47 protein-coding genes and 13 pseudogenes (1 of these 60 cut by a window edge) are annotated in these 57232 nt (G+C 69.8%); 39 read left to right on the top strand and 21 right to left on the bottom strand.

Annotated features, from left to right (window positions below):
• On the bottom strand, positions 1 to 590 hold the 5' portion of the coding sequence (locus ACZ3ZE_RS36400; RefSeq protein WP_467262118.1) for a class I SAM-dependent methyltransferase. Its footprint begins 235 nt before the window's first position; the window shows 590 of its 825 coding nt (coding positions 1-590); it begins with the start codon at positions 588 to 590; its stop codon lies beyond the left edge, outside the window.
• 291 nt (positions 591 to 881) lie between these two features.
• Between ACZ3ZE_RS36400 and ACZ3ZE_RS36395 the strand changes: the two genes are divergently transcribed.
• Positions 882 to 1508 (top strand): class I SAM-dependent methyltransferase, encoded by a 627-nt coding sequence (locus ACZ3ZE_RS36395; RefSeq protein ID WP_467262117.1) that lies wholly within the window; start codon positions 882 to 884, stop codon positions 1506 to 1508.
• A 423-nt stretch (positions 1509 to 1931) separates the two neighbouring features.
• Positions 1932 to 2246: an SPASM domain-containing protein gene (locus ACZ3ZE_RS36390; RefSeq protein ID WP_467262133.1), complete on the top strand. Its 315-nt coding sequence runs from the start codon at positions 1932 to 1934 to the stop codon at positions 2244 to 2246.
• 67 nt (positions 2247 to 2313) lie between these two features.
• Here ACZ3ZE_RS36390 and ACZ3ZE_RS36385 read toward each other — a convergent pair whose 3' ends face one another.
• On the bottom strand, positions 2314 to 3390 hold the full coding sequence (locus ACZ3ZE_RS36385; RefSeq protein WP_361179828.1) for an Lrp/AsnC family transcriptional regulator: 1077 nt from the start codon (positions 3388 to 3390) through the stop codon (positions 2314 to 2316).
• A 170-nt stretch (positions 3391 to 3560) separates the two neighbouring features.
• Between ACZ3ZE_RS36385 and ACZ3ZE_RS36380 the strand changes: the two genes are divergently transcribed.
• From ACZ3ZE_RS36380 to ACZ3ZE_RS36370, 3 genes are all read left to right on the top strand, one after another.
• Positions 3561 to 4754, top strand: a complete 1194-nt coding sequence (locus ACZ3ZE_RS36380; RefSeq protein ID WP_467262116.1) for an MFS transporter — start codon at positions 3561 to 3563, stop codon at positions 4752 to 4754.
• Entirely contained in the window at positions 4751 to 6058 is a 1308-nt protein-coding gene (locus ACZ3ZE_RS36375) for an amidohydrolase (RefSeq protein WP_467262114.1), read from the top strand. The genes ACZ3ZE_RS36380 and ACZ3ZE_RS36375 overlap by 4 nt, the downstream gene beginning before the upstream one ends.
• An 84-nt stretch (positions 6059 to 6142) precedes the next feature.
• The gene (locus tag ACZ3ZE_RS36370) at positions 6143 to 7612 is read left to right on the top strand and encodes an amidase (protein WP_467262112.1); all 1470 of its coding nucleotides are present in this window, start codon (positions 6143 to 6145) and stop codon (positions 7610 to 7612) included.
• Between the two features lie 158 nt (positions 7613 to 7770).
• Here the strand turns inward: ACZ3ZE_RS36370 and ACZ3ZE_RS36365 are convergent, their stop codons facing one another.
• From ACZ3ZE_RS36365 to ACZ3ZE_RS36355, 3 genes and pseudogenes are all read right to left on the bottom strand, one after another.
• Positions 7771 to 8172, bottom strand: coding sequence for a MazG-like family protein (locus ACZ3ZE_RS36365; RefSeq protein WP_363292866.1), 402 nt, complete (start codon positions 8170 to 8172; stop codon positions 7771 to 7773).
• 519 nt (positions 8173 to 8691) lie between these two features.
• Positions 8692 to 8997, bottom strand: a pseudogene (locus ACZ3ZE_RS36360) (GPP34 family phosphoprotein); the annotation flags it as partial.
• Entirely contained in the window at positions 8990 to 9316 is a 327-nt protein-coding gene (locus tag ACZ3ZE_RS36355) for a helix-turn-helix domain-containing protein (RefSeq protein WP_361179815.1), read from the bottom strand. The pseudogene ACZ3ZE_RS36360 and the gene ACZ3ZE_RS36355, both read right to left, overlap by 8 nt.
• Before the next feature lie 221 nt (positions 9317 to 9537).
• Here ACZ3ZE_RS36355 and ACZ3ZE_RS36350 point away from each other — a divergent pair, with 221 nt between their 5' ends.
• Positions 9538 to 10041: a hypothetical protein gene (locus ACZ3ZE_RS36350; RefSeq protein ID WP_467262110.1), complete on the top strand. Its 504-nt coding sequence runs from the start codon at positions 9538 to 9540 to the stop codon at positions 10039 to 10041.
• On the opposite strand, the pseudogene ACZ3ZE_RS36345 reads toward ACZ3ZE_RS36350, so the two are convergent.
• The 3 genes and pseudogenes from ACZ3ZE_RS36345 to ACZ3ZE_RS36335 form a co-directional block, all read right to left on the bottom strand.
• Positions 10010 to 10231, bottom strand: a pseudogene (locus ACZ3ZE_RS36345) (hypothetical protein); the annotation flags it as partial. The gene ACZ3ZE_RS36350 and the pseudogene ACZ3ZE_RS36345 overlap by 32 nt on opposite strands.
• A complete protein-coding gene (locus tag ACZ3ZE_RS36340) occupies positions 10129 to 11856 on the bottom strand; it encodes a GAF domain-containing protein (protein ID WP_467262131.1) in 1728 nt (575 codons plus the stop codon). The pseudogene ACZ3ZE_RS36345 and the gene ACZ3ZE_RS36340, both read right to left, overlap by 103 nt.
• Before the next feature lie 171 nt (positions 11857 to 12027).
• A complete protein-coding gene (locus ACZ3ZE_RS36335) occupies positions 12028 to 12636 on the bottom strand; it encodes a hypothetical protein (RefSeq protein WP_361179811.1) in 609 nt (202 codons plus the stop codon).
• 276 nt (positions 12637 to 12912) lie between these two features.
• Here ACZ3ZE_RS36335 and ACZ3ZE_RS36330 point away from each other — a divergent pair, with 276 nt between their 5' ends.
• From ACZ3ZE_RS36330 to ACZ3ZE_RS36265, 14 genes and pseudogenes are all read left to right on the top strand, one after another.
• A complete protein-coding gene (locus ACZ3ZE_RS36330) occupies positions 12913 to 13956 on the top strand; it encodes a substrate-binding domain-containing protein (RefSeq protein WP_361629024.1) in 1044 nt (347 codons plus the stop codon).
• A gap of 44 nt (positions 13957 to 14000) precedes the next feature.
• Complete coding sequence (locus tag ACZ3ZE_RS36325) at positions 14001 to 15575, top strand: sugar ABC transporter ATP-binding protein (protein WP_467262108.1); 1575 nt, start codon at positions 14001 to 14003, stop codon at positions 15573 to 15575.
• The gene (locus ACZ3ZE_RS36320; RefSeq protein WP_361179803.1) at positions 15572 to 16615 is read left to right on the top strand and encodes an ABC transporter permease; all 1044 of its coding nucleotides are present in this window, start codon (positions 15572 to 15574) and stop codon (positions 16613 to 16615) included. Before ACZ3ZE_RS36325 ends, ACZ3ZE_RS36320 begins: the two co-directional genes overlap by 4 nt.
• A 374-nt stretch (positions 16616 to 16989) precedes the next feature.
• Positions 16990 to 18615, top strand: a pseudogene (locus tag ACZ3ZE_RS36315) (NPCBM/NEW2 domain-containing protein); the annotation flags it as partial.
• Positions 18616 to 18651: 36 nt separating this feature from the next.
• Positions 18652 to 19071, top strand: a pseudogene (locus ACZ3ZE_RS36310) (NPCBM/NEW2 domain-containing protein); the annotation flags it as partial.
• A 619-nt stretch (positions 19072 to 19690) separates the two neighbouring features.
• The gene (locus ACZ3ZE_RS36305; RefSeq protein ID WP_467262106.1) at positions 19691 to 21760 is read left to right on the top strand and encodes a SpoIIE family protein phosphatase; all 2070 of its coding nucleotides are present in this window, start codon (positions 19691 to 19693) and stop codon (positions 21758 to 21760) included.
• 499 nt (positions 21761 to 22259) lie between these two features.
• A pseudogene (locus tag ACZ3ZE_RS36300) lies at positions 22260 to 23146 on the top strand (oxygenase MpaB family protein).
• A 654-nt stretch (positions 23147 to 23800) separates the two neighbouring features.
• On the top strand, positions 23801 to 24262 hold the full coding sequence (locus ACZ3ZE_RS36295; RefSeq protein WP_361179796.1) for an RICIN domain-containing protein: 462 nt from the start codon (positions 23801 to 23803) through the stop codon (positions 24260 to 24262).
• Between the two features lie 261 nt (positions 24263 to 24523).
• Positions 24524 to 24798 (top strand): annotated as a pseudogene (locus ACZ3ZE_RS36290) (formylglycine-generating enzyme family protein); the annotation flags it as partial.
• A gap of 585 nt (positions 24799 to 25383) precedes the next feature.
• Complete coding sequence (locus ACZ3ZE_RS36285; RefSeq protein ID WP_467262104.1) at positions 25384 to 27231, top strand: N-acetylmuramoyl-L-alanine amidase; 1848 nt, start codon at positions 25384 to 25386, stop codon at positions 27229 to 27231.
• 899 nt (positions 27232 to 28130) lie between these two features.
• On the top strand, positions 28131 to 28394 hold the full coding sequence (locus tag ACZ3ZE_RS36280; RefSeq protein WP_361179791.1) for a hypothetical protein: 264 nt from the start codon (positions 28131 to 28133) through the stop codon (positions 28392 to 28394).
• Between the two features lie 2 nt (positions 28395 to 28396).
• Entirely contained in the window at positions 28397 to 28768 is a 372-nt protein-coding gene (locus tag ACZ3ZE_RS36275; RefSeq protein WP_361179879.1) for a fic family toxin-antitoxin system, toxin component, read from the top strand.
• A gap of 337 nt (positions 28769 to 29105) precedes the next feature.
• On the top strand, positions 29106 to 29660 hold the full coding sequence (locus tag ACZ3ZE_RS36270) for a matrixin family metalloprotease (RefSeq protein ID WP_361179788.1): 555 nt from the start codon (positions 29106 to 29108) through the stop codon (positions 29658 to 29660).
• Positions 29660 to 30181 carry a hypothetical protein gene (locus ACZ3ZE_RS36265; RefSeq protein ID WP_361179786.1) on the top strand — a complete coding sequence of 174 codons (522 nt, stop codon included), beginning with the start codon at positions 29660 to 29662 and terminating at the stop codon, positions 30179 to 30181. Before ACZ3ZE_RS36270 ends, ACZ3ZE_RS36265 begins: the two co-directional genes overlap by 1 nt.
• Before the next feature lie 591 nt (positions 30182 to 30772).
• Here the strand turns inward: ACZ3ZE_RS36265 and ACZ3ZE_RS36260 are convergent.
• The 4 genes and pseudogenes from ACZ3ZE_RS36260 to ACZ3ZE_RS36245 all read right to left on the bottom strand — a co-directional run bounded on the left by ACZ3ZE_RS36260 (position 30773) and on the right by ACZ3ZE_RS36245 (position 32670).
• Entirely contained in the window at positions 30773 to 30937 is a 165-nt protein-coding gene (locus ACZ3ZE_RS36260; protein WP_361179783.1) for a hypothetical protein, read from the bottom strand.
• Positions 30938 to 31076: 139 nt separating this feature from the next.
• Positions 31077 to 31373 (bottom strand): annotated as a pseudogene (locus ACZ3ZE_RS36255) (ATP-binding protein); the annotation flags it as partial.
• A 375-nt stretch (positions 31374 to 31748) separates the two neighbouring features.
• Entirely contained in the window at positions 31749 to 32108 is a 360-nt protein-coding gene (locus tag ACZ3ZE_RS36250; RefSeq protein WP_361179780.1) for a hypothetical protein, read from the bottom strand.
• A 139-nt stretch (positions 32109 to 32247) separates the two neighbouring features.
• The gene (locus ACZ3ZE_RS36245; protein ID WP_361179777.1) at positions 32248 to 32670 is read right to left on the bottom strand and encodes a hypothetical protein; all 423 of its coding nucleotides are present in this window, start codon (positions 32668 to 32670) and stop codon (positions 32248 to 32250) included.
• Between the two features lie 141 nt (positions 32671 to 32811).
• Between ACZ3ZE_RS36245 and ACZ3ZE_RS36240 the strand changes: the two are divergent.
• From ACZ3ZE_RS36240 to ACZ3ZE_RS36230, 3 genes and pseudogenes are all read left to right on the top strand, one after another.
• Positions 32812 to 33843: pseudogene (locus tag ACZ3ZE_RS36240) on the top strand (transposase); the annotation flags it as partial.
• Positions 33838 to 34973: pseudogene (locus tag ACZ3ZE_RS36235) on the top strand (NF041680 family putative transposase); the annotation flags it as partial. The pseudogenes ACZ3ZE_RS36240 and ACZ3ZE_RS36235, both read left to right, overlap by 6 nt.
• Before the next feature lie 26 nt (positions 34974 to 34999).
• Entirely contained in the window at positions 35000 to 35164 is a 165-nt protein-coding gene (locus ACZ3ZE_RS36230) for a hypothetical protein (protein WP_361179774.1), read from the top strand.
• Between the two features lie 247 nt (positions 35165 to 35411).
• Here ACZ3ZE_RS36230 and ACZ3ZE_RS36225 read toward each other — a convergent pair whose 3' ends face one another.
• From ACZ3ZE_RS36225 to ACZ3ZE_RS36215, 3 genes are all read right to left on the bottom strand, one after another.
• Positions 35412 to 36863 carry a hypothetical protein gene (locus ACZ3ZE_RS36225; RefSeq protein ID WP_467262102.1) on the bottom strand — a complete coding sequence of 484 codons (1452 nt, stop codon included), beginning with the start codon at positions 36861 to 36863 and terminating at the stop codon, positions 35412 to 35414.
• A gap of 60 nt (positions 36864 to 36923) precedes the next feature.
• The gene (locus ACZ3ZE_RS36220; protein WP_361179768.1) at positions 36924 to 37262 is read right to left on the bottom strand and encodes a hypothetical protein; all 339 of its coding nucleotides are present in this window, start codon (positions 37260 to 37262) and stop codon (positions 36924 to 36926) included.
• 166 nt (positions 37263 to 37428) lie between these two features.
• A complete protein-coding gene (locus tag ACZ3ZE_RS36215; protein WP_361179765.1) occupies positions 37429 to 37608 on the bottom strand; it encodes a hypothetical protein in 180 nt (59 codons plus the stop codon).
• A gap of 151 nt (positions 37609 to 37759) precedes the next feature.
• On the opposite strand from ACZ3ZE_RS36215, the gene ACZ3ZE_RS36210 reads away from it, so the two are divergent.
• The gene (locus tag ACZ3ZE_RS36210; protein ID WP_361179762.1) at positions 37760 to 39223 is read left to right on the top strand and encodes a hypothetical protein; all 1464 of its coding nucleotides are present in this window, start codon (positions 37760 to 37762) and stop codon (positions 39221 to 39223) included.
• A 228-nt stretch (positions 39224 to 39451) separates the two neighbouring features.
• On the opposite strand, the pseudogene ACZ3ZE_RS36205 reads toward ACZ3ZE_RS36210, so the two are convergent.
• A pseudogene (locus tag ACZ3ZE_RS36205) lies at positions 39452 to 39909 on the bottom strand (GmrSD restriction endonuclease domain-containing protein); the annotation flags it as partial.
• 190 nt (positions 39910 to 40099) lie between these two features.
• Between ACZ3ZE_RS36205 and ACZ3ZE_RS36200 the strand changes: the two are divergent.
• From ACZ3ZE_RS36200 to ACZ3ZE_RS36180, 5 genes and pseudogenes are all read left to right on the top strand, one after another.
• Positions 40100 to 41212: a hypothetical protein gene (locus tag ACZ3ZE_RS36200; RefSeq protein ID WP_361179877.1), complete on the top strand. Its 1113-nt coding sequence runs from the start codon at positions 40100 to 40102 to the stop codon at positions 41210 to 41212.
• Between the two features lie 531 nt (positions 41213 to 41743).
• Positions 41744 to 42148, top strand: coding sequence for a hypothetical protein (locus tag ACZ3ZE_RS36195; protein WP_361180098.1), 405 nt, complete (start codon positions 41744 to 41746; stop codon positions 42146 to 42148).
• Positions 42149 to 42238: 90 nt separating this feature from the next.
• Positions 42239 to 43558, top strand: a complete 1320-nt coding sequence (locus ACZ3ZE_RS36190; RefSeq protein WP_442306026.1) for a VanZ family protein — start codon at positions 42239 to 42241, stop codon at positions 43556 to 43558.
• A 23-nt stretch (positions 43559 to 43581) separates the two neighbouring features.
• Positions 43582 to 43773: pseudogene (locus ACZ3ZE_RS36185) on the top strand (transposase); the annotation flags it as partial.
• 33 nt (positions 43774 to 43806) lie between these two features.
• On the top strand, positions 43807 to 44064 hold the full coding sequence (locus ACZ3ZE_RS36180; protein WP_361180091.1) for a DUF6221 family protein: 258 nt from the start codon (positions 43807 to 43809) through the stop codon (positions 44062 to 44064).
• A 401-nt stretch (positions 44065 to 44465) separates the two neighbouring features.
• Here ACZ3ZE_RS36180 and ACZ3ZE_RS36175 read toward each other — a convergent pair whose 3' ends face one another.
• Positions 44466 to 44816 carry a hypothetical protein gene (locus ACZ3ZE_RS36175; protein ID WP_361180089.1) on the bottom strand — a complete coding sequence of 117 codons (351 nt, stop codon included), beginning with the start codon at positions 44814 to 44816 and terminating at the stop codon, positions 44466 to 44468.
• Between the two features lie 569 nt (positions 44817 to 45385).
• Positions 45386 to 46228, bottom strand: a pseudogene (locus ACZ3ZE_RS36170) (IS5 family transposase).
• 330 nt (positions 46229 to 46558) lie between these two features.
• On the opposite strand from ACZ3ZE_RS36170, the gene ACZ3ZE_RS36165 reads away from it, so the two are divergent.
• Entirely contained in the window at positions 46559 to 47128 is a 570-nt protein-coding gene (locus ACZ3ZE_RS36165; protein WP_361180085.1) for an SMI1/KNR4 family protein, read from the top strand.
• Positions 47129 to 47142: 14 nt separating this feature from the next.
• Here ACZ3ZE_RS36165 and ACZ3ZE_RS36160 read toward each other — a convergent pair.
• A protein-coding gene (locus ACZ3ZE_RS36160; RefSeq protein ID WP_361180083.1) for an IS5 family transposase occupies positions 47143 to 47954 on the bottom strand; the annotation gives its coding sequence in 2 pieces (ribosomal slippage) (positions 47143 to 47423 and positions 47423 to 47954; 813 coding nt in all).
• Between the two features lie 118 nt (positions 47955 to 48072).
• Between ACZ3ZE_RS36160 and ACZ3ZE_RS36155 the strand changes: the two genes are divergently transcribed.
• The 9 genes and pseudogenes from ACZ3ZE_RS36155 to ACZ3ZE_RS36115 all read left to right on the top strand — a co-directional run bounded on the left by ACZ3ZE_RS36155 (position 48073) and on the right by ACZ3ZE_RS36115 (position 55477).
• On the top strand, positions 48073 to 48612 hold the full coding sequence (locus ACZ3ZE_RS36155; protein WP_361180081.1) for a hypothetical protein: 540 nt from the start codon (positions 48073 to 48075) through the stop codon (positions 48610 to 48612).
• A complete protein-coding gene (locus tag ACZ3ZE_RS36150; protein WP_361180079.1) occupies positions 48594 to 49304 on the top strand; it encodes a hypothetical protein in 711 nt (236 codons plus the stop codon). Before ACZ3ZE_RS36155 ends, ACZ3ZE_RS36150 begins: the two co-directional genes overlap by 19 nt.
• Positions 49301 to 50836 carry a TniQ family protein gene (locus ACZ3ZE_RS36145; RefSeq protein ID WP_361180077.1) on the top strand — a complete coding sequence of 512 codons (1536 nt, stop codon included), beginning with the start codon at positions 49301 to 49303 and terminating at the stop codon, positions 50834 to 50836. The genes ACZ3ZE_RS36150 and ACZ3ZE_RS36145 overlap by 4 nt, the downstream gene beginning before the upstream one ends.
• Positions 50837 to 50926: 90 nt before the next feature.
• Positions 50927 to 51877 carry an RNA-binding protein gene (locus ACZ3ZE_RS36140; protein WP_361180075.1) on the top strand — a complete coding sequence of 317 codons (951 nt, stop codon included), beginning with the start codon at positions 50927 to 50929 and terminating at the stop codon, positions 51875 to 51877.
• A 152-nt stretch (positions 51878 to 52029) separates the two neighbouring features.
• Positions 52030 to 53409 carry a Fic family protein gene (locus tag ACZ3ZE_RS36135; protein WP_361180073.1) on the top strand — a complete coding sequence of 460 codons (1380 nt, stop codon included), beginning with the start codon at positions 52030 to 52032 and terminating at the stop codon, positions 53407 to 53409.
• Positions 53410 to 53529: 120 nt separating this feature from the next.
• Positions 53530 to 53982 (top strand): hypothetical protein, encoded by a 453-nt coding sequence (locus tag ACZ3ZE_RS36130; RefSeq protein ID WP_361180071.1) that lies wholly within the window; start codon positions 53530 to 53532, stop codon positions 53980 to 53982.
• 214 nt (positions 53983 to 54196) lie between these two features.
• Positions 54197 to 54655: a DUF2199 domain-containing protein gene (locus ACZ3ZE_RS36125; RefSeq protein WP_361180100.1), complete on the top strand. Its 459-nt coding sequence runs from the start codon at positions 54197 to 54199 to the stop codon at positions 54653 to 54655.
• A 139-nt stretch (positions 54656 to 54794) separates the two neighbouring features.
• Positions 54795 to 55061, top strand: a pseudogene (locus ACZ3ZE_RS36120) (SOS response-associated peptidase family protein); the annotation flags it as partial.
• Between the two features lie 53 nt (positions 55062 to 55114).
• Positions 55115 to 55477 carry an ASCH domain-containing protein gene (locus ACZ3ZE_RS36115; RefSeq protein WP_467262100.1) on the top strand — a complete coding sequence of 121 codons (363 nt, stop codon included), beginning with the start codon at positions 55115 to 55117 and terminating at the stop codon, positions 55475 to 55477.
• Between the two features lie 196 nt (positions 55478 to 55673).
• Here the strand turns inward: ACZ3ZE_RS36115 and ACZ3ZE_RS36110 are convergent, their stop codons facing one another.
• On the bottom strand, positions 55674 to 56219 hold the full coding sequence (locus ACZ3ZE_RS36110; RefSeq protein WP_361180069.1) for a hypothetical protein: 546 nt from the start codon (positions 56217 to 56219) through the stop codon (positions 55674 to 55676).
• A complete protein-coding gene (locus ACZ3ZE_RS36105; protein WP_361180066.1) occupies positions 56219 to 56767 on the bottom strand; it encodes a zinc metalloprotease in 549 nt (182 codons plus the stop codon). The genes ACZ3ZE_RS36110 and ACZ3ZE_RS36105 overlap by 1 nt, the downstream gene beginning before the upstream one ends.
• Between the last annotated feature and the right edge of the window lie 465 nt (positions 56768 to 57232).

Raw genomic sequence — 57232 nt, 5'->3', positions numbered from 1 at the left:
AGCAGCTCGGCCAGCCGAGGCGCGCCGACGGGGTCCGGGGTGAAGAAGCTGGTGATGGCGGTCCGCCCTCCGGGCCGCAGCACCCGGGCGGTCTCCGCGGCGAAGAGTGCCAGGTCGTCGAAGTGCTGGGCGGCCTCCACGCTGTAGACGCAGTCGAACTCGGCGTCCCCGAACGGCATCCGCTCGGCCGCCCCGCGCGCCAGCCGCAGCCGCTCGACCCCGCCCACGTCCAGCAGATCCGCGTTCGCCCGCCGCGCGCGGTCCAGCTGCTGGGGGTGGATGTCCATGCCGGTGACCTGGGCGGGACCGTACTCCGCCAACGCCAGCGCGCAGCCGACACCCAGCCCGCACCCGACCTCCAACAGCCGGGCACCGCCGAGGGGCCCCGCGGAGTCGAGCACCTGCCGGTACAGGTCCTGCTGGCTGCGGATCCTGTCCTCCACGGTCGGCGGACGGTCCAGGTCCTCGGGCTGCCAGTAGCCGAAGTTGATGAACCCACCCGCGAAGACGGGCACCGCACTGAGGTCGGCGGGGCCGTACGTCTCGTGTACAGCGGCCCGCATCCCGTGGGGCCGGTCGGCTTGAGTCATGAGCACACCTCCGTGCTCAGTGTGTTCAAAGGGTGACGTTCTGTCGATGTGGTGCGTCGGTGCGTCGGTGTCGGAGAGCGGAGGGGGTCCCCGGCGGTGTGGCTGCCGCCGGTCGACGGCGTCGTGCGAGATGGCCCTGGGATGTCCCCGCCTGTCCCGTCCAACGGCATTGTCGGAACGTATGAAGAGGAGCTCACGCAAAGGCGGGCACAGCCTCCGTCGGGTGGAGGGGCGGCCACAGCATCTGGGAAAGCGGTCGCGCTCCCGACAGGTGCGTCGTAGCGTGCGCGCGTGAACGTTGAAGATCCAAAGGAATTGGTCCGGCGCGGGTATGACGTGCTGTCGGAGCACTACGAGCAGGCATTGGGCAGCGAGACGACATACGGTTCGTGGATCGAGGAGTTGCTGGGTCGGCTCCCTGAGACAGGCACCGTCCTGGACATCGGGTGCGGCACCGGGGTACCCGTAGCCCGGTCCCTGGCCTCGGCGGGTCACCGCGTGACGGGCATCGACATCAGTGAGGTCCAGATCCGCAGGGCCCGGGAGCTTGTGCCGGGCGCCGACTTCATCCGGGCTGATGCCACGACCTTGGAGTTCCCCCAGGGCAGCTTCGACGCCGTCGTCTGCCTGTATGCCCTGATCCATGTTCCGGTGGAGGAACAGCCCGCCCTCTTGGAGCGGATCGCTTCCTGGCTGCGGCCGGGAGGCTGGTTCTTGAGCACCACCGGGCATCGGGCTTGGACCGGGACCGATGAGAACTGGCTCGGCGGCGGGGCCGCCATGTGGTGGAGCCACGCCGACGCCGGTACGAACCGCGCATGGCTCGTGCAAGCCGGCTTCGACGTGGCCCACGAGGAGTTCGTGCCCAAGGGCGACAGTGGCCACGTCCTGTTCTGGGCTCGGCGCGCTGAGGCGTGACAGGGAGGAAGGCTTCATGGATGTGGTCCCGGCTGTACCAGCGGATCCGTGAGGGCGGCATCGACGCCACTACCTGTGGGGGATCGCTCCTGACAGACTCGCCTACTTCCGCGTAACTGGGCCTGTCCTGGGGCGTGGACCGTATCGAGCTGGCCGACGTCCAGTTCTACGGCTGGGGTCTCCTCAACCGTGCTGCTCTGATGCCCACGCGCCCCGACTCGCCCGGGTCCGGGAGGCGGTCGACCGGTGGCGTGCCCGACTGGCCCACGAGCCCGCTGACGGCAGGCGACGAACCGCTGACCGCGCTCGTCTGGGTCGTCCCCGACTACTTCGACGGCGTCGCCAAGCCGTGTGTAGGCGGGGGGCGCAGTCTCCCTCACCGTCACCCCGGACGGGACCGCCCTTCCCTGTCCTGCCGCGGGAATCCTGCCGGATCTCGACCCGCCCAACGTCCGCGACTACGCGCTGGCCTGGATCCGGGACCACGCCGCAGCCTGCACCCGCTGTCGCGGAACCGGGTGGATGACCGAGGCCTGCCGCACCTGCTCCCGCCGCGCCGAGGATTTCGGGGGCTGCCGCTGCCAGGCATACGCACTCACCGGGGACGCCACCCGTACGGACCCCGCCTGTCGGCTGCCCCCGGACCACGGGCTGGTCCGCGGACTCACCGAGGACGCAGGCACCAGTCCCGCCGCCGACACGTTCCGACCACGAGGACGGCAGAGACGAGCTACCTGAGGAGCCCGCGCGCGACTGGTCACGTTGCCGTTCGGCCCTGCGGTGCCCGGCTTCGACGTGGCCCGCGTCACGGGACCCCTTCGCCTGCTGGAGCCGTGGGCCATACGCGGGGCAGTGCGAAGGGGATGTGTCCCGTCGCGAGGCCGGTGGTGTCGAGGAGGCGGCCCATGCGCTTGCGGGAGCGGAGGAAGACGGTGCGGTCGCTCACCTTCAGCTGGGGAAAGCGCTCGGCGAGCTGCGCCTCGAAGGGGTCGATGGCGTGCAGGCCGCGGAGCCAGAGCATCACGAGGAGGTTGTCGGAGCCACTGACGGAGACGGCGAGGCGGACTTCCTCCATCCGGGCCAGCGCGCTGCCCGTGGCCGCGAGGTGGCTGTGGGGGACCGCGGTGCGGTAGAGCACCACCGTCGAGAGTCCCGCGAGGGGATGGGCCAGGTCGCAGCGGAAGGTGATGTCGCCGTCGCTGATCATCCGCTGGAGCCGACGGCGGGCGGTGTGTTCACTCATCCCTGCCTGCACCCCGAGCTCGGTGTAGCCGAGGCGTCCGTCGACGCCGAGGGCCGCGAGCAGGGCCTGGTCCTCCGGCGCCGGCGGGTGGTGCATGCGGGCGCTGTAGACGGTCGAGCGCGCGGTGCGCGGCGCGGAGAGTTCCGCGTGTCCGGCGGGTTCCATGGCCCGCATCCGCCAGTCCCCGCCTTCGCCGTACAGCGTGATCCCGAGCCGGGTCCGGGTGGACCGGACGCCCTTCAGACCGCCGATCAGGCCGTGTACGGAGCGGCCGAGGGACGGCAGGTCGGCGGCGGCGACGGACGCCAGGAGGTCGAAGTCGCCGGCGGTCTCGTCGACGCTGAAGACCCAGGGCATGTCGGCCAGGGCACGGCTGATTCCTTCGAGGGACCGCGGCCGGCACCGCACCTCGACGTAGGCGACGGTGGCCGATTTCGCCGCGTCGTACGCGGTGACCCAGGCCAGACCGTTCAGGCGCAGCCGTTCCCAGCGCCGGGCCACCGTCGTCGCGTCCACTCCGAGCGCCCGGCCGATCTGCGACCACGGTGCCCGGGGGGCCGCCTGCAGGGCGTCGACGAGCGCGAGGTCCAGTTCGGAGAAGCGTACGTCCGCACAGGTGTCGCGGGAATCGGGTGTCACGGCGCCCTCTCTGATGCTTTCCTGCAATTCTCCGGCGATTCCGGTTACAGGCCGGATCGTAGGGGCACTTCCGGCCGATGCCCAGTTTCGGCCACGGTGATGAGGAGTGCCTCGTGTCTGCTCCGTCCCCGCAGTCCGCCCGGAGAACCGTCCGGATCACGATTGTCCTGTTGTTCGCTGCCTGGCTGGTCGACTACGCCGACCGGCTCGTCATCAATCTGGTCCTGCCCTCCCTCGGAGCCGAGTTCGACCTCAGCCGGGGCCAGCAGGGCCTGGTCGTCTCCGCGTTCTTCCTCGCCTACGCCCTCGCCCAGATACCCGGCGGGATGCTCGCCGACCGGTACGGCGCGCGGCGCGTCACGCTCTGGGCCCTGCTCGCGTGGTCCGTCTTCACCGCGCTGACCGGCTTCGCCTGGTCGTTCGCTGTCCTGCTCCTGCTGCGGTTCGCGTTCGGCGCCGCCGAGGGTGTCTTCCCACCCGCTTCCCTGAAGGTCCTCGTCGAGCGGACCACGCCGGACGAGCGCATGGCCGCCAATGGTCTGATCATGAGCTCCAACGCTGTCGCCGGCGTTCTCACCCCGCTTCTCGTCGCTCCCCTGATCGCAGCCTTCGGCTGGCGGTCGGCGTTCTTCTCGACGGCGGCGCTCGGCGTCTTCGTCCTCGTCGCGGTACGGCTGCGGCTCCCCGCTCCGCTGCCCCGCGTGCAACCGGCGACGGGCACCCTCCGCACGGGCGCGGGCGGTGTGCTGCGGCTGGGCGTGGTCTGGCGCTTCAGCGCCATGATGTTCGGTTACAGCGCGATCGTCTGGGGCTTCAACACCTGGGTCCCCTCCTACCTCGTCGAAGAGCACCAGGTCTCCCTCGCCACGGCCGGGACCCTCGTGGCCCTCCCGGCCCTCGCCGCGGCCGGCGCGATCGTCGTTGGGGGCCGGATCTCGGACCGGCTCGGCGGCCATCACCGCAAGGTGATAGTCCCCGGCATGACGGTGGCCGCCGTCACGCTGCTCCTGACCGCCTTCTCGTCCTCGCTCACCGGCTTCCTCGTCTTCGGCACGCTCGCCTCGGTCGCCGTGGCCCTGTGCTACATGCCCATCTTCGTCGTCCCGCTGAGCGGACTGGCCCCGGAACAGGTCGGCGTGGGCAGCGCCGTGGTCGTCCTCGGAGGCCAGGTGGCCGGCATGGCCGTCCCGCCCGTCGTCGGCGCCCTCGCCGACGCCTTCTCCTACCAGGTGGCCTTCGCCTCCCTGGTCCTCGGCGCCGTCATCGCCGCCGTCATGGCCCTGCTGACCCCGCAGGACGCCGCCTCCTTCCGGACCGCCACCGGAGCGTCCCCCCTTCCCGCACCCGCCAAGGAGCTCTCATGACCGCCGCCCCCCTCACCCGCCTGCTGGCCGCCCTCCCGGAGCGGCTGCCGGGCCTGCGCGCCCTCTACGAGGACCTGCACGCCCACCCCGAACTGTCGTTCCAGGAGTTCCGCACGGCCGGGATCGCCGCCGACCGGCTGCGGCGGCAGGGCTGGGACGTCACCGAGGGCGTCGGCGGCACCGGCGTCGTCGGCGTCCTGGCCAACGGCGAGGGACCGGTGGTCCTGCTCCGTGCCGACATGGACGGGCTGCCGGTCCAGGAGCGGACGGGACTGCCGTACGCCTCCCGCGAGACCGCCGCCGACGCCGAGGGCCAGGAGGTGCCCGTGATGCACGCCTGTGGCCACGACATGCACGTCGCCTGCCTCCTGGGCGCCACCGCCCAACTGGCCGCCGCCCGCGAGGAGTGGCGCGGCACGGTCGTCGCCGTGTTCCAGCCCGCCGAGGAGGTCGGCGGCGCGCCGGCGATGATCGAGGACGGATTCCCGGAGCGTTTCCCGCGCGCCGACGTCTGCCTCGGCCAGCATGTGGCCCCCGCGCCCGCGGGATTCGTCGGCACCCGGTCCGGTCCGGTGATGGCCGCCTCCGACAGCCTGCGGGTCCGTCTCTTCGGACGCGGCGGGCACGGCTCGACGCCCGAGTCGACCGTCGACCCGGTCGTCATGGCCGCCGCGGTCGTCATGCGCCTCCAGACGATCGTCTCCCGCGAGACGGGAGCGGCACAGACCGCGGTGGTGACGGTCGGCTCGCTGCACGCGGGCACCAAGGAGAACATCATCCCCGACACCGCAGAGCTGCGGATCAACATCCGTTCCACGACTCCCGCGGTACGGGAGCGGGTCCTCTCGGCCGTCGAACGGATCGTCCGTGCCGAAGCCGCCGCGTCCGGGGCTCCGAAGGAGCCCGAGATCACCGAGCTCAACTCCTTCCCCGTCACGGTCAACGACGAGCGGGCCACGGACACCGTCCTGACCGCGATCGGCGAGGCCCTCGGCCGGGAGCGCGTCTTCACCCTGCCCCAGACCCTCACCGGCAGCGAGGACTTCGGCGTCTTCGGCACCGCCCTCGGCGTCCCCTCGGTCTTCTGGCACTTCGGCGGCGCCGATCCCGCCCTCTTCCGGGACGTCGACCCCGAAGCACTGCTGACGGACGGCCTGCCCGAGACCGTCCCCGCGAACCACTCGCCGTACTTCGCCCCCGTGCCCGACCCCACGATCGGTATCGGCGTGACCGCCCTGCTCGCGGCGGCGGCGGCGTGGCTGTGCCACCAGGACACCCGAGCCACCGACGGCCGGGCAGGCTGACCCACCGCTCCTCCCACTCGTCGCCTCCACCCCGCTCCGCACCTCCTTCCCGCCACCCCACCCGCCACGAGGAAAGGCTTCCGCATGAACGTGTACGACCCCGGCGCCGATCTCGCCTACCTCAGTGCCACCGAGGCCCGACGGCTCTTCGAGGCCCGCGAACTGTCGCCCGTGGACCTGATGCGTGCGGTCATCGACCGCGCCGAGCAGACCGAACCCGTCGTCAACGCCTTCACCGAGCGACTCTTCGACGAGGCACTCGAACAGGCCCGGCACGCCGAGGACCGATTCCTCGGCAAAGGCGGCCTGATGCCGCGCCCGCTGGAAGGCATCCCGGTCGCCACCAAGGAGAAACACGCCATCGCCGGGCGCTCCCTCACCGAGGGCTCACTCGTCAACGTCGCCGTCACCGCGACCGAGAACGCTCCGGTGATCGACCGCATCCTGGAGGCCGGCGGCATCATCCACGCCCGCACCACCACCCCCGAGTTCTCCATCGCCACCTTCACCCACAGCCGTCTGTGGGGCGTCACCCGCAATCCGTGGAACCCCGAGTTCACTCCCGGCGGCTCGTCCGGCGGCGCGGGTGCCTCGCTCGCGGCGGGCACCACGCTCCTGGCCTCCGCCTCCGACATCGGCGGCTCCACCCGCATCCCCGCCGCCTTCACCGGCACTGTCGGTTTCAAGGCCCCGTACGGCCGGATCCCCGGCACCGCACCGCTCTCCGCCGACCACTACCGCGGCGACGGCCCGATGGCCCGCACCGTGGACGACTGCGCCGCCTTCGCCAACGTTCTGGCCGGCCCCGACCCGCGCGACCACGTGTCGCTGCGCCCGAAGCTGGTCCTGCCGACCGAGTACGACACGGTCGTGGGGATGCGCGTGGCGCTGTGCATCCGCCTCGGCGCGTACGACGTCCATCCGGAGGTGGAGGCCAACACCCGGGCGGTCGCACGCGCCCTCATGGACGCGGGCGCTGTCATCGAGGAGATCGAACTCCCGTGGACCAGGGACGACCTCCTCATCAGCCTGGCCGCGCACTTCTCCACCGTCTTCGGTGCCCTCGTCTCCGAGATCGAGGCGGACCACCGCGACCGGATGACCACCTACGCGGCGGCCTTCGCCGACACCATGGCGGAAGCCCGCGAGCGTGTCTCGTACCTCGACGGCCTGCGCGTCGAGACCCGGCTGCAGCGCGAACTGGCCGAGGCGATGACCCCGTTCGACGCGCTGATCTGCCCGACGACGGCAGTGCCAGGCCTGCCCGCCGGAGACGACCTCCTGGGCCGCCTGTTCGTGAACGGCGAAGACCACGGTGAACCCCTGTGGGCGGCCATGACCGCCCCCTTCAACATCAACAATCGCTGCCCTGTCCTCAACGTCCCCAGTGGGCGTTCCAGTTGGGGTGTACCCACGGGCGTCCAGATAGTCGGCCACACCTACGACGACGCGACCGTCTTCCGCATCGGCAAGGCCCTGGAGCACCTCCGCCCCTGGGCCTACACCCCCGACCGCCGGCCTTCGGTCGGGCCAAGTTCCGCGAGCAGCTCCTGAGTGTGCTCGCCGAGAGCCGGGGCGGCCCCGTATCTTGACCGTGAGACGCGTACGCCGGAAGGCGCCAGGTCTCGGACCTGGTCCGAGACCTGGCGGAGCTCCTGCTCCTGCGGGTACCCGACCTGGCGCTGCCACCCTCGTCCGGTGAAGCCCGCTGTTCAGGCCTCCTCCGGCAGCGCGTCGGCGGCCTTCATGCGGGCGGTCTCATAGGGATGGTCAGGTTGCTCGGCAGGACGGGCCGACAGGAACTTGGAAGACTTGGCCTGCAGCTGGCCGGCGAGGAACGAAGCAGCGTCAGGGCGCATGCGGGCGAGGGCGACCATGCCGGTGATGATGACATCGGCGACCTCGTCGTGAACGTCCTCCCAGGTGTGGGAAGTTCCCTTCCGTGGGTTGGTTCCCCTGACGCCGATGACCGCCTGGGCGGCCTCACCGAACTCCTCGCCGATCTTCAGGACCTGCAACGTCCACCGTTCCTCCCGGGTCATGCCCTTGTCCGCGTCCGTGGCGTCGAAGGTGTCGGCAAGCGCCTGGATGGTCCCCCAGGGGTCGAGAGTCATGCAGAGGTCTCCTCGAGGTCGTGACCGAAAGGTCGAGACTGCCCGGCGCATCCGGAGTGCGGGACACGTTCAGGCGACGATCACTCGAACGAGAACGCGAAAGCCAATGCGCGCGGACCCTTTGGCTGGAGCGCGAAGTCGATCTCTCATGCCACACAGAAGAGTGCCTCAGGAAGCCCGCGGTCGGTTGCGTGCCCACTGGCGGAGATCGTGCGCCTGGGCTCATCTCGGTCGTGGCGTCGTGGCGTCCGTCGCGAGGTGGGGGACGCCGAAGTCGTCAGGATGACCCGGTCCTGGGCAAGGTTCCCGTGGTCCGGCTTGACGCCGCCGTGGACGATCCGCGCCGCCTGGGCCTCGCGGTGGGCGCGTCGGGCACGGCACCGCTGATCCCCGGCCCCTGCCATACGGGCAGTCGGCCGTGGCGGCGATCGCAGGGGCGCTGCGGTCACACACAGCCATCTGGAGGTCGCGTCCGAGGGATGGCCGGTCAAGGCCGAGCCAGTCCCGGTCAGCGCCCCCTCACGGCCCCCGCCAGAGGTTGGCGAAGGCCGAGTTCTCGATGGTCCGGCGCTGGCGTACGGCCTCCAGTTCCATGACCGCGTCGTGCGCGGCGGCGACCACGACCGTGGCCGCTTCGTCGTCGAGACCCGGCGCGGCGTCGGACGGGCCGCCGCCGATGCCCACGACCGAGGCGAGGGCCGCCAGGACGGGTTCCTTCCGCTCTCAGCGGTCGACCGCCTCGCGGCGGGCCGGCGTATCGACCGGTTCCATGCGTCGCGTACCGAACGACAGGCGGCCGCTGCGCGCCGGGACCAGCTCACCGTCCCCCCTCGCCGATGGCCCGGGTGATGGTGGAACGGTCCACGCCGAACCAGCAGGCCAGCACATCGTGAGTGACCCCGTGACGGAGATGGACGAGAACGGCCAAGAGCCGGTCGACGAACACGAACCGGTGCTTCGCACCGGCGCCCACTGCCCGCCTCCGCGGCCGGGAGGCAAGCCTGGCCTGGTGACGCTCTTGCCACAACGGGCCCACTTCGGCGATGAGTTCAGCGACCACATCAGCCGACAGTCCGGTGATCCGGCGGTTGCTGATGATCACTGCGCGAGCCACGGTCCCTACCACTCGACCATGATCAACCATCCGGGGCTCGACGTCTCACCGCATACCGTGCACGAGCTCGTAAGGGCTGTCCCGCAAACGAGTCTGGTGCCGCTCTGGAACACGTGGTCGACTGAGCGATCGAGGAGGGGTTTCGGTGGCCGCCTACCTGCCCTGAGCTGACCGGCTGGACCGCAACCTGTCTCAGTAGCCCCCGTCGGCTTCGATAGTCTGCGCTAGTGGCTGACGCTCCGCTGAGATTCATGATCGACGCCGATCACGGACAGTTCTACGTCCAAGACCTTGATCCCTATGACGCTTGGATCGCCGAGCACGCGATGGACCCGAACCTGGCCCCCGCAGGCTGGACGGACGAAGCGATCTACGTCCACCGCATCGGTGTGGAACCGCACTCGATCTCGGTGGGCACGGCTCGGGACGACATGGTCGAGTCGCTCATCACTGTTCACGCCTCCGAGCCGACGACGGACCCGGCGGCCGAGCACATCGTGGAGACCGACCTCGACGTGCCAACCGGTCAACTCACCATGTCCAGCCCCGGAACCGATCCTGCCGACGGGCCGAGCCTGACTGTTCCCGCTGGATTGCTACGCGCTCGGGTCTCTTACGTCCCGGCCGGACCACCACCGGTCGGCACGGGTGGAGGGCCCGGTGACCACTTCGTGTATCAAGTGGACCTCTGGCCCTCCGACCGGGCGTACGGACTCGTCATCATCAAGCAGGGGCCGGAAATCTGGGCAGCGTAGGTCCGCATCTACTGCTCGTCTGCCGACTGAGTGCCAGGTCATGCAGGCGGGCGATACCTCTCATCGCCTGGTGGACGCCGTCGCGCTTTAACCGGCAGTCTCGGAGGATCTTCCACATGCGGGCGAAGGCATGCTCGACACGTGCACGGACCTGGCGGTGAGAAGCGTTGTGCTCTTCCATCCAGGGCGGATGACGTCGTACCAGTCGCCGCCCGCCTCCGTCTCGGCCGGCAGGTAGCGGTGGGCCGTCTCGACGGCTTGCTGTTCGGGCAGGCCGCCCGGAAGCAGACTGTGCTGGAGCGCGACCGCCATGGTGTGTTCGCGGGTGAACCGGCGGGCGTTGTCGATGCAGAGGGCGGCCCTGGCCGCGAGCTCCTCGGCCAGGCTGAGGTCCTCCTCGTCGAAGGCCGGATTCGTGCCCATACGCCAGAAGTTCGCGACTCCCATGAGTACGCCGCAGGCCTTCAACGGTGCGCTGACCAGCGAGTGGAAGCCGTCGGAGAGGACCAGCCGGGTGTGCTCGGGATCGCCCGCCATCCAGTCGACGGCGAGTGACATGTCGGGCACCAGCACGGGCCCGCCGCCGATGAGCGTCCGGGCCATGAGTGTGTCCGGGCGGTACCGGTACACCTCGCCCACCCGGTAGAGCGGGTGGCCGTAGGCGCCGCTCAGGGCCACCCGGTGCAGCTCGGGAACCTCGGTGTACGAGCCGGGCGGGGGCTCGTCGCCGCTCAGCACCGCTCCGGCCAGGTCGACAGTGGCGTAGTCGGAGAATCGGCGGGTGGCGACGTCGGTGAGCTCCTGGGCCGTGCGGGCCACGTCCAGAGTGGTGCCGACGGCCACGGTCGCCTCGTACAGCATGCGCAGGCGACCGCGCGCGAGTTCCGCCCGGTCGGCGAGTTCGCGCAGCTCCGTAGCGTCACGGAGAGTGGCCACGAGTCCGGCCGGTCCGCCCCGGGCGTCGGTCGGCCGCGCGTTCACCGCGAGCAGTCGGTCGCCGACGGGCAGGACCTCGTCGGTGACGGTGCGACCGGCGGTCAGGAGCTCCGTCACTCGTGCGTCAAGGCCGAGCTCGGCGACGGGCCTGCCCTCCAATGCTCCGGCCGGGACATCGAGGAGCCGGTGGGCCTCCACATTGGCGAGCAGGACGGCCCCGGCTCCGTCCGTCACGACGACGCCTTCGCGCACCGCGTGCAGCACCGCGTCGTGGTGCTCATACATCCGGGTCATCTCGGCGGGGCCGAGGCCGTGGGTCTGACGCCGCAGGCGGCGACCCACCAGAGCCGTGCCGACCGTCGCCACGGTGAGCGCACCGAGGCCGGCGCCGATCAGCACCGGCAGCTGGCTGTCGATGGCGCTGTTCACCCGGTCGAGGCTCAGACCGGCCGCGACCACCCCCACCACGCGGCCGCCGTCCGTGACCGGAACGACCGCCTGCACTTCGTGTCTGCCGTTGGGGCCGCGGAGGCTCTCGATCGTGACCTGTCCCGCCAACGACGGTCCGATGGTCCCGGCGAACCTCCGGCCGATCCAGGCCGGGACGGGGCTCGTGCGGCGGATACCGTCCGGGTTCATCACGACGATGAAGTCGACCCCGGCCTTCCTGCGCCCGTCCTCGGTCAGCGGCTGGAGCACCGCTGTCGGATCCGGCCCGCGCAACACGGCCGGCAGGCCGGGGGCGTGAGCGAAGGACTCCGCAGCGGCGAGCGAGCGGGCCCTCGCGGCCTGCACCCGGTCGCTGCGGGCCTTGAGCACCAGGGCGGCCACGGCGGCCGCGACCAGGAGCACCACGATCAGGAACTGGAGCACGAACATCTGCGACGCCACACTGTGCCGGCTCGTCAGCCCGCCGCGGGTCTCCCCGGTCGCCGACCGGAGGGAACTCTTCGCCGCCCGAACCAGGAGCAGCCCGGAACACCGGCCATGACGCCTTTCTACTGAGTCTTCCCTACCCACGGTGCGCACCATGCTGAGGGTGTCGCACGACTACGCCACCCGGGGCGCCGCAGGCCGGCCCCGCCGGAAGGAAGGCGCCGGCCAGGGCCACCTGTCCGGGTACGGCCACGGCGGTGACCGCCGCGCCACGGCGGATCCGGCCCTCTCGTGGGCCGGTGGGGCCGACGACGGTACGGGTGGTCGTCCGGGGGTGGTCGGCATCCGGCCCCTGGGCGGGGCCCGCGGGGTGGGCTCGGCGGGATCGCTCGGCCTCGAGGGCACGGCGCAGGCTGTCGATCTCCACGTGGTAGCACCGCTGACCCGCATGATCTCCTGGGCGTGGACGCTCCTCGTGATGGCCAGCTCCCGGCTTCGGGCCTCGTGGAGCTCCTCCAGGGCCCGTCCCCTGGCCGACTCCGCGTCCCGCAGGCCGGCGGCCAGTTCCGCAGCGCGCCCGTTCGCCCTGCCGCACTCGGCTTCGGCGCGCAGCCGGGCAGAAACGGCTCCGTGGTGGGCGCTCACCAGTCGCTCGCGCTCGCCGAGGGCCTTCGACACCTCCTGCTCGGCCGCCTTCAGGTCCGCGGCCAGGGCGGCCTCGGTGGACGCCATGTGCTCAAGGTGGTCGATCAGGCCCTCCAGCATCGCCAGTGACTGACGCACGACCGCTCGGGAGGACCCGATGAAGCGCGCCGCTCCCGGGAGACGGGTCGCTTGGACGGCGGGGGCGTCGAGGGCGTCCCCCGGCCGTTGAACCGGAGAGATGCTCATGTCTCCACCAACCACCCCTCGTATAGGGCTAGTTGAGCCATTCGAGCGCAGGGTATTGACGGTTACATGATCACCGCGTTTCCTGTGACCCGCAACGTTGGATTACGCGTGATTCTGATCGGTTGTGTCGCACTCGCTGGTTACTTCTCACCCTCAGGAGCCCCCCGAATGCCCACCCCGCGCCGCCTGGCCTCCGCGACCGCGACGGTTCTCGCCACAGCTCTCGGCCTCACCGCGTGTTCGAGCGGCCAGTCGCCGTCCGGCCCGTCCGGCGACGTCCGTCCGGTGACAGGCGCGATCTCCCTGACGTACTTACAGAAGCAGGGTGACCAGGAATACTTCATCGGCGAGGCCGCCGGCGCAAAGGCGAAGGCAGCCGAACTCGGCATCGACCTTAAAGTGGTCAACCTCGGCAACGACGCCAACAGGACCGTCAGCGAGGTCCAGTCCGCGATCGCGCAGAAGAGCAACGGCCTGATCATCGTCGTCCCCGACCCGGCGGTCGGCCCGCAGGTCGTCCAGGCCGCCCTGGACGCCAAGGTCGCCCTTCTCACCTCAGACGACCAGATCTGCACCACCGGCCCGACCCCCGCCTCCTGCGCGAAGGGTGATCTGGTGCCGCGGATCGGCTTCAGCGGCGAACAGATGGGCAGCGAGGTCGGCAAGCGGGCCGCCGAGGAGTACACCGACGCGGGCTGGAGTGCGGCCGACACCCGGACGATCTCCGCCTGGAAGCAGGACGTCACCGTCTGCGGCGACCGGGTCAAGGCCGCGAAGACGGCGTTCACCGCAGCCGCCGGCGCCACCGTCCGGAACATCGACGTCGCCACCGACAACACCCCGACCGGCGCTCAGGACAAGGTCGCCGCCACGATCACCGCCCATCCGGGGGTCAAGCACTGGATCGTCTGGGGCTGCAACGACGAGAACGTCCAAGGCGGCGTCACCGCCCTGCAGAACGCGGGTATCGGCCCGAGCGACATCATCGGCGTCGGCCTCGGCGCCTACCTCGCCTGCAAGGACTGGAAGTCCGGCAAGCCGTCCGGCATGAAGGCGGCGCTGTTCATCAACGGCAAGGACGTCGGCGCCCTCGCCGTCCAGACCATGTACGACCGCCTCAAGCGCGGCAAGGGCTTCCCCGCCGAGGCGTTCGCCCCGACCCGGATGGTCGACGCCACCACGTGGCGGGCCGCCGGCCTCTCCTGCAACTGACGCGCCCCGTCCCGTCCCACCCCTCCGCGCATCAGTGAGGCTCCATGACCACCGTCGCAGCCGCCGGCCTGTCCGCCGAGAACGTCTCCAAGCGCTTCGGCGCCGTCCATGCACTCCACGGCGTCACCCTGCACTTCCCGCCCGGGCAGGTCACCGCCCTGATGGGCGAGAACGGTGCCGGCAAGTCCACCCTGCTGCGCATCCTGACCGGCGACCACCGGCCGACCGACGGGCGGGTGCTGCTGGACGGGACGCGGCTCACCCTCGCCTCGCCGATCGACGCCCGCCGAGCCGGGATACGGATCATCCCGCAGGAACCGGAGATCATCCCGCACGTCTCGGTCGCCGAGAACGTGTACATCGGCTCGCTGCCCCGCCACACCGGGCGCCGGTTCGACCGGGCAGAGCTGCGCCGCAGGATCACCGCCGACCTGGCGCGGCTCGGCTTCGCCGAGATCCTCGACCCCGACCTGCCCGGCTTCCGGCTGACCGCCGCCCAGAGCCAGTTGGTGGAGATCCTACGCGCCCTCACCGGCGGCACCCCGCCCCGCGCGATCGCCTTCGACGAGCCGACCTCCTCCCTCTCCGAGCACGAGACAGAGGCACTGTTCACCCTGATCGGGCGTCTGCGCGACCAGGGCATCGCCGTCGTCTACGTCTCGCACCGGATGAAGGAGATCTTCCGCCTCGCCGACCGCATCGCCGTCCTGCGCGACGGCCGGGTGGCGGGCGTCGTCGACGCCTCCGCAACCACCGAGGCGGAGGTCGTCCGCCTGATGGTCGGCCGTGACCTGGCCGGCCTGTTCGCCCGGCAGGAGGTCGCCACCGACCGCGTGGTGCTCGACGTCCGGGGCCTCACCACCGAGGACGTCCGCGACGTGACCCTTCAGGTGCGGGCCGGGGAGGTGGTCGCCCTGGCCGGACTGATCGGCGCCGGCCGCTCCGAACTCGCGCTCGCCCTCGCAGGGGACACGCCGATCCGTTCCGGCACCGTCACCCTCGACGGCAGACGGCTGGACCTGCGCAGCCCGCGCGACGCCATCGCCGCGGGCATCGGTCTCGCCCCGGAGGAGCGCAAGGCCCAGGCCCTGTTCCTGCACCGCACCATCCGCGAGAACACCGCGCTGGTCAGCCACCGCCGGCTGCGTCGCCTTCGCTTCGTCAGGAAGTCCCAGGAGCGCGCCCTCGCCCAGGAGTTCGCCGACCGTCTGCGGGTTCGCGCGCCGTCCGTCGAGACCGAGCTTCGCGCACTGTCCGGCGGCAACCAGCAGAAGGTCGTCCTGGCTCGTTGGCTGGCCCGAAGGCCCAACCTGCTGATCCTCGACGAGCCCACCCGTGGCGTGGACATCGGTGCCAAGGCGGAGATCTACCGGATCATCGCCGACCTGGCCCGCGAGGGTGTCGCCGTCTTGGTGGTCTCCTCCGAACTGCCCGAGGTGCTCGGCCTCGCCGATCGCGTCCTGGTGCTGCAGAACGGACGCATCACCGGCGAACTCGGCCGGTCCGAGGCCTCCGAGGAGGCGATCCTCGCCCTCGCCATGGCCGACGACCTCACGGCCCTCGCCCCCGGCAGCGCTGACACAGCCCCCCCGACCACCGCGACCGGAGCCGCCCGATGAGCGCCACCACCGCCCCGAGCACCCAGCGCCCGCCGAACGGGACCGGACGCGGCCCGCTCCCGCGCGGCCCCCGCGCACTCCTCGCCTCGATCGGCGGGCAGAACGTCGGCCTCCTCGGTGCCCTCGCCGTCGTGGTGGCCCTGTTCGGGTGGCTCGACCCCCACTTCCTCGGCTGGGACAACATCCGTGTGATCGGCGAGGCTGCCACCATCGCAGGACTGCTCGCCGTGGTGCAGACCGTCGTCATCATCTGCGGCGGCCTCGACATCTCCGTCGGTTCCCAGACCGGCCTCGCCTCCGTGGTCAGCGCGATGGTCTTCACCGCCACCGGCTCCAGCGCCCCGCTCGGCATCGGCGCCGCCCTGCTCGCCGGCGCCGCCGTCGGCCTGCTCAACGGCACAGTGATCATCCACGGCCGGGTCAACCCCACCATCGCCACCCTGGCCGGCCTCGCCGCGTACAAGGGTCTCGCCCAGCTCGTGTCCGACGGACGGGCACAGGGCTACGTCCTCGACGACTCCGTGTTCGTCTTCCTCAGCCGGGGCAGAATCGCCGGGCTGCCGACCATGGTCTGGATCCTGGCGCTGGTCGCGGCCGCGGTGCACGTCCTGCTCACGTACACCGACATCGGCCGCAACATCTACGCGCTCGGCGGCAACGACACCGCTGCCCGACTGGCAGGCATCAACCTCAACAAGTACCTGATCTCGGTGTACACACTGACCGGCATGGTCGCAGCCCTCGCCGGTGTGCTGCTCACCGCGCGCACCGGCTCCGGGCAGCCGGTCTCCGGCAGCGAGGGCCTGGAACTCCAGTCGATCACCGCGGCCGCGCTCGGCGGCTGCGCCCTCAAGGGCGGCAAGGGCACCGTCGGAGGCACCCTGCTCGCGGTCGCCCTGCTCGGCGCCCTCCAGAACGGGCTCACCGTCCAGGGCATCAACAGCTTCTGGCAGAACGTCGCCCAGGGGCTCCTCCTGGTCGCCGCCGTCGTCATCCAGCAGCGCCGCAACCGCAACCGCGCCGTCGGACTGCCCACGTAGATCCACGTCGGCCGTTCCCTCACCCATGGGAGCCTCCGTGCATCTCTTCAGCCCCACGGCCCGGTCGTCCGCCCGGCGAACCGCCGTCAGGACGGGCGGCACCGACCGGCACTGGAAGCCCACCGCCACCGGCGACGACCACCGCACCATGGCCGGCGGGTCCAGCGGCAAGGCCCTGGACCCGCCCTACCAGACCACCTGGCCGCCCGGCACCCATGACGCCCCAGTGGTCCGGCAACCCGGCTCCGGCACCACCGCCCAGCAGTGGCCGCCAGTCCGGATCGACCGACCAACATCCAGACAGGAGAATCGACTTGGCTCCGTCCACACGCGGGATCCGGAACACCCTCACCGCGACGACCACCTCGCTGGCCATGCTGTTCGGCGGCGGCGCCCTCGCCGCCACGGCCACCACCGGCCTCCAACTGAGCGCCGCCCCATCGGCGGCGGCCGCCGAGAACACCCTGGCCCGCACGCCCGCCATGGGCTTCAACAACTGGAACTCCACCCACTGCCGTGCCGAGTTCAACGAGTCCATGGTCATGGGCATCGCGGACATCTTCGTCTCCCAGGGCCTCAAGGACGCCGGCTACCAGTACGTCAACCTCGATGACTGCTGGGCCCTGCCGAACCGCGACGCCTCCGGCAACCTGGTGCCGGACCCGGTCCGCTTCCCGAACGGCATCAAGGCGCTGGCCGACTACGTGCACGGCAAGGGCCTGAAGTTCGGCATCTACTCCAGCGCCGGCACCAAGACCTGCGACACCCTCGGCTTTCCCGGCGGTCTCGGCCACGAGCAGCAGGACGCCAACCTGTGGGCGTCCTGGGGCGTCGACTACCTCAAGTACGACAACTGCAACAACCAGGGTGTCGACGCCCGGCAGCGCTACCGGGCGATGGGCGACGCGCTGAAGGCCACCGGCCGACCCATCCTCTACAGCATCTGCGAGTGGGGCCAGAACGAGCCGTGGACCTGGGCACAGGACCTCGGCAACTCCTGGCGCACCACGGGTGACATCACCGACTCCTGGTCCAGCATGGTCGGCATCGCGCACGCCAACCAGCCGCTCGCCCCGTACGCCGGTCCGGGCGCCTGGAACGACCCGGACATGCTGGAAGTCGGCAACGGCGGCATGACCGACACCGAGTACCGCACCCACTTCAGCCTCTGGGCCCAGATGTCCGCGCCCCTGCTGATCGGCAGTGACCTACGGAGCGCGAGCGCGCAGACGCTGGCCATCCTGAAGAACACCGACGTGATCGCGGTCGACCAGGATCCGCTGGGAGTGCAGGGAACCGTGCTCTCCAGCAGCGGTGGCCTGGTCGTCATGAGCAAGCCGCTGGCCGACGGCAGCCGGGCGATCACCCTGACCAACGAGACCAGCCAGCCCCGGACCGTCACCACCACCGCGGAGGCCGCCGGGATCGGCGGTGCGCCCTCGTACTCGCTCAAGGACCTGTGGTCCAAGCAGACCACCACGTCGACCGGCTCGGTCAGCGCCTCGGTGCCGTCGCACGGGACCGTGATGTACCGGGTGACCCCGAGCGCGCCGATCGCGTTGCCCGCCGGCCTGCACCAGCTCGGCGACCTGGCGTGGACCTCGGCGACCAACGGCTGGGGCCCGGTGGAGCGCAACAGGAGCAACGGCGAGAGGGGTTCCGGCGACGGGCACGCCCTCACCGTCGGCGGAACCGCGTACGCCAAGGGCCTGGGCACCCACGCGGCCTCCGAGGTCCGCTACCACCTGGGCGGGACGTGCAAGAACCTCACCGTCGACGTCGGAGTCGACGACGAGTCCGGCAACAACGGCTCGGTGGTCTTCCGGGTGTACCGCGACCAGAGCCTGGCCGCTGACAGCGGGGTGCTCCGGGGCAGCGATCCAGCGAAACGCCTCAGCGTCGACCTCACCGCCGCGAACGACCTGCGGCTGGTGGTCACCGACGCCGGCGACGGCAAGGACTACGACCACGCCGACTGGGCGGGTGCGCGCCTCGCCTGCGGCGACGGGCCGGCCGCCGGCAGCCACGCCCTCGGCGACCTGACCTGGACCAGTGCGGTCAACGGCTGGGGCCCGGTGGAACGCGACCACAGCAACGGCGAGCAGGCCGCCGGTGACGGCCGTACCCTGACCGTCGGCGGTACGCAGTACGCCAAGGGCCTGGGCACCCACGCCGCCTCCACCGTCACGTACTACCTGGGCGGTTCGTGCACCCGCCTGAGCACCGACGTGGGCGTCGACGACGAGTCCGGCAGCCGCGGCTCGGTGGTCTTCCGGGTGTTCGCGGACGGAACGAAGGTGGCCGAGAGCGCCGCTCTGGGCGGCAGCGCAGCCGCCGCCCACCTCGACGCCCCGCTTACCGGCGCCTACGAGCTCACCCTCCAGGTCGCCGACGCCGGCGACGGCAACGGCTACGACCACGCCGACTGGGCCGCCCCCCTCCTCACCTGCGCCTGATCGCGACGCCCCGGCCGCGGGATGTGCTTCGGCTCTCCGCGGTCGGGCCGTTGCGGGTGGTCGACCGCGGCCGGACCACGCAGTCACACGATCACAAGGAGGCCGTGCCATGCGGGTTGCGGAGGGCACGACCCACGACAGCGCCCCGGACCCACGCTGACCAGCCGGATCGGCCGTGTCACGAACGGCTTCACATGCCCGCCGGAGACCGTCAGTGCCGGACCGCCCAGCTGACCGTGGACCTCATCGTCAGGGCGATGCCGCGGTCTGAGGTTGATCCCCGGGAGTGGACACCGGGTTTCCAGCCGTCACGGACAGGCGCGGCTGCTCGCCCGGGTGGGGTCCGACCTCGCTCCCGGACAGGTCTTCTGCTCCTTCCTATTCCCGAAGGACGGAGCCATCTCGCTCACGTCCGAGCACGCCGACACCGTGACCGCATGCCCGGAGTACGAGGTCACGGCCTCGCCCGTCGAGGGCAGCCCGGTGACTGAGCGTGTCGCGGTCGTCGGCGCAGCGATGCGGCCCGCACGCCGTCCGCGAGACGAACCGGGGGCACGCGGCCATACTGAGGATGACGGCAGCCGTCCAGGGGTGCGTACGTACGAGGATCGCGGTGGCGATGCAGCAGGTGCCCTTCGACGAAGTGACCACGAGCGCGGCCCGGGACGCGGGCGGGTGGCTGGGCGCGCTGCCCGTGGCCGTGGTGGCCACCAGCGCGGAGGGGGCGATCGTCCGGTGGGACCAGGCCGCGGAGGACCTGCTCGGCTACACCCCGCACGAGGTGCTCGGTCGGCACATCGCCGACCTGCTGCACCCGGGCGCTGACCGCGGTCTCGGCCGCTCGCTGTGGGAGGGTGCGGCCACGGGGCGCGGGGTCATGGGAACGGTGACCGCCTGGCACAGGGAGGGGCGCCCGCTGGACCTGGAGATCTGGGCGTGCCCGGTGCCGGCTCGGCACCGGGGCGGGACGACGGTGCTGGTGTTCGCGGCGGAGGCGGAGGCCGCGCGACGGATCCGTGGGTCATCGGCGGTGTGGGACGGCCTGTTCTCCCGGTCGCCCGTCGGCATCGCGATCCTGGACACCCAGCTGCGGTTCCTCCGCGTCAACCCGGCGCTTGAGGCGATGAACGGTCTTCCGCAGGCCGCGCACGTAGGGCGCCGCCTGGTCGAGATCCTCCCTGATGTCAACGCCCTGGACATGGAGCGCGCGATGCGCCGGGCGCTGGACGAGGGAAGACCCGTGCTGGACTCGCGCCGTACGGGTCGCACTCCGGCCGACCCGGACCACGACCACGTGTGGTCGGGATCGTACGTCTGCCTGGAGGACACCGACGGGCGCCCGATCGGGCTGGCCGCCACCCTGATCGACATCACCGCTCAGCAGCGGGCACAGCTCGAAGCCGATGAGGGCAGGCGCCACTTGGCCCTGGTCAACGAGGCCACGCTCAAGATCGGCACCAGCCTGGACCTGGAGCGAACCGCGCAGGAACTCGCCGACGTCGCCGTACCCGACCTCGCGGACGCCGTCGCCGTCGATGTCCTGGACACCCTGGCCAACGGCGGCGAGCTCGGCTCCGGCCTGGTCGGTGGCGCCACGCTGCGTCGGCTGGCCAAGGCACCGCTGACCGGATCACCCATTGCAGCTGCCCTTGCACCCCTGGGACGCACCCTCACCTTTCCCGCCAACGCGCCGTACACCCGGGTGCTCGGCGCGCGCCGATCGTTCGTCGTCCCCGAGTTCGACGAGCAGGCCATCGCCCCGGCGGCCGGCCACTCCACCACCCCCGCGGATCTGCTCCGGCTGGGAGTGCACTCGTTCATGGTGACCCCGCTGCTCGCCCGCGGCGTGGTGCTGGGCATCGCCACTTTCTACCGGACCCGTCCCGTCGGCTCCTTCACCGAGGACGAAGTCGCCCTCGCCGGTGAACTGGCGGCCCGCGCCGCGGTCTGCGTTGACAACGCGCGCCTCTACCGCCGCGAGCACGACACCGCCGCCGTGCTGCAGCGCAGCATGCTGCCGCAGCACATCACACCGCCACCGGGGATCGAGGTCGCCCACCGCTATCTGCCCGCCAGCGATGTCAACGAGGTCGGCGGCGACTGGTACGACGTCATCGCCCTGGAGGACGGCAGGGCCGCGCTCGTCATCGGCGACGTGATGGGGCACGGTACCGCCGCGGCGGCGGTGATGGGGCGGCTCTCCGCGAGCGTCAGGGCTCTCGCCCGCCTCGACCTCGCCCCGGAGGACGTGCTGTACCAGCTGGAGGCCACCCTGGACGATCTCGCCGAACCGATGCTCGCGACCTTCCTGTCCGTCGTGGTCGACCCGTCCACCGGCCGCTGCCGCATCACCCGGGCAGGCCACCCGCCCCCGGCGGCCGTCTCGCCCGACGGCACCGTACGGCTGCTCGAGGTACCGCCGGGCCTACCGCTGGGCGTCGGCGGCGTCCGCTTCACGACCACCGATCTCACCCTGCCCCTCGGTAGCCTCCTCGTCCTGTACACCGACGGCCTCGTCGAGGCCCGCAGCAGCGACATCGACACGCGCCTCGCCGAACTGACCGACCTGCTCGCCGGACCCGTCCCGTCCCTGCCCGCCCTCTGTGACCGCCTGCTCACCCACCTCGTCCCGGCCTCAGCCGACGACGACATCGCCCTGCTCATCGCCCGCATCAACACCGCCGCCTGAGCGTCGGGTCCTGCCACGCGGAGGAACCCCGCCGCGGGATCAGTCGTGGGGGAGGAGGGCGACCGGCGCCCGGCTGTGGTCCAGTACCGCGTGGGCCACGCTGCCGATGCGCGTACCCCGGGTCGACCGCCGCGTGCGCCGGCCTACGACACGGCGCACTTCGCCGCGCGGCCTCCTCGAAGGCGAATCCCAGGACGGAGTCGGCCCGCCGCCACACGTCGACACCCACCGTCACGGGGCGGAACCGTTCGGGGCCGGCGGGGCTGGTCCACGATGCAGTTCGCCGTGCACGTCTACCTGCCGGGTGCGCGCGTCGTCGGCCTGGTGCTGGAGGGTGCCACCGACCAGCCTCTGGTGAGGTCGATCGCGGTACCCAGGTCGAACGCGCCGAATACGCGTGGGGCTGTGCGCGAGGCACCGGGACCGGGCATGCCTTCCCAGGGCGTGACGCCGGAGGGACAATCGAATCGTGAAACGGTGGGGAGGTTTGGGCCGACTGGTGCCGCCCGGGACGGCATCGGGCGGTGGGCCGCGAGCCCGTGATCGCCTCGGCGATGCACTCTTCAGCCGTGTCGCGGGTCCGTCCGGTGCGGAGAACCGGGCCCGGATCCACGAGACGCCCGGCCCGAGGTGGTTCGCCGGCGAGGATCCGATCCGTCGGGTCCACGGTGACGCGTCGATGTTCGTCGGCGGGCTGAGCGCGCTCCTCCTGCAGTCGCTGCACCCGCGGGCGATGGCTGCCGTAGAGGCCCATTCCGGGTACCGGGGAGACCCCTGGGGGCGTCTGCAGCGGACCAGTACCTTTCTGGCGTTCACCACCTACGGGACGGCCGAGGACGCGCAGCTCGCGGTGGACGGCGTACGGGCGGTGCACGCGCGCATCAGCGGCCGTACCCCCGACGGTGAGCCGTACCGCGCCGACGATCCGCACCTGCTCGAGTGGGTGCACGTCGCCGAGGTCGACAGCTTCCTGCGAGCCCACCAGCGATTCGGTGCCCGCCCTCTGGAGGCCGACGAGTGCGACGCGTACGTCGCCTCGGCAGCCCGCGTCGGCACGCTCTGGGCGTGGTCCGTCCGCCGCGCACAGCGGACGAACTGGCGGAGCGGATCGACGCCTTCCGGCCGGAGCTGCGAGGTACCGACGCGGCCCGTGCCGCGGCCCGCTTCATCTTGCTCAGCCCACCGCTGCGGTGGCCGGCGCGGCCGCCGTACGCGATGCTGGCGGCGGCCGCGGTAGCCCAGCTCCCCGAATGGGCCCGCGCCCCTTTGGATCTTCCGTTGCTACCCAAGGCCGAACGCTGGTGCGCGACTCCCGCCGGCGCCGCGGTCACCGCCGCCATCCGCTGGGCCATGCACCGGCCTCCCCAGTCCGGCGTGGAGGGATGAGGCCGTTCAGTGTTGGGCCGGCATCGCGGCCGTGGCGGCGGTCAGCCTGCGCTGCGGACGGGGACACGGATCGCCGGGCCTGTGACCGCCGTGGGTGCGGTGTCGCGGTCGTGCAGCAGATCGGCCAGGACGCGGGCTGGCATCCGCACGTTGCGTATCGCGGCAGCTCGGACGTGGTCCGCCGGGTCGTTCAGCAGCCGCACGGCGTCGGCCGGCGTCAGTCGAGGTCCTCGGCCGTGCGGCGACGTACCTAGGCATCTGGGTCACGGGAGAGACGAGCGACGTCGGCCGGCGTACGCGCTGGATCGTCGAGGGCCAGGGCCGCATCCGGCCGGCGGGCTCGCCCGCGTAGCGCAGCACGGTCAGGGCGCCCGCCATGCCCAGGGCTGCACCGCGGCATCCGAGGGCGGGCACCGTCACCCTTCTCTTGGAGCAGGCACTCGACCTGGCCATGGACGGCCCTGCCGTACGGCTGTGCTCGCTTTGCAGAGCCGCTACCGAACATCTCCCACTCGTGCGCGGCTTCGCTGCTGCGTCGACTGACCGGGCGACGAGCGACGTTGAGATGTCCTTGTTGCTGGCCTGTGCCTCGCGCAGGCCCTTCACACAGGTGCTGGCGCCGACTGGCGGGGAGCGGCGTTCGAACCCTGCGCCATGCCGCGCAGGGTCGTGTTCAACATCGAGCCCGACGCCGGCAAGCCCGTCGACGGCTGGAGCTGGCTCACCAACTTCCACCAGGCGGGCTCCGTCTGCGCGACACCCCAGGGCAACGGCACCGCCAACGGCACGCCGATCACGGTGTGGACCTGCACGGGAGCGGACGCCCAGCGCTGGAAGTACGAGAACGGCCTGATCGTCCACAAGGCGAGCGGCAAGTGCATCACCCCCGAGGCGAACGGCGCGAACACCAACGGCGCGCTCCTGACCCTGTGGACGTGCAACCCCTCCAGCGACGTCCAGCGGTTCGCCCCCTCGGCGGAGGGAAGCGCCGTGAACGCCTACGGCAAGGCCATCACGCCGAAGGGCAACTCCTTCGGCAACGGCGTCTGGCTGACCCTGTGGACCCAGGGCAGCCCCACCCCTGACGTCCAGGACTGGGTGGTCAAGGGCTTCTAGCCCCGCACCGGGGGCTTCCACACCCACCCACCCGCACCTGCTGCCCAGACACCGACGAGGGGCCGGCCCCGCTCCGGGGCCGGCCCTGGCGTGCTCACGGGATAGGACTCTGCACGCGGGCCCCCTGATCGGCGTCGCCGCCGCCTGGGGCGTCCAGGGCGTCTGGACCCGCCAGACCATCGGCCTCGCGGCCACCGCCGCCGTCCTCCTGATCGCCTTCCTGCGCCGCGTCGGCCAGCTCCTCCGGGAGAAGGCCGGCACTGGCAGGGCGATTTCCCGGTGCTGAATACCGCCGCCGACGGCTACGCGGGCACCGCCCCGGTGAAGTCTTCCGTCTTCCGACCCAACGCTTCGGGCTCTACGACACCGTCGGCAACGTCTGGGAGTGGTGCGCGGACTGGGTCACATCTGGTGAGGAGATCTCACGGGTGATGCGCGGCGGTTCGTACCTGTGCCACGACTCCTACTGCAACCGTTACCGGGTGGCCGCGCGCAGCTCCAACACGCCCGGCAGCTCGACCGGCGACATCGGGTTCGGGTGGCCGCCCACCCCGCGTGATCCCGTCCGCACATGCCGGAGAGGCCGTCCCGGGAGCGACGCTCCGGGACGGCCTCTCCGGCATGTGCGGACGGCCGGTTCACTCCACCGTGACGTGGACCAGGGCCCAGGAGATGTGTCGAAGGACGTGCGCTTGTCGGCGCCCTCGACCACGATGCGCAGGATGTGCACCCCAACTCGCCCTTGCGGGACGTCCCCGAGGGCTCGGACCGTCCCGTCTTCTCCAGGTAGTGGCGTACCACGGGGAGTTCGGGGCCGCCGACGCGGTTCTCCCTCGCGGCAGCCCGATCGCACCCGGCCGAGGCGGCGGGCCCACTCATGGCCGCGCGAATCTTACCAGTGGTGACGGACGCGGCGGCGCCTGGGCGTGGGATCGCTGCTCCGGTGCGGTGACGGGGCTGTGTGCGTTGGGCGTGTCGGGGGGACCAGGCGGCCTCCCTCCATTTCGCTGTGACGGCCGCAGCGTCGGCCCTGGACCGAACCACGACCGCCCCAGCGAAATGGACATGGTGTGACCAGAAGACACGGGCGTCACGACCGCCTGAGGTACAGCGCTGTTGGAGTGGCGGTAGCCCTCATCTGGGGATGTGCCACCGCTGGGAACGCCCAGCCCTCCGATGCCGCACCCGGCGGCTTCGAGCGGGCGGCCGAGCAGGCGGCGGCAGAGTTCGGTGTGCCGAAGGAAGTACTCCTCGGCGTCAGCTACGAGTCCTCGTGGTGGGAGGCCAACGACGGCCGCCCCAGCACCAAGGGCGGCTATGGGCCCATGCACCTGACGGACACGACGTCCGGGGGAACGTACGACCATCGCCCAGGCGAGGGGCCCGTAGACGCCACGGGCACCGACGACCCGTCCGAGCACACGTTGCAGGCTGCCGCCGCGATGATCGGCGTCGCGTCCTCGACTCTCAAGCGGGACGAGCTGCAGAACCTTCGAGGCGGCGCCGCGCTGCTCGCCTCGTACCAACGCCAGGTCACCAGCGAGATGTCACCCGACCCCGGCAGCTGGTACGGGGCCGTGGCGCGCTACAGCCAGGCCGCCGACACCGCGGATGCGGAACGGTTCGCCGATGGCGTGTTCGCGGTGATCCGCTCCGGCAAGCAGAAGGTGCGCAAGGACGGCCAGAGGATTTCCTTGACGAAGTCGCCGTCCGCCCGTCCGGCGAGGTCGCAGCTCGCGTCCTTGGGGCTGCGGACGTCGGCCGCGGCAGCGGTGCCGGAGTGCCCTGCCGAGCTGAAATGCCGATTCGTGCCCGCTGCCGCCTCGAACTACCAGGTCTCCACACGGGACTCGAACGGCATGGACGTCGACTTCATCGTCATCCATGACCTCGAAGGGTCCTACGACGGGGGGATCAGCTGGTTCCAGGACCCCGTCAGCGGGGTTTCCGCGCATTACGTGATGAAGGCCGACGGCAGTGCGGCAACGCAGATGGTCGCCACCAAGGACATCGCTTTCCATGCCGGGAACTACTGGATGAACCTGCACGGCATCGGCATCGAGATGGAGGGGTACGCCGCCCAGGGGCCCACCTGGTTCACTCCGGCCCAGTACAAGGCGACTGCCGCGCTGGTGGCCTACCTGGCACGACGCTTCGACGTGCCGCTGGACCGCCGGCACGTCATCGGCCACGACAACGTCCTTCCGCCCAGGCCTGCCCGCGCGCCGGACGCGCACTGGGACCCCGGCCCGTACTGGGACTGGGAGAGATTCATGGCTCTCCTCGACGCCGATCAGCGTCACGAGCGCGAGGCCGGGGGAGGGGAGCAGGGCAGGAACGTCGGCGTCGGACAGGCGGTCATGATCGCCCCGACGTTCGGCAAGAACGCGCAGACGGTGACCGTGTGTTCCCCGACGTGCCGGTCCTGGACACAGCCTTCGAACCTTCTCTACGTGCATACGGAGCCCCGCGCCGACGCTCCGCTCGTCTCCGACCTCGCCCTCCGCCCGGACGGGTCGGCGGGAAGCGACCGCATCGACGACTGGGGGTCCACCGTGGTGTGGGGGCAGGAGTTCGTCGTCTCCGACACGCTAGGGGACTGGACGGCCATCTGGTTCGGTGGGCAGAAGGGATGGATCCACAACCCCGCGGGAGTGAACACCCGCCCCGCCCCGAACGCGCGGATCGTCCGTCCCGCGAGCGGGGCAAAGGTCTCGGTCTACACGACGGCCTACCCTCGAACGGACGAGTACCTCCGGGGGCTGCCGGCGTCGGCACAGACGCGGTTCGACATGTACGGGTTTCCCCCGGGGCAGAGCTACGTGGCCACTCGCACACCGCTCGGCGCCGACGACTTCTTCCCTGCCACACCCACGCGCCCGGAGGTCGTGGTCACCGGCGGCCAGAGGTACGACGTGATCCAGTACAACCGGCGCCTGGCTACGGTGAACACCGCGGAGACAGGATGATGGCCCTGGGCCGGCTGTCTTGGTCACGAGCGCTGTGACGGTGCGAGGGGCCTGGCCCCGGGAGGAACCTCGCCGACCACCCGGCCAGCACGCGGTCCGGCTCCAGGCCGACGAGACGCCTGCAGCCGACCGGTCAGCGGCCCCGGCGAATTGGCGCCGCGCGACAGGCCTGGGCCGTATTGCGGGCCTCGGCAGCACGGCGCGACTCGTTCTTTCGCACGGCCCGGGCGGCCCGGGACAGTACCTATGCCCCGCAAGGCCGAACCGCCTACGCCGACACCGAGCGCCAGGCCAGACCGAGGGCGACGACGGCGGTGGCGCAGAGCACCCCCGTACCGACGGTGGCCAGCGCCGGCAACAGGGGCAGACTCCCAGAGCGAGGCACCTGGATTTCGGCTACACCCCGTGGGGGCAGGCATGAGCTGCAGCAAGATGTCCGGCCTCGACCTGGCCGAGGCCGCGATGCGGGCCGATGCAGGCGGCACGTGCCGACAGACGCGGCCGGAAGGTGATCTCCGCTCGCGCAGAAAGGACGGTGCCCGTTTCGCACTCTCCCATTTTCACAGCGGCACACCTCCGCCCGAGCGGAGGTGAGCCGACGTTCGTCCTGATCTGTCGTGGGACTGCGTCCCCGTCGTCCCGGCGAACTGCGGCAGGTACTGCTTGGGGAGACCGTGCTTGAACACGCTGGGCAGCGCCGTGTTAGCCCAGTCCCCCTCCGCCCGTAGGAGACGACATCGCCACCCCCAGGTCTTGTGTCCGCCCCATCACAGATGGTGAAGCACAGCGGCGAACCCCAGCAGGACCATGGCTCGACATTGCGGCGTTGGACAGCGGCAGAGCCCCGTCCCCCAGGAACTGAGCCCCACCTGCAGCTACCACCCTGCTACCTTGCTCGCATGAGCAGCAGCAGAAAGCAGACCCAGCTGCGACTGGAGCCGGAGGTCCTCGCCGCCGGCAAGGACGCGGCAGCAGCCCGCGGGCTGGACTTCAACAAATACGTCGAGCGCCTCATCGCCGAGGACACCACCGGCGCCCGCGCAGCCGGCATGGCCGCCGCCCAGAAGCTGATCGACGACCACGGCGACTTCCTCGCCGATCTGGAAGCCAGCCTCGATGCCCAGCACACCCCAGCCACTTCCCGCCGGGGCGCCGCCGCTTGAGCATGTCTCTGCACGTCGACCTGTCCTGGATCCTGGAGGTCACCGAACGTGCAGGGCGAAGCGACCCTGCGCCCGACGACCTCGGCGTCCCGCTCGCCGCCGTCGCACGCCACCAGGCCGAGCTGCTCGACCAGCCCGTCTACGACGACCCCTATGCCCGGGCCGCAGCACTCGTCCACACCCTCGGGCGCTGCCGATGGCTGGAGAACTCGAACCTGACCGTGGCATGCGCGGTCGCTGTCATGTACCTCCACGCCAGCGGCGTCTCTGCCAGCCCCACACGCGACCAGCTCACGACTCTCGCCCAGGAGCTGTACGACCCCCGCTCCAATGCCGGACGGATCGCTGAGCTTCTCCGTACCTGGCGGTCCTGAGACTGTAGGGCGCGCTACCAGCAGCTCCGGAATGAAGGGCGCGTGCTGCGAGCGGTCCGCTGCGGCACCGAATGGGTTGCTTCCCCTCACGACTGCCTCCACGTAGGGTTGCTGTCCTCGCTGGTGAACCCGGTCCGGCCGTGGGGACTGCACACGCTTACAGCCCTTTTCGGCATCCCGGAGGCGGTTACCCCTGGCGCAGGGTGTGACGTTGGAGGTAGCTACCCCGATCTCGGGCGCCTCTGCTCTTTTGAGTGATCCTCTCAGTCGTCCCGGGCGGGGCGGGTGTGCAGGCCGCTATCGTCGGCGTCCCGCTCGCACCAGTCAGGGGGATGTCATGGCGTTTTTGCAGGCCGCCGCCGCGTTGGCCGCAGCTACGGTCCTGGCACTCGCGACGGCGAACGCTCCCTATGCTGCGCCCAGGGCGGCCGCGGCGCCCTGTGTGCGGGGAGAGTCGGAGACCCGGAGCAACTCCGCTGTTGATGAGGGCGAGATCCGCTGGACCGAGACGTCGAAGTACGACAGCCAGCGCGCCCACGCTATCAACGAGTGGAACAAGCTGCAGAAGATCAACATTGCGCCGGATGCCGTGAACACGGTGAACGACCTCGAGTTCCGCGACTACTCCAAGAACAACGACACCGCCGCCTACTACGAACGGCACGGCGGCATCGCGCAGACCGACTACGTCCACCTGAACAAACACTGGCTCGACGGCGCCTACAGAAATGAGCCGGCCTTCCAGAAGAACATCGTGCTGCACGAGCTCGGGCACGCACTCGGGCTGTGCCACAAGGCAGACACCGTCGACTCCGTCATGCGCAAGGCCGCCAGCCCGAAGACCGTCCCGACCGCTGTGGATGTCGCCAACATCAGAAAGATCTGGGGCTGATGAAGCACGCCGTACTCCTGTCGCTCGCCGGAGCCCTCGTGCTCGCCGGGTCCGCGACCACCGCCACCATGGTGCTGCTCGACGACGTCACAGTCAGCGCCTCCTGCGCACCGGTCATGGACACCGACCGGGACAAGGCCGGCCTCGTCGACCATGTCGCCGTGGTCACAGCCGAAGAGCAGTTCCGGCCTCTTCGCAGCACCAACGGCATCCAGCGGGTAACCGTGCAGGTCAAGGTCGACGAGATTCTGAAGGGGAACCTGCCCGCCACGATGCCCATCGACCAGGACGTCTCCCAGGGCGCCCGTTCAGCGTTCGAGCAGCAGCCGCTTGTCCCCGGTCACCGGTACGTCATCGGAGTGCACAACTGGGACACCGGCGTCGGCCGCAACGCGTTCTTCGCCACCAGCGCCGACGGCGATCGGCTCCAGACCGAGCGTGCCCGCTGGGGCGACGCCGTTGCCCACCAGAACCCCAAGCGCGCCGCGCCCGGCTGTCAGGACGTCGTCACGGTGCCGTAGGCAGGCCTGGCGTGTGCAAGGGCGCCCTCTCGAACAGGCCGTCGCGCTCGGCGCCGCTGCGGGCTACTGCTGTTTGCACCCCGGGGCCCAGTGCCTCGAAGGCGGTCTTCCATCTGACGGCGGTTGTCTTGTGAGCACCAGCCTCGCCGCAGTCGAACTGGCTCTCGTCCGGCCCGCCGTTGCGTCTGGATATTCGGTCCGTCGGGCCCTCGTCGTACCGGTGCGAAATGCGTTCTTCCTCGGCGGGTGTTGGCGGCTATGGCCGTGTCGCTGATCGGCTCGTGGAGCTCCCTTGTGGAACTGCCCTGGTTCGGCGTCACCGCCGACAGCGCCACTTGGACCGGACTGGTTGCCTTGTCTGCGCACTGGTCAAGGTGATCACCGGTCCACTGATCTGGCCAGCGCGACTGGCTTCGTTCATCTCTAGGAACAGCGAATATCGACGCGTTCGGGAGTCAGTTGGTGATCAACAGAGTCGCGGATGTCGACGAGAAGTGACGGCACTGCCTGGGCGGCTGGCCGGCAGGGCGCGTTCTGAGCATGTAGCTGCGTGGTTCGCCTGGTGCTAGTGAGACCTGTGAGACTGAGCGGTCACCGCGATGGCCTCTGCGATCCGAGGATGATGCCGATCAGTCCGCCAACAACGGCGCCGAGCCATGGCCCGAGATAGGCGAGAGAGGCGACATCGGCGTTCCAAGTGCGGACGATGATGATGATCAGACTGAGCAGGATCAGCTGCGCGATCAGATAGACCAAGATCTTTCGTCGTGCGGTCCAGCCTCGCATGTGCTCTACGACCATCGGAATGACGTGGACGATGGTAGAGCTCGCAGAGCACAGGCGACGCGTTCCTGTCCTGATCCGCCGGACGTGCAGGCGGTCATTCGGCCGTATGTCAGCTGGCCTTGACTGGTTCCTCGGCTCGGGCTCGGGCGCTGGCGAGGCGGTAGGAGTCGGTGCCGGTCTCGATGATGGTTCCGTTGAACGTGAGCCGGTCCACGATGGCCGCGCAGAGGCGGGGGTCGGTGAAGGTCTTGGTCCAGCCACCGAAGGACTCGTTGGAGGCGATGGCGACGCTGTTCTTCTCCTCGCGTTCGGTCAGGACCTGGAAGAGGAGTTCGGCGCCGTGGCGGTCGAGTTCCATGTAGCCGAGTTCGTCGATGCAGAGGAGGTCGAGATCCGATCCTCGAGCTCTCAAGAACCGTCCCAGAGCCCCAGACGTGTGAGCCGACGCTGCCGCAGCCGCTCTCCAGCCGCTGTCAGAGCGAAGAGGAGCCACACAACCAGCCCGGCCAGTGCTGCTATCACAGGGCCGTCAGATTCGTCCTCAGACGACACCATCAGGAAGAAGAACGCAAAGGGCACAGCCATGCAGAGGCCGGCGCCGACCGGGTGCCGGGCCACCCACTTCTGAAGCCGAGTCGGGCGCATCTGTCCGCCAAGCGCCCGGTCCACGGCCCAAAACGCATTACCCAGAGACCGCCACCAGCTCGTCACGGCTGAAGGATACGACAGCCAGTCGGGCACGCCGATAGAAGGCTCAGGCCCGAGCTGGTTGAGAGACAACTCAGCCTTCCCGAGGTGCGACTGGGCCAGCTGTCCGGGCGCCTGAATCCTTTCGTGCCGAGAGCAGGAACAGGACCGCAGCGGCGGCGGCGAACCCGAAGCCGACGCTGCTGCAGGCCATGACCGTCTCGAATGAAGCGTCGGCGATCCGGGGGATGCCGTTGACGAGCATGAGGGCGTAGATGCACAAAATGGCGTAGGCGCGAAGCCGAATCCCGGCTTGTCGCTTGCGCATCCACGGCGGCGTCCACCCCGCCAGTATCGCCACCGGCATCGGCAGCATGAGCGTTGTGGACACTGCCAGCGCTATCCAGTGGTACAGCGGATTGCCGTTCATCCCGACCCCTTCGTTGGCGATCACCAGCCAACGGAGGGTTGGCGAGGCCCGTCCATGCCGAACACTGCGAGCTTCCGGCGGACCAATCCGGTCAGAGCACCAGTTCAGAAACAGCTACTCAGCTTGTTGTTTAACCTCCTCGGCGCTCAGGAGGTGGCCTCGGTCAGAGCTTCAACGGCCCGTAGGTGCCGTTCTGGAAGGTGAAGACGGTCGGCTCAGAGTCGTACTCCTCGCGGCAGTATCCGCCGTAACCGGGCTCTTCGACGTAGGGGGCGAGCAGGTCAAGGATCGTGACTAGCTCGCCCATCTCGTCGTCCTTCCAGTAGTTGCGGCTGAACAGTCCCCATGCGTAGAGCGCTTGGCCGGCTGCGAAGCCTCGGGACTGACGCCGGAGAGACGCGAAGTCTCCTCCGGGCAGGCGGCCGTCCGGGTCCGGTGCCAGCACTGGGTACAGGTGCTCGTCCGCGTCGAGCCCGCTCGGGCGCTCGGGGACCATGTCGAGGTGCCAACGCAGGGCTTCCAGCACCGTGTCGGGGGTGTTGTCGCGGAGAAAGCACGTGAAGACGACTTCAAAGTGGAGGCTCACGAGGCCGCATTCTGCCGTCCGTGGCTGACAGCCAGAGGACCGCGGTGCTGCGGTCTGGCATCTAGGCCGGTTCGAAGCAGTGCCGGATTGATGTGATCATGTGCGTTGTCGAGACGCTGTTGATCATGCAAGGCCGCGAGGGTGAGTCTGCTGCACGACGCTGTCCGCGTCGAGTCCCTGACCGTGTTGTCCCGGTTCCGGACCGACTTCTACGACTGCCTGACCGCTCGCGCGGACGCGCTGTTCGAGCTGACGGACGCCGTGCTCTGCACAGACGGACCGGTGCGGTCGCTGGTCGACCTTGCGCTGGCACCCGAGCACCGCCGGGGTCACGGCACCCTCTACGCCGGCCTCAACCGCGGACAAGTGGATGTCGCCCGGCTCCGGCGGGTCCTGGCCGGAGTGCCGCTGCTCCGGGCCGCGGACGGCCGGCTGGTCCTGGCCGTCGACGTCTCGCCGTGGCTTCGGCCGGACGCCGGCACCGTGCCGGACCGCTCGTTCTGCCACACCTACGGCCGCGGCAACGCCAAGCACCAGATGATGCCCGGCTGGCCGTACTCGGTCGTCGTCGCGCTGGAGAGCGGCCGCACCTCCTGGTCCGCATTCCTGGACGCGGTCCGCCTGGCCCCCGGCGCGGACCTGGCGGCGGTCACCGCCGACCAGGTCCGCCAGGTGGTCGAACGGCTCGTCGCCTCACGCCAGTGGTCCGCCGGTGATCCGGAGATTTTGATCGTGCTGGACGCCGGCTACGACGCCCCGCGCATCGCCCATCTGCTGTCCGGCCTGCCCGTCGAGGTCCTGGGCCGGACCCGGTCGGACCGGGTGATGCGCCGCCCGGCGCCCTCGCGGGAGGAGTTCCTCTTGGCCAACCCGAAGGGCGGCCGGCCGCCCAAGCACGGTGGAGAGTTCGTCTTCGGCGACCCCTCCACCTGGGGCGCCGAGCAGGCCGCCACAGTCACCGACACCCGCCTCTACGGCAAGGCCACCGCCCAGGCATGGGATCGGCTGCACCCGCGGCTGACCCAGCGGGCCGCCTGGCTCGACCACGACGGTCCGCTGCCCGTCATCGAGGGCACCGTCATCCGCCTGGCCGTCGAACATCTGCCGTCCGGCGGGGTGAACAAGCCGGTCTGCCTGTGGTGGTCCCGCACCGGCGCCACCCCTGCCGACGTGTCGCCGTGGCTTCGGGCGGACGCGCCGTGCTCGGCGGACCGGTTGTTCTGCCATGTCTACGGGCGGGCGAAGTCCGCGTCGCAGTTCATCCCGGGCTGGCCGTACTCCTTTGTCGCAGCCCTGGAGCCCGGCGCCACCTCGTGGACCGGGATCCTGGACGTGGTCCGACTCGGTCCCGAGGACGACGCGACCGCGGTCACCGCGGCCCAGCCGAGGGCCGTGGTCGAACGGTTCGTCGCGGCCGGCCAGTGGACGCCCGGAGACCCGGACATCACGATCGTCATGGACGCCGGCTACGACGTCACCCGTCTGGCCTGGGTACTGCGGGATCTCCCCGTCGCGCTGGTCGGGCGGATCCGCAGCGACCGCGTGATGCGTCTGCCGAAACCACCGAGGATGCACGGCATCAACGGCCGGCCGCCCAAGCACGGGCCGGAGTTCCGCTTCGCCAAGCCCGAGACCTTGCCCGAACCAGTCATCACTACGGCCACCGACACCGTGAACTACGGAAAGGCCCAGGCCCAGGCGTGGGACCGGGTTCACCCGAGACTGACCCACCGCTCGGCCTGGCTGGAGCACGACGGCGAACTCCCCGTCGTCGAAGGCACCCTGGTCGGCTACATGTCGAACACCTCTCGAAGGAACGAGAGGCCCCGCCGGTGTGGTTGTGGTCCTCGAAGACCGGCGCCGCCCCGGCGGACGTGAACCTGTGGTGGCAGGTGATCCTCAGGAGATTCGACCTGGAGCACACGTTCCGTTTCGGGAAACAGACACTCGGCTGGACCACCCCGAAAATCCGCACTCCCGAAGCGGCGGACCGCTGGACCTGGCTCCTGGTCGTCGCTCACACCCAGCTCCGCCTCGCCCGGCCACTTGCCGCAGATCTCCGCCGACCCTGGGAGAAGCCGGCCAAGCCCGAACGCCTCACCCCGGCCCGGGTCCGCCGCGGGTTCAGGAACATCCGCGCGCACCTGCTCTGCCCGGCCCGTGTTCCCCAACCGACTGGAACCGGGCCCGGACGCCCCCTCGGCTCGAAGAACCGGCGGCCCGCCACCCGCTACGACGTCGGCAAAACCGTCAAACGCCCCGAGACCCTCAAGGCCATCGGTAAACCTGGCAGATCTTGGTAGATAAAGAACAAGCTTACGGTGGAGACGTGCCCGGGCAGCCCCCACCCGCCCCAGAACCCGGCGACACCCCGCTGCCCCCGCCCGTGCCGGTGCTGGTGGTCCTGGTCGACGGCCAGGAGGTCCGCGGACGGCTCTACTCGTGGCAGCAGACGAAGGCTGGGTGGCAGGGCGACGTGGGGGCCTGTCCCTGAGGCGCAACCGCCCCGGCCCCGGACCTGGCGACGGCGATGGCGATGGCGATGGCGACGCGATGGTGGTGGAGGCGGCGGAGTCCGCCCGCTGTCGTGCTGCCCCGCTGGCTCGCCCCGCTCGCCCGCAACGGCCCGACGGCCTTCCACGCGGCCCCCGTGGTCCGCCGGGCGGTCCGTATGTCTCCGCACCACCACCCCGCCACCGCCCGCCCGTGCTTCCCTTGCGCGCCACCTCCGGCTCGGGGGCCTATGCCGTGGTGGTCTCGCGCGGGGGAAGGCCGGGGGTCACGCCGTCTTTGAGGTTGGTGCGGATCTCGCGGACGGCGGGTCCCGGAGTGCCCCTGAGTTCGTTGCAGGCGATGATGACCTGCCCCGCGGCGCCTGAGGGGTCTTCGACGGTGGCGAGGTCGGTGAGGCCGTCGAGGAGCGCGTTGCCGGTCCGCTGGTCTTCGGGGCCATCGCCCAGGCCGGTGAACGGGCCGTCCACGATCAGGAACTGAGGGACCGGCATCGCCGGGACTTCCCGGGCGGCATCACGCAGGGCGAGCAGGACGCTGATGTTCGCGCGGGCCATCCCGTGGCCGGCGACGACCCGCGCGTCGAAGGAGCTGCCGTTGATGGTGACGGAGAAGTCGTCCGCGCTGATGGACACCGTGTGGATCTCCGGGTCGCAGGCCTGCATCCGGCGCAGCGCGTGACGCGACCACCGGTCGGTACCCTGCTTCACCATCAGGTCGGTGTCCTGCCGGGCGGCGGCGTACGCGGACTCGGCGGCCTCCTTGTCCTTGGTCAGCCAGGGGAGCCGTTCGCGCAGTTCCGTCAGCTTTGCGACCTCGCGCAGGTGCTCGGCGTTCTGCTCCAGCCGTGCCGCGAGCTCCCGTACCACCGCTTCGGCCTCCACCACGATCCGCTGCTGCGGCGCGATCACATCCTGTGCGAAGGCCCGTTCCGCAGCCTCCGCCTCCACCACCGCCCGCTCGGCGTCACCGACCCGCCCGCGGGCCTCACCTGCCGCCTGCCCGGCGCGGCGTGCCGCGTCGCCCGCCTTCTCGGCGGCCTGCTGCGCCCGGGACATCCGCTGCCTGAACTGCTCGATACGCTGCTGGCGCTCGGGGTCGAAGCGCCGGCACGTGGGGCAGTCGTCTTCCGACAGCCCGGTCAGGTCGAGCGGCCGTACGCATGTGGGGCACAGGCTCGGGTCGGTGGCGGCCTCCCGCAGTCCGGCCAGACGCCCCCTCGCCTCGGCCGCCGTCGCCTCCAGAAGGCGTACTGTGCGCTCCCGGTCGTCGCAGGCATCACGGGCGGCCCGCCGAACCTCCTTCGCGGCCGACGTCTTCGCCTGGAGCGCGGAGAGCTGGGTGTTCAGACCGCTGAGCTCCGCCCCGGCCTTCCGCGCGATAAGGGCCTGCTCCTCGTGCTGCGCGGTCCACTGCGCGTCGCGGCGCTGGAGATCCTCGACGGACGGCAGGTCGCGTTCCTCGCGGTCGCGCAGAATCCGCGCCACGCCGTTCTTCGCCTTGCTCCACTCCTTCTTCTTGATGTCGGCGTCCTGCCGCAGCGCGTCGACCGTGTGATCATCGGATCCCAGCAGCACGCGCCCCACCGCGATCCGCTGGTCCTTGCCCTGCCGGCCCAGGTAGTCGTTGGGCAGGTCGCGCTGGCGGGCGTAGAGCCACGGGACCAGCAGGCCCAGCGTCACCCGCGTGTTTCCCGAGCCCAGCCGGGGAATGCCGAGGAGGTCCTGGAAGACGTCGGCGGCCTACCTGCGGGAATCGGTGCGCTTGACCGGGTGCCGCTCTTCGGTGTTCAGCGCGCCGCGGACGAAGGACACGTCCTCCTTCCGGTCGACCGTGCTGCGGACGATCCGCCACCGCTCCCCGTTGATCCGTGCGACGAACCCGACGCGCCCGCACACCGCCGGGGCATCCATCAGCTTCGCGCTCTCCACTCCAAGCGACCACAACCAGGCCGCTTCCAGGGCCGTGCTCTTGCCCGACCGGGGCACCCCGGTCAGAGCGGGCAGCGGGGCGTCGAGCCTCACCTCGCGCATCACCCCGTCGCATTCGAACAGCATGCACTCGATGTTGAGTGTGATCACCCGGTGCCTCCCACGGCCTCGACAACACTTCAGCGCCCGTAGCGGGTAACGACACGCGGTCAACCGGGTGACGTCCCCGGCCATGACGGGCGCCGCAGGCTCTCCGCCCTTTACGGCCTCGGTCGTGACCCTCTGAGGAACACCAGCCCGCGCTCCGGGCAGCGGCCTACTCACCGCTGCTGCCGTGGCCGGCGGCGATGATGAGGGCGATGAGGACGAGGACGGCGGTGGCGAGCTTGATGACGTCGGCGGCGGCCCAGCCCTGGTTCAGGGCGAGGACGAGGACAGCGGTCGCGGCGTACGCCCACGTACGGCGGGTCGGGCGGGGCGCGTTCGGGCTGGGCATGAGGGTCTCCCGGGTTCGGTGAACGGCTGGAGACTCCACGGTCGGTGGTGGTGTGATTGTTCGCTCGGGCCGGCCGGTGAAAAAGCCCAGGAGGCGGGTCACGGATTGTGAACAACGGGGCTTGTTCACTGGACACGAGGGGTGGGCAGAGGTGGGCAGACCGCTCCAGGACAAACTGCGAGGCCGTACGGAGGAGGCGAACAGACTGGCGGAATGGCTCCGCACGGTCACCAACGGCATCCCGGTGCGGACGCTGGAGACGAGGTTCCACTACTCGAAGGCGATGTGGAGCCAGTACCGCAGCGGCAGCACGCTGATCGGCCAGGACCTCCTCGACAAGGTCGTCGACGAGCTCGTGCCCCAGGACATGCGCGGCAGGGTCCGCGCGAACGGCCACAAGCTGCTCGCCGCCGCGCTGGAGGCCGCGAAAAGGCCGGCCGACCAGCCACCACCGCCCGCCGCACCGCCTGTTCGGCACCAGCCGCCGACGCCGCTGCCGGAGGCGCTCCAGCTCGCGTTGCGCCTCGACGACGCCCGCCTCCAGCAGATGGAGACGATGCGCCGCCTGGACGAGTCGGAGAAACGCTGCGCCCAGCTCCAGGGCCTGGTGCTGTTCCTGCAGAGCCAGTCCGTCCAGCTCGCCCAGGAACGCGACCGCGCTCTCGACGAGGCACGCGAGACCCGCGAGCTGCAGCAGGCGCTCGACCAGTCGGAGAAGTTCCGCGTCCGTGCCGAAGGCCAGCTCCGCCGCGCCCGCCGCGCGGCGCAGGAGGCGTTCGAGCTGCGCCTGGCCGCCGAGGCGAAGGTGGTGGTCGCTCAGTCGCAGATCCGCGCCGGGAGCCCCCAGCCGGCCGCGATGCCGCAGCCGGCCGCGGACGGCATGGACCTGCCGCCGATGGAACGGATAGCCGACGTCCTGGAGGCGGCGGACGCGCTGCTCGACGAGCAGGACATGGACCTGGGCGAGCTGCGCTCCGACCTCGGCCTCGCCCCGGACTTCGCGGGCGGGAGCGCGCCGAGGGTCATCGAGGGCGAGGTCATCGTGAGCAGTACAGCCGACGAGGAGCGCGAGCCCGGCGGGATTGTTCAGCAGACCGGACCGAACAACACGGTGAACAACCCCGTGACCAGGCCGGACACCGCGAGCAGCCCACCGCCGACAGCCATCGCGGACGCTTTGCTCAACGCCGTGACGCCGGCGCATCTGGGGCGGCAGATCGAGGCCCTGCGCAAACGGGAGGGCGTCCTGAGGTGGTCGGTGGGAGCGATGCTCGCAACCGTCAACGACGTCCTCCGGTCCGCAGACGAGCCTGCCGTGGGGGCCGAGTCGGTCCGCGGGTGGCTCACCGGGGACAGGTTCCCCCGGCTCGACTGGGCGCTGATGGAGCTGGTCGTGGAGATGGGCGCCACCCCGCAGGAGACCCTGGAGTTCTTCCACGCGCACCGCAGGATCCACCAGCGCGAGGCCGACGCCTTCGAAAACGCGCCCCCGAACATCCGCCGGCAGGACGACGAGTCGTTCGCGAAGGCCGAGCGCAGGGCCGCATGGCTCGCGGAGGGCTGGACGAAGTCCGACCAGCTGAAGGAGCGGCGGACGGCCGCGGGCGCGAGGTGAACTGGCTGGCCGAGCAGAAGGCCGCCGCGAGGGAACTGGAGGACGCCGCCCGCCGCAAGGAACAGCAGCAACGCGGCGGCCCGCCCCCCGCTCCCTGATCTGCGGCGGCACGAGACCGAAGCGGCTGACCATGCCCTCGAACAACTCCGCGACGAGGCCGCGACGCCCGGCCTTCCGACCGCAACAGCCGTTGGGCCCCGCCGGTTCGTCCGGCGGGGCACGAGTCGGTCAGGGGGCGGGGGTGTAGTGGACGACAGTGTTCTCGCACGGCCCGACGGCGTAGGTCTTCAACGTGACGGCCTCGCCGGGGTCGGCCGTCAGGCCCCACCGGAGCTTCGTGCCAGCCCACTCCGACAGGTACCGGCACACGGCCTCGGGGGCCGGAGGGAGCCAGGTCTGCGGGTCCTGGTCGGCCTTCTGCCGGTTGGACCGCGCGGTGACCGCGACGAGCGACGTCGAGGCGTCCTGGTCGTTCGCGTACGCCTCCCGCCGCTTGGGCGTCCAGGCGCTCGCGCCGGAGTCCCAGGCCTCGGCGAGGGGGACCATGTGGTCGATGTCGAGCTTGGCGGGTCGTCGACGAGTTGCTCGTCGTAGTACGACTTCCACAGTCCGCCGGACAGCTTGCAGCCGGCGCTGACGACCGGGGCCTCGATCGCCTCGGCCAGTAGCACCTCGTTGCGGGTGTTGCGGCTGGCTTTGTTCACGAGAACCGACAGCAGATGTTCACCACTTCGGGAGGCACCCGGCACGTCGGGGATTCGAACGGTGGCCTTGCACACCATGGCGGAGCACAGTCCCGCGCCGCGGATGAGAAAACACGTGGAAGGTCCGCCACAGAGCTGCGACGATGCCCCCTGCTTTCTTCGCGGAGGACATTTGTTCGTTTTCGTGTGTGCGGGATGTGGCGCCGAGTTGACCATCCCGCTGTCCCCGGTCGCGCTGCCGGTACATGCCCATCAGAAGTACGGGAACGGGATCCAGCTCCCGGTGCTCATGGAGTCGGGCACATTCGCCGTGGAACCGGAGCCCTGGGGGGCGCCGTGGCGGAGGTGGGAGGAAATCGACCCGGACGAGGCGGCGGCCCGCGGTATCTACGCCCCGCTCTACGCCCTGTCCGACAGCGCACCCGGCACCGTCGTCATCGCCCCCGGGGATGCCCGCGGCACCGTGCTCGTCCCGCACGAAGCCGGCGGCTACTGCTGCGGTCTCGACTGGGGTGACGGCCCGAACATGGCCTGCGCGGTGTGCGGCCTGCCGGTGGCGAGCCGGATCGACGACTGCTCACTCTGGCAGGCGGTCTGGCTCGCGCCGGATGCCGTGCACCGCCTCCCCGTCGACGACACCGACTCCGGTACCGCAATCCTCGCCTGGGAGGAACTGTTGGAGGAGGGGGTAGCCACGCCCCCGATGGAGCCGATCAGCAGGTGGGGCTCGCTCCGCGGGCTGGACCACTGGTGGTCATGGAGCCCACAGTGGGAAGCGGCAGCCGGCCGGGCCTTGGCCCACCTCCTGGCAGCTTCCGACGGCCGACCGGTGACGGTCCCGCCCGGCCTGATCACTGAAGTGTTCCAACGAGCCCTCGACGCCCTGCTGCCCGCGGACCAGCCAGCGCGACGTGCCGTCCTGGCCGGACCGGGGCTGTCCGCCCCCGGCCCGGACGTCGACATGATCCTCGTGCCAACCCACCCGCAGACGGGGGAACTCTGGAGCCCAGCCGGCCCGGACGCATCTGCACGCCCCGTACCACTGCCGTTCGGGATATGGCTGTGGATGGCCTACCCCGAACCACACCTCCACCTCCCCACCTCGGGAACCATGCCCGACGGCGTACTGCGCGACGACCCGCCCCCGCCACGCCCCCACCACCTGTTCCGAGCCGACCCGGGAACCTTCCAGCACACCCTGGTCCGATTGCCCGCGGTCCGCAGCCCGTGGCTGCGCGAGATCCTCGACAACCTCACGCACCACATGCAAGCCGGTCTCTTCTAGCCGACTGCCAGACGACGCCGGTACTCAGGCTCCAGAGCTGCGCAATCGAACCGCACCAGGTAGTGGTGCCTCCCGAAGTGGTGTCGGCTGTCCGTTCTCGTGGACAAAGCCAACAGGGTGAAGGGGAGCAGCACCGCCTGCCCCGCCGGCTCACCTCCGCTCGAGCGGAGGTGAGCCGCCCCGCCGGAACAGCGCCCGGCGGGGTTTCGTGCTCTCTGCGCGAGCGGAGGTACCAGTACTGCTCGCGTCCGACGGACCTCAGGGACGAGAGCAGGGCACCTTCGCGCAAGACGTGTTCGGATGCACAACCGCACGCTCGCTGATTGACGGATCAGCGACGGCTGATCGCCTCTGCCGGGGGCGGCGTACGCCTTTCGTTCAGCGGCCTGATATCGATCATGATCTGACGGACTAGGTCGATGGTCTTTGCCTGCGGCTTTACTCGACGACACGATCCGTCCGCCACCCCCCGGGCACAGCAGAAGAGTCATCTGCCCACGGAAGGTCGATATGCGTATCAAGGCATCGAGTATGGCTGCAGTCGCCGCATTGACGCTGATACCCGTCCTGGGTGGCGCCTCGCTGGCGACGGCCGGCGGGACCGGGGTGCAGGCGCTTACCTGTCCCGGCTCCGGTGACGTCACTCCCGGGGACAAGTGCACGACCTTGAGCAATGGCGTTCTCATGATCAACGAGACGAGCACCGGCTCGTCCGTCGGGCTGCAGTACTACAAGTCCGGTGGCGCTGCCGTTAGCGCCCGCCTGGGCTATCTGCGCCAGGGTGTGAACCACTGGGGCGGCTGGCAGTCGATGACGGCCGTCAATACGTACTACGCCCAGTGGAGCGGCCTTTCGGGCGGGTGCTACCCGACCAACGGTCTGCTGAACACGACCGGTGGGGCGACCTATCAGACTCCGGCGGCTGATCCCTGCTGATTCCGTGGTGTCCGGTGTCCCGCGCAGCTCGCGTGGGACACCGGACACTGTCCGGGCTCACGTTCACGTTCATGTAAAGAGAGTGGTCAGGTGCTGTACGCCGTCTTCAACGGGCACGGGATGTTCATCGCCCTGGCGACCTTGCTGTCGGCAACGGTCGGCTTCGTCGTCTACAGGCAGTCCCCACCTTCTGATGGGCGCCGTGCCCTGAAGGGCCTCTTCGCAGCGTCGGTGACGGCTGTGGTGAGTCTGACGCTCTGGTCGACCGGTTCCCCCGTTCACCAGCCGCGGATGTGTGTGGTCAACCGTGACCTCATCGAACCGTTCACCACCGATCAGGGGCTGCTCAACGCGGGGCTCTTCCTCCCGGTCGGGCTGCTGGGCGTCCTGGCGACACGGAAGGTTCTCGGCACCGTCGCCTTCGGGATCCTCCTCACCTTCACGATCGAAACCCTGCAGGGCTCGCTTACCTTCCTCGGACGGGGCTGCGATTCCAGTGACCTGGTGATGAACTCCCTGGGGGTAGTCGCCGGCGCCATCGCCGGATGGACCATCACCGCCTTCGAGAAGCCGCGCGCCGGACTCCTCCACGCCTGGCGGGCCCGGAGTACCTATGCGGCCGTGACCACCATCGCCGTGCTCGCCCTCGTGTGGGGGGTCGCCATCGAGCCGCAGGTCGTGGACCAGACTCTCGGGATCGGGCGGGCGAACGACGCCCAGGAGAACGCGATCCGCGCGGCCGTGGACGAGTCCTTCGATGGCTACTACAAGGTCAGCCGCGTCGACTTCGCGTCCGGGCCCGATGGCACCGGCACGGTCATGGCCCAGTTCGCCGGAGGCGGCTCCGCAGAGCTTCGCTGGCCCGGCCGCGACACCTTCCAGGCCTACCTCGACATGTCGAGCACAGGCCAGCCGAGCGGCTATCCACTGCCCGGCGCCAAAGCCTCCCCTGTCAACGAGCAGCAGGCACAGCAGGTCGCCACGGCGTACGCCGCCCGCCACGCCGTCTGGGGACTACGGGACTCGAAGCCCAAGACCACGGAGGTCGACGAGAAGGCCGAACTCGGCTGGATGACCAGCTGGCGTCGGCACGACGCGAACGGAGTCCTCATGCCCATGCGGCTCGACATCCAGGTCAACCGTGCCGGCCTCGCCACCCAGATCATCATGACGAACATCCCGGACCCCCACCTGCCCTCCCCCCGCATCCGGAAGGAGGAGGCCGTCGCGGCCCTCCTGAGCGCGAACAAGCAGGACGGAACCAAGCCGCCCGCTGCTACTGCGGTGCTGCTGGCCACGCTCAGCAACGGAACCTGGATCCCCGCCTGGCGTATCGAGGTACAGGGAAGGCAGCCCATCAGCGGCTCGGTGAACGCAATGACAGGAACCGTGATCGACGACTCCCAGTAGGACGAGAGCCGGGGCGGCCAGGACTGCGAAGAGGCCGCGCCGGCGGTCGCCCACCGGCTTTCGACGCCGAGGCATACAAGCAGCGCAACGCCGTCGAGCGCTCCATCACCCGACTCAAGCAGCGGCGCGGCTTGGCCATGCGAACGGACAAGCTCGCCATCGCCTACCAAGCCGCACTCCACCTCGCCGCCATCCTCATCTGGACAGCCGCTTGACCGCCGAAGCCCCTTGCCCGCGAAGATAGCCACATGCACGATCTCGTGAAGTTCCTCGTCGCACGCATCATGGACGACAACCACGCCTATGCCTACGTGGCCGACACCCTGGGCGGCGAGGCTCTTCTCGACAGCCATCTCCCCATGCTCGACCTGACCGAGCAACTGGCGCACGACTACAAGGCCATGGATCCATCGGACCCCCGCTCGGCCGGCCTGGCATACGCACTTCGAGTCCTTGCCCAGTCATACGCCGAGCACCCCGCCTACCGCCGGGAATGGCGGCCATAGCTTTCAAGGAGACAGGCCCTAGCTGAAGCGGTTCGATCTTCCCCTGTGGGTCGGTTCACCTCCGCTCGCGCGGCGAGGACCCCGCTACGCCCGGAAGAGCCTGTTCCCGTCCTGGCTCACCTCCGCTCGAAATCGGAGGTGAGCCGGAGAACGCGTCAGATGGCGAGCAGCGGGCTCTTGTCGGCGTACACATGAACGTGCTCAGCCACGTACGAATGAACGTGCCCAGTTCCTGACGTGGTGAGGGTTGCTGGTGGGCAGCCTGCTGCTGGCCTGTTCGGGTGGCGGAGGGCGGCTCACTGTGGTCTTGGACCCGCAGCGAGCCGCTTGATCAACACTGGTGGCCAGGGACCCACTTCCATGCCTCGGTCACGGCGGGGAGATCTGGTTCGGGTTGCCAGTCATGGCCTGAGCCACTCTCCCTGCGGATCGAAGCAGACGAGACCGTGTTCACGAGCCAGAGCAGCGGCGAAGTCGGACACTTCCTCAGCCTTGCCATAGGACATGGTCAGGTACACGATCGGACCCGATGCTTCGTCGATGACCGGCGTGGACGCCCACACGGCACTGCGGTCGAGGTCGTCCGGGTATCGCTCGACGAGCGCGGCCACGTAGGCCGCGATGCGGGGTGCAGGAGGGACGACGACATCGTCCGATTCCAGGTAGCGCTCATAGAGCTCGCCGTAGGTCGAGCCTGCGCGGTGGACGTCGAGTGGGCGTTCCCCGTCCCACACAGCAAGGTCATAGCTCACAGCCGCATAGTCGCAGGGGGCGGTTCCTCCGGAGTCAGCGGGCCCTGAGATCTACCCAATCACCGGGTCATTGTGAGAGTGCCCTTAAAGAGCGTTTTGTCCTGGCTGGGGCGTTTGATAACTGGTGCGACGTAGGCCGCTTGGGGCGGCCCGTGCCAGCGTGTGAAGATCCGCCTGTGGAGTGTGACGTGTGCGGGCGGTCGATGTGGCGGTGGCCTGTGCCACCGGCGGCCTGGGAGGAGGAGATTTGGTCCTGTTCCTGGTGCCATGCGGCCACCCATGTGGGCGGTGAGTGGTTCGAGATTTCGAGACCGCCGTATCTGCCCCCGGGGATGCGCTGGGAGAAGGCCGTCGCGGATGGCCTCGCTGCTGGTGTCTCCCACGCGTTCGGCATCTTCGACAAGACGCTGTGCGGCCTTCAGGAGGCAGGTATGTCACCGTCCGACTACGTGTGGCTGCCGGAACGGGAAGATGCCTGCGGCGCCTGCCGGGAAGCGGCGAGTGTTATCGATGGCCGCTGGCCGCGGTCAATGAGGAGTGAGGATGCGCGGGTCAGCGTGGCCCGGCAGCTATGAGTCCTTCCAGTTCGGAGTCGACTCTCGGGTGAGCCTGCGGCTCATCAGGTCGATCATCGCGAGGTGACTCATCGCTTCGGAGCGGTGGGGGTGAGTTTCATAGTCGCGGGCGAGACGGCGGTGATGCATGAGCCAGCCGAAGGTCCGCTCGACCACCCAGCGCCGCGGAATCACCTTGAAGCCCTTCTGGCCCGGGTCGCGACCAGTGACTTCGACATCAATTCCCAGGCGGGCGCCATGGTCGATGACTTTGGTGCGGTAGCCGGTGTCGGCCCACGCCTACGTGACGCGGGGGTGGCTTGCAGCAATGTCCGAGAGCAGATGGATGCCACCGACGTTGTCGGAGACGCTGGCGGCGGTGACCAGCACGGCCAGCAGGAGACCGAGCGTGTCGACGCCGATGTGACGTTTGCGGCCTGCGATCTTCTTGCCCGCGTCGATGCCCTGGCCGGCCGAGGGCACGTTGGCCGAGGTCTTGATGCTCTGGGCGTCCAGGATGCAGGCGCTCGGCTCGGCGTCACGGCCTTCGGCCTTCCGGGCCAGGCGTCGCAGGAGACCGTTGAGCTGGTCGAAGACCTCGTCCTTCTGCCAGGCGGCGAAGTAGCCGTAAACCGTCTCCCATGGGGCGAAGTCGTGAGGCAGATACCGCCAGGGAATCCCGGTCCGGTCGACATAGAGGATGGCATCCATGATCCGGCGCAGATCGTGCTCAGGCGGGCGCCCGATGTCCAGGCCCTTCCCTCTTCGCTCGGCCCGCCAGGCCGTCAGAGTCGGTTCCAGCAGTTCCCAACGGGCATCGGACAGGTCACTCGGATAGGGCCGCTGCTTGCGAGGCATGTTTCTGTAGTACCGATGGCCGCCGCTCCGCCACAGGGCGCAAACCGGTGCGACCGGGGGCGCGTTGGGATCAGACAGGAGCGAAGGGACTGAAACGGGCCCTCGAAGGCCGTCACCCGCCTCACCTGCCACAAGACACATGTGCTGCCCCGGCCGACCCGAAGCGGTCAATCACCTGAACTGCGATGAAGCACCCCTACCGGGACAAAACGCTCTTTTAGAGGACGTTTCTGATGGCTCTGGTTGCGTGCGGCAGGATTTCCTGGCACCAAGGGGCCTTCGTGGGCCCGCCTGTCGGGGACGTCGGATGCGTGTGGCACGCTCCGAGGCATGGATGACGAACTGGTCAGCACCCAGACGCCGCGGCGCCGTTTAACCGATCCGGAGGAGGCTCTCGCGCTGCTGGAGCGTGCTGTCCCTGGATTGACCGACCTGCGTCGGCCGACGCGTGCCGTGATCGACTGGGCCGGGCTCGAAGACGGCCTGGGCACCCGGCTTCCTTCTGATTTCAAGTGCCTCGCGGAGTGGTATCCGACCTTCGACATCGGGGGCTTCCTTCTGGTCCGGCTTCCTGAGCCGGGCGAGGAAGGCCGCATTCTGCAGGGCACCCGTGACACCCTTTCAGCGCTTGCCGATGCCTGGTTGGAACCCGCTCTCGGCTTGCTGGCCCACCCGGCTCCCGGTGGGCTGCTCCCGTGGGGGGAGTCGTGCGACAGCGACAAGTTCATGTGGAGTACGACGGGTCCGTCTCCGCAGGACTGGGTCGTCACGGTTGCTACTCGCGGCGGGGCGTGGTGGCACTACGGTGGTGGTGCCGTCCAGTTCCTCGCTGAGTACTGCACCGGGATCCTGGAACCCTGGGGGTTGCCGCCGATCGACCTGGAAGTCCTCCCAAGCTGATCCGCTCAGGGAAGTTATCGGCTGGTGAGGCGCCGGTATCCAATGAGGGCTGCGGCTCTGCCGACGAAGGCGAGGAAGTGTTCGGCCTTGCGTTCGTACCGGCGGTGAAGTCGTCGACAACCGGCCAGCCAGGACACCGTTCTCTCGACCACCCAGCGATGTCGGCCCAGCCTCTGTGAGGACTCCACGCCTTTGCGGGCGATGCGGTGACGGATGCCCCGTTGGCGGAGCCATCGGCGCAGGTGGTCGTAGTCGTAGCCCTTGTCGGCGTGCAGTTTCGCCGGCAGTCGGCGCCGGGGCCGCGGCGGGACCGGATGGGCGGAATGCCCTGCACGAGTGGAACCAGGCACTGGCTTTCGTGCATGTTCGCGCCGGAGATGCCCAGGGACAATGGCAGTCCGTTCCGGTCGGTGATCAGGTGGATCTTCGATCCCAGCTTGCCGCGGTCGGTCGGATTCGGTCCCGTAAGCGGCCCCCTTTTTGCGGCCCGCAGACTGACCGAGTCGATCGCGCACCGCAACCAGTCCAGCTCGCCCCGCGCCCCGAGGTCATCGAGGATCACGCGGTAGAGCCGGGCCCAGACCCGGTCCCGGCTCCACTGGGCGAAACGGCGGTAGACCGTGGGCCAGGCGGGACCGAACACCGGCGGAAGCTGCCGCCACGTGCAGCCCGACGTCGCTACGAAGACGATCGCCGCCAGAGCCTCACGGTCACCCGCCCGACGCCGACCACCGCCCTGCGGACGTATCACCACCGTCGGCGGCACCACCCGCCTGAACAACACCCACAACTCGTCGGGCACCAATCGCTCAACCAGATCCGTCATGCACGGATCAACGAACGATCACGCCATAAGAAACGACGTCTATGAACCTCTTCCTCCTCCCCGATGAAGAGCAGGACACGTCTGGGGAAGCGGGCACCGGCCGGGCGGAGGACCAGTCATGACACTGGCCGGCACGGGGCTTGGTCTGATGGCGCCCGCGTCGCGGGACCAGGCAGCGGGCTGGGACACGTGGCGGCGGGCACGGCACGGCTTCGCCCCGGCGCCGGTACGGACATTCGGCCAGTGGCGGGCGATGAGCACACGGGAGCGATCCGCCTACGACCTGCACCGGATGGCCACCCACGCCAACCTCCCGCTCCTCGACACCCCGATGAGCCAGAGGGTCGACCGGCTGCTGAGCGCCCGGATCCGCACCAACGCCTTCAAGGCCAAGCCGTCCACCCGCGCGGGAGTGATGATCAGTGGCGGCGGCTACCAGGGCAAGACTGAGACCACCTGTGAGATCGTGGCCGCCTTCGAGGACTCCTGGCGCGCCCTTCACCACCAGGTCCACCCTGACGTCGCGCCCGGAACCCGCGACCTGTGGGTGCCCGTCGCCTATGTGCAGACCCCGGTGACCGCGAAGCCGAAGAGCACCTGCAAGGCAATCTTGAAATCTACGGGGCGCCCACAAAGAACATGGACCTCCCCGACCTGATCCGGCAGGTCGCCACCTCCCTGACCGACCACGGCACCAAGGTCTTGGTTCTCGACGACATCACCCGCCTACGGATGCACCGCGCCGACGACCAGGACACCCTCGACCTGATCCGCGCGTTCATGAGCATGCACGTCACCCTCGTCCTTATCGGCGTCGACATCCCCGCCTCCGGTCTCCTGCGCGAAGGCCGCCTGGATGCGGCATCCGGGCAGAGGGTGCTGCCGCCGTCCCGGCACGCCACCGCGCACGGCCTTGAGGCCACCCAGACCGAGCGCCGTTTCGATCTCGTCGAACTCGACCGCTTCCGCTATGACACCGACCAGCAGATCACCGCCTGGACCACCCACCTCGCCGGCCTGGAGAGCGCCCTCCGGCTGCTGAACGCCGAGCCGGGAATGCTCACTTCGGGCTGCATGCCCGAGTACCTCTTCACCCGCACCAACGGCGTCGTCGGCCTCCTCGAACGCCTCATCGAGGACGGATGCACTGAAGCGCTCACCAGCGGCTCCGAGTGCCTGACCGAGACCCTCCTCGACGGCCTCCCCCTCACCCTGGGTGGTGCCGGCCGCGCCGCCGAGGCAGGCGAGATCCCCACCGTCCCCGCGGCCTCCACCCGCCGACCGCGCGTCGGCCGATGCCGCAACTCCGCGTTCGACGACCACGGCCCCGCAGCCTCGGATACAGCATGACGAGCACGCCGCTGCCCAGAAGCCTGGATCCTGCCCAGGGTGAACTGCTGGCGGGCTACCTTCTGCGTCTCGCCCACCGGATCGGCATCTCTCCGCTCGACCTCGCGCACCGGTGCGGACTCACCGCAGGGACGACGTTCCCCACCCACCACCTCGTCCGCCTGGACGACAACCGATCCCGGCAGACCGCCACTGTCTGCCGACTCGCCCTGCCCGAGGTCCACGCGCTTACCCTCGCGACGCAGGCCCCCAGCTATCCCCCTCTACACCCCGTTTACCTGGGACGACACCAAAGCCAGATCGACATGGCCAACGACGGCTGGGTCTTCACGGCCTTCAGCCGGTACTGCCCCGCCTGCCTGGCAGACACTGCCGGTCTTCCGGGCGGGTCGGTCTGGCAGGGCTCGTGGCGGCTCTCACTCACATTCCTCTGCACACGCCACCACCGCCTTCTCGACTGGCGGTGCCCCAACTGCCAGGCACCCGCATTCTCCAACGGCTACCGAGCCGACGGAAGATGGCGACCCACCCAGCTCACCCCGTCACCGCGTAGCCGCCTCCACCCGGCGCAATGCCGTCATCGGCCCGGTATCGGTCGGGACCCGGCATGTGCCCAGCGGCTTGACTATCCGTCCGCCACCGGCAAAGGCCCTACCGAGGCGATGGTGCACGCTCAACAGCGGCTGTCCGCGGCCGCGCGTTCCGTGGCCGGGCAGGAGGTCGAGAGTCTGGGCCGGCCTACCTCGCCCCAACGGTTCCTTAACGATGTCCGTGCCGTCACGCTCGCCATCTTCAGCACCTGGCCGGCGACGGCGGAAGTCCTCACCAGCACCGAACACTTGGACGCGGTCGCCTCTCACGCCGAGACCCTGAGCCGAGCGCCTGCGGAACGATCCGGACCCCAAGGGGACGGCTGGCTGGCTCGCTCTGTCGACCACCCGCCTGGCGATCCGTTGCGGGCAGCCGCCCTGATGGCCCTCGTCGTCCGGATCCTCGACGACCCGGGCGGCCAGACAGTCCTCGCCCGCGTGCTGTCCCGGCTTCCCTCCAGCCGTGCCGGATATCGCCGGCTGAAGCGCCTCGCCCCACACTGCTCATCCGGCATGAACACCGCCATCGACGAGAGCACCCACCTGCGTCACGGACTTGTCGGGCCACCCGCGCTCTTCCCACAGCCTCCGAGCCACCAGGGCCTGCTCGACCCGAAGAACATCCCGCAACATCTTCCGGACGCCTGGGCCTGGCCACTGGACGAATTGAACGGGCCCGCAACCCAACTGCGCCGAGACGCCGCGATCCGCCTCGTCCAGATGACCCGCGGTGGCTCCCGCGCCGCGGCTGCCCGCTACCTCGGCATCACCCCCGGCGCTCTCCAGTCCGCAACCGTCACCATCCGCGCCTGGCAGAAGATGCCGGGCAACGCGGACGCCTACCAGGACGCACTTCAACGCATCGCCGCAATCGCCGCCGCGACCGAGGCGCCTTCCTCGACGAGGCTCACCGCTCCTGACGAGATGACCGTCGGGCCTTGAACCGTCCATGCGGGGACTGCCTCCCCCCGGTCGGAGAATCGGGGCCGGGATCTACGCTGGGCACTCCTTCCGCCCCGTCCGAGGAGTAGCGTGCCGCCGGCCTTCGTCCACCGGATCACCAAATACGATCCCGCCGACCGCGACGAGCACGGTCACTACATTGGCGCCGAGGACACGATCAGCGACCACGGGCCTGTCGAAGCGGCGTACCTGGCGGCCGTGGCCGCCTTCGCAGACGGCTCGGGCATCGACCGGCTGGAGATCCGCGACCCTGCGGTCACGGGCTTCGTCCACTTCGGCGGGGAGCCCTCAGTTGCGGGGCACGGCCTCGGCGGGCTCTTCCCGCCCGACCTCACCGGCTACCACGACGGGGCCGAGGTCTCTCTTCCGGTCGCCCTGGAACTGGTCCGGGCCATGCTCCGCGACCACGGCGCTTGGTGCCGACTGGAGGTGGGGGATTTGTTCACCGTACATGTCGGGTGGGACCAGTACATGTATGTGGGCAGCGACCGGCCCTGCGCAGACGCCGTAGCGCGTACCCGGGAACTTGGCCTCTTCCCGGAACCGTTTACGGCTTCGCCCTATGCGGCCGAGGTCGACGAAGCGGTAGTGACGGAGCCAGCCGACGAGCACTTCTGGATACGCGTGCACACCGCGCTGGCTTCACGGCATGCGTTGCTCCTCGAAGAAAGCTACGTTCGCAACGCCGCACGCTGGCACCGAATCACGCCGGAGAACCTCGACACAGTGCGCGCCGGTCTCGGCCCGCGCGCCTTGCTGACCGTCTGGCCCGACCTGACCCCGGACGTCGGCGCCGTCCTCGCCGCATTGCCACAGGAGGAATCCATCGTGTTCGTCTGGGAGGCACAGGACGGGACGATCAGCCACGCGATCGTCGACGACACCGACTACCAGGAGCTCAGCGCCCACGTGGCCGATGCCCGAGCCGCCTGCGCGCTGCCCCTGTCCCTCGCCGAACACCACCCGCTGTTCTGTGCTGCCCTCCCGGACAGCGACGGCGTACTGCGCGCCCGGTGGTGACCCGGTTCGCACGCCGGGCGAGCCAGCAGGCGCTGGGCGTCGAATTTGTCCTGCCAGGCCAGATGACGTGCTCAGTCACAGCAGCTGTGACCGGGCGCCCTAAGCTTTGAAAGTCTGGGGCGCGCGCTGGACGGGCCTGGCATGCTGACGCGGTGATCGTTGACCTGGCTCCTCGCTTCCTGACCTGGGCCGACGTGGACCCCGCCCGCCACGCCTTCGACAGCGCATCCGTAGCGCAGACGGTGCGTTCGCTGGGTCCTGCCCGGTGCGTGCCCATCCGCCGCGACGTTCCTGCTGCTGACAGCGGTTCACGAAGCAGCGAAGAGGCCGAGTCCTGGGCCGACGCCATGTCGTATGCGCTCGTCCTGCACTACGGCCGGTGGACCCTCGGGTGGCGCTGGGCGCACGACGAGGGTGACTTCGACGGCGGACCGGTGGGGAACTGGTGCTGCCCGCGGGACTCGATCACCACGCCGGAAGAGACACTGGCCCGTGTGGAGGCGGCCCTGCGGGAGTGGCGCGAGTGGCTGGAACACCTCGCCGCCTGGTTCGAGGCCTACCCGCTGGACCTCAGCGCCATCGAAGACCAGCGGATCCTGTGGGAACGCGCGGCGCGGAACCTGATTCAGCAGGTCGTCGACCGCACCGGGTGCGGCAGCGGCTGGCACAACCACTGCCGCCAGGTGCTCGCCTGGTTCCTCGACCGCTGGGGAGTCGCGGTGGAGGTAGCCCAGGGCCTGGTCGAGGAGGCGGTCGGTGGACGATTCCACAGCTGGACCGGCCCTGACACGGTGGTCATCGACGACGTCGCTGAGCAGCTCGCTCGCTCTCTACAGCCGGGCGACGGCGGTACTCGAGCGGCCGTCCAGGCTCAGGACCACTTGCAGCGCTGGCTCGCGATCCGCGCGTCGGTGCCGTGGCACGAGATCCCGGATGCCGGCGCGGACGGACCAGTGGCCGCCCTTCGCGACGGCCCCGCGGAGGACATCCGGGCCTTCGACGGCGCCATCGATCCTGCTCGGGCCGAAGGTCTGCTCCGCGCCCTCGAACTGCTCCGGGCCGACGCGGCACGCGGAGCGCGGCTCGACTTCGCGTTGCTCAGCACATGGCATCAGCACGTCCTGGGTTCTGCGCAGCCGCCGCCATTCCGCACCTCCTCCGCCTTCGCCAAGGGCGGCCGGGAGCGTTACGGCCTCGGACCGGACACACCCGCCCGCTTCGACACCAGCCTGGCCGAGAGCGCAGCCACCGCCGGCGAACCCCTCGGACTCACCGCCCGCGCCGCCCGCACCTACCTCGACGTCTGCTTCTTCCACCCCTTCGACGACGGCAACGCCCGGTCCGCCTTTCTCGCCCTAGTCTTCGTGCTGGCCCGCGAGGGCGTCGCACTTGGTGCAGTCGGCCTTCTGCGCCGCGTCACCTTCGAGGCCGACCACCCTCAGGACCCGCTGACCCTCATCCGCTATATCAACATCCATCTTGCGGAGACCCGCGGTAGCGCCACCGACCCGACCGTCTCTGCACCGGGGTGAGCACTCGAGTCGGCGAATGCCCACGGATCCGGCTGAGCCAGAGACTCAGCCGGACCACGTAAGCACGCGCGAAGCGAAATGGAGATGCCGACTCCGGGCCTGTGCCGGCAGGATCTCTCTATGTCGACCGACGTCAGCGGAATGATCGAATGCCGGCCGGGTGCCCGCCTATGGGGCCCTGACGACGAGGACTCTGTATGGCAAATCGGCATCGATCTCTTCCTCCTCAACAGGGGCAATGCCTACGACGGCCTGGCCTGCCTCTTCGGAGTCCGAAACTCCTTCGGCTTCCGTCCCTTGTCGGAGGATCGCGGCTTCCCGGACGACGCTTCGGACAGGCTGCGAAGTGAGTTCGCCGGCTACGGCGGCCCCCACGATGTGTACGGAACAACCTGGCTGACCTGGGCCGAGCTGGACACCACGGACTGGCATGAGTCCGATGCCTCAGGCACACGAACCCGCGCCTCAGCCGCAGGGATCGACACCGACTGGGGCCGGGTCTGGAGCGTCATGCGCATCCTCAGCGAGGTCCACGGGGCCGAGAACGTACGCCTTGTCGTCTGGTTCCACTGACTCGTGGCTTCGTACCTGGTTGGCCAGACTGGCCAACTACGACGCTCAGTTACAAGAACGTCGGCGTGAGGGAGCGCGATACTCGGCCCGGCAAGGCGGCAGGCGGGCCTCCCGCCCGACGTGGTGCCGCAGCACGTCACTAGGCTCCAGCACCATGACCAGTGATCTCGGGTTCACCTGCACGTGCTGCGGGGCCCACCACTCTGAGCTGCCGATGAACTACACAGCCGAGGCCCCCGCGATATGGGATCCGGCGTTCGCCGGCGCCGACGACTGCCTGCTCACGCCGGACCAGTGCGTAGTCCGCGGCCAGCACTACTTCGTTAAGGGACTGATCGAGATACCGGTCGTCGACACGGACGAAGTGTTCTCCTGGGGCGTGTGGGTCTCACTCAGCCACGAGAGCTTCTCCCGTGCCGCGGATCTGTGGGACGCCCCCGGCCGCGAGTCCGCGAAGCCGTACTTCGGTTGGCTTACCACCGACCTGTCGGTCTACCCCACGACGACCCTCAACCTGAAGACGCGTGTCCACACCCGCCCGGTCGGCGAGCGCCCCTACGTCGAGCTGGAGCCCACCAACCACCCCCTCGCCGTCGAGCAGCGCACAGGGATCAGCATGGACCGCGTGCGGGAGATCGCGGCGGCAGCACTCCACGCCGGCGACAGCCAGTAGCGGTGACGGCTGCCAGAACCACCCCACCGGCACCCACCTGCCCGACCGACCAGGTCGGCCTGTGCGCCTCCTGCCACCACCCATCCACCGCTACGGCCACGGCGGGAACCCCCTGCGCGTGCTGTGCCGCGAGACCAACGAGGACGACCCGGACGCGTGGCTGATGACCTGCACGATCATCACCACCGAGGCCACCGACGCCGCCGGACTCATCCACCCCCGCATGCCGCTCGCTCTCACCCCCGACCACTACGACGCCTGGCTCGACCCCGACCACACCGACACCGCCGGCCTGCGCGCCCTGCTCACCCAGCCCGCGAACGGGCAGCTGACCGTCCAGCCCGTCTCCACGGCCGTGAACAGCGTCCGCAACAACGGCCCGCACCTCCTCGACCCGGCCACCTGAGCAGCTTCGGCACCGCCCGGTGACCAGACCGACAGCCCATAGGATCCAGGGGCATGAGGGTGCTGACGATTCGCCAGCCGTACGCCGACGCGATCGTCTGGGGCGGGAAGACAACCGAGAACCGGCAACGTGCGCTCTCTGCCTTCCACCTCGGGACCACGGTCCTCGTCCACGCCGCGAAGGCGCCGCACGCCTCGAAGGTGACCGCCACCGACATCGGTCTGGAGCATGCGCCCAATGTGCGGGGCGCGATCATCGGCACAGCCGTCCTTGACTCCTGCCACCACGCTGCCGCCGACGGCTGCTGCGTCCCCTGGGGCATGCTGGGCTTCTGGCACTGGACACTCCGAGACGTCCGCCCTCTTTCGCGGCCCCGTCGCCGTCGAGGGGCGTCTCGGGCTGTGGGTGCCGGATGAGACCGTCGTGCGCGACGTGGTCGCCCAGCTGCCGGATCCGTGGTCCGCAGGTCAGGGGGAGTCGGGTGCGGGGGTGCCGTCGACGTAGATGTCGACGCAAGGGTGATCGGGGCAGGGAGGGTTCTTGCGGGTGACGGCGGCGGCTGAGCTGCGGCGTGACCGGCAGCCTGCGCGATGGCCCGGGGCCGGGTCCTGTCTACGGCACGTTGACGACGTCGTTGCAGGACGGGGCGATGCGCTTCGCGGTCTGGTGGGCGACCGCGGCCTTCCAGCGGGTGAGCTCCTTGTCGAGCTGGGCGCCGTCGGCCGGCGTCGAGAAGAAGACCTCCCGAAGCCTCGGACCCGTGGTGCTTCCCCAGTCGTCGACGCCGATCACGTACCGGTGTCCGGCGGTCAGTGGCGCCCGGTGCGGACCGGTGGCCTTGAACCCGCCGCCGGGTACGCGGAAGACGACTTGATCGACGGTCACGCCCGAGGGCAGGGCGCCCTTCAGGATCTCCTCGACGCGGACCTTGGAGAAGACCTCGACGTTGACGTCGTTGGGCTGCTCCTTGACCATCTGGTCGACCGTGACGACGGCCACGTGATCGACGATGCCGGCCTTGTCGCCGTCGGTCTCGTCGACCGGGAGGCAGATCGCGTGGACGGTGACGTCGTCGTCCTGCGTGGCGAGGACGGCGGCGGTAGCCGACCCGGCGAGCACGACGACCCCGGCGAGCGACAGCACAATGGTGCGCTTCATCATCCCCACAATCGGGTGTAGTTGGCCTGGTCGACGGCGGTCGGCCTGTCGACGTCGCTCTTCCTGTTCCACATCACCGACAGGTAGTCCCCCGACTTGTGGCACAGACCCAGCGCGTGACCGAGCTCGTGCACGAGGACGTTGCGCCGGAACGCGGGCCCCATGCCGTCGATGTTGTGCTTGTTCAGGTAGATGTAGTCGGTCTGGGCGATACCACCCCGCCGCTCCCAGTACCCGCCGATGGTGTCGGGCTTGCTGTAGTCCCGGAACTCCAGGTCGTTCACGGTGTTGACGGCGTCCGGCGCGATGCGGATCTTCCGGAGCCTGTTCCACTCGGTGAAGGCGTGCGCCCTCTCCGAGTCGTATTTCGACGACTCGGTCCACCGGATCTCGCCCTCGTCGACCGAGGAGTCCGCCCTGGACTCGGTGTCCCCTTCCTCGCACGGTGCGGCCATGGCGGCCAGCGCGGTGGCGTACGGAGCGTTCGAGGTGGCGAGCGAGAGCAGAGTGGCCGCGACCAGCGAGAGCGTTGCCTGGCGAAGCGTCATGGGCATCCCTGGTCGGACGGGCGAAAGGCCAGACGGTAGCGGCCAGCCAGGACGACACGCGAGCTGAGAGCGGGGATGCCACCCGATCCGGTGGCCCGCGAGCCGCGCGGCTCACCGGCGTTCGCCGTGCGCACCGAGTGCTTGGTCTTGTCGGTGAACACGCCGACGGGCAGGCCGCGCGGGGTTCAGGGTGACGTCGTCGGCGATGAGCCCGGCTCGGGCAGATCAGCGGATGACGTGCCGCCCGCTCCGCACACCGTGCTGCGGCTGACCACACCGGCCGGCGCCAGGGGCGGGCCTCGCGGGCTCGGCGAGGCCCGCCCGCGGTCAGGACGGTGTCTCGGCCTGACCTCCGTTCTCGACAGCGGTCAGGACGGTGGTGTGGAAGTCGGTCAGGGCGCCGACCGGGACTGGGGCGGGGCTGCCGGTGAGGGTGTACCACTCGTCCGCGCCGGTGTACTGGAC

This window comes from Streptomyces sp. NPDC023157 (assembly GCF_055560575.1).
Note: the sequence above shows the minus strand (reverse complement) of the source record. Positions and strands in the feature narration are given on the sequence as shown.

Excerpts from the sequence above, each read along its gene's own strand:
- ACZ3ZE_RS36375 (WP_467262114.1), top strand. The coding sequence starts at position 4,751 with ATGACCGCCGCCCCCCTCACCCGCCTGCTGGCCGCCCTCCCGGAGCGG.
- ACZ3ZE_RS36370 (WP_467262112.1), top strand. The coding sequence starts at position 6,143 with ATGAACGTGTACGACCCCGGCGCCGATCTCGCCTACCTCAGTGCCACC.
- ACZ3ZE_RS36365 (WP_363292866.1), bottom strand. The coding sequence starts at position 8,172 with ATGACTCTCGACCCCTGGGGGACCATCCAGGCGCTTGCCGACACCTTC.
- ACZ3ZE_RS36355 (WP_361179815.1), bottom strand. The coding sequence starts at position 9,316 with ATGGTTGATCATGGTCGAGTGGTAGGGACCGTGGCTCGCGCAGTGATC.
- ACZ3ZE_RS36350 (WP_467262110.1), top strand. The coding sequence starts at position 9,538 with ATGATCGACGCCGATCACGGACAGTTCTACGTCCAAGACCTTGATCCC.
- ACZ3ZE_RS36340 (WP_467262131.1), bottom strand. The coding sequence starts at position 11,856 with ATGTTCGTGCTCCAGTTCCTGATCGTGGTGCTCCTGGTCGCGGCCGCC.
- ACZ3ZE_RS36330 (WP_361629024.1), top strand. The coding sequence starts at position 12,913 with ATGCCCACCCCGCGCCGCCTGGCCTCCGCGACCGCGACGGTTCTCGCC.
- ACZ3ZE_RS36325 (WP_467262108.1), top strand. The coding sequence starts at position 14,001 with ATGACCACCGTCGCAGCCGCCGGCCTGTCCGCCGAGAACGTCTCCAAG.
- ACZ3ZE_RS36320 (WP_361179803.1), top strand. The coding sequence starts at position 15,572 with ATGAGCGCCACCACCGCCCCGAGCACCCAGCGCCCGCCGAACGGGACC.
- ACZ3ZE_RS36305 (WP_467262106.1), top strand. The coding sequence starts at position 19,691 with ATGCAGCAGGTGCCCTTCGACGAAGTGACCACGAGCGCGGCCCGGGAC.
- ACZ3ZE_RS36295 (WP_361179796.1), top strand. The coding sequence starts at position 23,801 with ATGCCGCGCAGGGTCGTGTTCAACATCGAGCCCGACGCCGGCAAGCCC.
- ACZ3ZE_RS36280 (WP_361179791.1), top strand. The coding sequence starts at position 28,131 with ATGAGCAGCAGCAGAAAGCAGACCCAGCTGCGACTGGAGCCGGAGGTC.
- ACZ3ZE_RS36275 (WP_361179879.1), top strand. The coding sequence starts at position 28,397 with ATGTCTCTGCACGTCGACCTGTCCTGGATCCTGGAGGTCACCGAACGT.
- ACZ3ZE_RS36270 (WP_361179788.1), top strand. The coding sequence starts at position 29,106 with ATGGCGTTTTTGCAGGCCGCCGCCGCGTTGGCCGCAGCTACGGTCCTG.
- ACZ3ZE_RS36265 (WP_361179786.1), top strand. The coding sequence starts at position 29,660 with ATGAAGCACGCCGTACTCCTGTCGCTCGCCGGAGCCCTCGTGCTCGCC.
- ACZ3ZE_RS36215 (WP_361179765.1), bottom strand. The coding sequence starts at position 37,608 with ATGCCCAGCCCGAACGCGCCCCGCCCGACCCGCCGTACGTGGGCGTAC.
- ACZ3ZE_RS36195 (WP_361180098.1), top strand. The coding sequence starts at position 41,744 with ATGGCTGCAGTCGCCGCATTGACGCTGATACCCGTCCTGGGTGGCGCC.
- ACZ3ZE_RS36180 (WP_361180091.1), top strand. The coding sequence starts at position 43,807 with ATGCACGATCTCGTGAAGTTCCTCGTCGCACGCATCATGGACGACAAC.
- ACZ3ZE_RS36165 (WP_361180085.1), top strand. The coding sequence starts at position 46,559 with ATGGATGACGAACTGGTCAGCACCCAGACGCCGCGGCGCCGTTTAACC.
- ACZ3ZE_RS36155 (WP_361180081.1), top strand. The coding sequence starts at position 48,073 with ATGACACTGGCCGGCACGGGGCTTGGTCTGATGGCGCCCGCGTCGCGG.
- ACZ3ZE_RS36150 (WP_361180079.1), top strand. The coding sequence starts at position 48,594 with ATGGACCTCCCCGACCTGATCCGGCAGGTCGCCACCTCCCTGACCGAC.
- ACZ3ZE_RS36145 (WP_361180077.1), top strand. The coding sequence starts at position 49,301 with ATGACGAGCACGCCGCTGCCCAGAAGCCTGGATCCTGCCCAGGGTGAA.
- ACZ3ZE_RS36130 (WP_361180071.1), top strand. The coding sequence starts at position 53,530 with ATGTCGACCGACGTCAGCGGAATGATCGAATGCCGGCCGGGTGCCCGC.
- ACZ3ZE_RS36125 (WP_361180100.1), top strand. The coding sequence starts at position 54,197 with ATGAACTACACAGCCGAGGCCCCCGCGATATGGGATCCGGCGTTCGCC.
- ACZ3ZE_RS36115 (WP_467262100.1), top strand. The coding sequence starts at position 55,115 with ATGAGGGTGCTGACGATTCGCCAGCCGTACGCCGACGCGATCGTCTGG.
- ACZ3ZE_RS36110 (WP_361180069.1), bottom strand. The coding sequence starts at position 56,219 with ATGAAGCGCACCATTGTGCTGTCGCTCGCCGGGGTCGTCGTGCTCGCC.
- ACZ3ZE_RS36105 (WP_361180066.1), bottom strand. The coding sequence starts at position 56,767 with ATGACGCTTCGCCAGGCAACGCTCTCGCTGGTCGCGGCCACTCTGCTC.